Here is a 54951-nt window from a genome sequence, read left to right on the forward strand (position 1 = left end):
CCGGACCGCACTGGCCGAGACCAGGTCCGCACTGGCCGCGGCCAGCGCCGAGCTGGCCGGCACCAGGTCTGACCTGGCCGGTACCAGATCCGAACTGGCCGGCACCAAGTCCGAACTGGCGGACGCGCGGACCGGGCTGACCGAGGCCCGCGCCGATCTCGCCGGGGTGACCTCCGGCCTGGCCGACGCACGGGCCGAACTGGCCCAGCTGCGGGACCGCCCGGCGCCCGTGGCCGCCGCGGCTGCGACCGAAACGGCGGAGCCAGAGCCGGCTCCCGCCGCGGTACGCACCACCGCCGCAGCGACGAAGTCCGTCCGGACGGCGGTGGCGAAGAAGGCCGTTGCGAAGAAGACTCCGGCCAAGAAGGCCGCAGCCAAGAAGACCGTGGCGAAGGCCCCGGCCAGGAAGGCGCCGGCGCGAAGCACGCCGGCGAAGAAGGCAGAGAAGGCGACCGAGTGACCGAAGCACACCATGATCAGAACGCCCGTCCGCGGACCGACGTCGAGGAGATCGACGCCGCGCTGACCGAGTTGGACGGGCTGGCCGACCAGCCGGTCGCCGAGCACCACGACCGGCTGGCCCGGGTCCACGAGGCGCTGCACACGGCGCTGCACGAACCGTCCGAACAGCACCGGCCCGCCGACAGTACGGCCGACGTCCCGTCCTGATCGACGGGCCTGCTCGACAACGCTGTGGTCCGATTGGATCGCGCGCTGGTGGATCGCGGCCTGGCCCGGTCCCGCGGTCAGGCACACGAGTTGATCACCGCCGGCAGGGTCCGGGTCGCCGACCGGGTGGTCGGCAAGCCGTCCGTCGACGTCGACCCCTCGACGCCGATCGCGGTGGAGTCCGGTGATCACTACGTCTCCCGCGGCGCGCACAAGTTGCTCGGTGCCCTGGCGGACTGCGCTCTGCAGCCGTACGGGCGTGCCGTGGACGCCGGTGCCAGCACCGGCGGATTCACCCAGGTGCTGCTGGAGGCCGGGTGCGAACGGGTGTACGCGATCGACGTCGGTCATGATCAAATCGCGCCGTCGATCAGGTCCGATCCGCGGGTCCTGGTGTGGGAGCGGACCAACCTGCGCGATCTCGACCTGAGCCACGTGGAACAGAAGCCGGTGGACCTGCTCGTGGCCGATGTGTCGTTCATCTCGCTCCGGCTGTTGCTGGTCCGGTTCGACCGCGTGCTGCGCGACGATGCGGCCATGCTGATCATGATCAAGCCGCAGTTCGAGGTGGGCCGGGCCGACCTCGGCAAGGGCGGCGTGGTGTCCGATCTCGGACTGCACGAGACGGCTGTCGCCGGCGTGCTCCGTACCGCCGAGGAGCTCGGCTGGCAGGCGGTCCGGGTGGCTCGGAGCCGGGTGCAGGGCGGCTCCGGTAACCAAGAGTTCTTCGCCCACCTGCGGCGCGCCCCGGGATTGTCAGTGCCCCCGACCTATGCTTCTGTCTCGTGAGTCAGGCCGAGCAGGTGCGCCGCCGGGTGGCGGTGCTCACCCATCCGCAGCGAGACGAGGCGATCACGGCTGCCTCGCGCCTGGTCACCGGCCTGAGCCGGCACGGGATCACCTCCGTGCTGCCGGGCGACGACGCCGCCGTCCGGTCCGGCCGGCTGACGGTCGACGTCGACATCGTCTCGGCCGACGCCGCGGACCCGATCGCGGACTGCGAACTGATGGTGGTGCTCGGCGGTGACGGGACCATCCTGCGCGGCGGCGAATGGGTAGTGAACGCCGACATTCCCTTGCTGGGCGTGAATCTCGGCCATGTCGGGTTCCTCGCCGAGGCGGAGTCCTCGGAGATCGACGCGATCGTCGACCACATCGTCCACCGGTCGTACACGGTGGAGGAGCGGTCGACCATCGACGTCACCGTGCAGGACGGCGCCGAGGCCTGGAGTTCGTTCGCGATCAACGAGGTGTCGATCGAGAAGGCCGCCCGGGAGCGGATGCTGGAGGTCCTGGTCGAGATCGACGGCCGGCCGCTGTCCCGCTGGGCCTGCGACGGACTGGTCGTGGCGACCCCGACGGGTTCGACCGCGTACGCGTTCTCGGCGGGCGGTCCGGTGATCTGGCCGGAGGTCGAGGCGCTGCTGCTGGTGCCGCTCAGCGCCCATGCGCTGTTCGCCCGGCCGCTGGTGCTGGGCCCGTCGTCCCGGGTCGTCGTGCAGGTGCTGGACGGCTCCCAGACCCATGCCGTGGTCTGGTGTGACGGCCACCGGACCACCGACGTCCGGTCGGCGGTGCGGATCGAGATCAGCCAGGGCCGGCACCGGTTGCGGCTGGCCCGGCTCTCCCAGTCGCCGTTCACCGACCGGCTGGTGAACAAGTTCGGCCTCAAGGTCGAGGGCTGGCGCGGCGCCCGCCGGCCGGTGAACTTCAGCCCACCCGGCGAGCAGAGGACCTGACCATGATCAGCGAGCTGCGGATCACCAACCTCGGCGTGATCAACTCCGCGACGATCGAACTGGACCCCGGGCTCACCGTGGTCACCGGTGAGACCGGCGCGGGCAAGACCATGATCGTCACCGGGATGGGGCTGCTGCTCGGAGCACGGTCGGATCCGAAGGCGGTCCGGACCGGGGCCGGCCAGGCCCGGGTGGAGGGCGTCTTCACCGGCCCGGACCGGACCACCCGCTCCCGGGTGGACGAGCTGGGCGGCGAACTCGAGGGTGACGAGCTGCTGGTCGCCCGCCAGGTCACCGCGGCCGGCCGGTCCCGGAGCTGGGTCGGCGGCGCCCAGGTGCCGGTCGGCTCCGGCAGCGCGGTGGTCGAGGAACTGATCACGATCCACGGCCAGTCCGAGCAGCTCCGGCTGACCAGCCCGGACCGGCAGCGCGAACTGCTCGACGCCTATGCCGGCGACGCGGTGTCGGGATCGCTGGACGGCTATCGGGAGCGGTACGCGGAGCGCCAGCAGGCCCGGGCCGAACTGGCCGAGCTCACCGAGCAGGCCCAGAGCCGGGCCCGCGAGATCGACCTGCTGCGGTTCGGCCTGGCCGAGATCGAGAAGATCGATCCGCAGCCGGGCGAGGACGCCGACCTCGCGGCCGAGGCGACCCGGCTGCAACGCAGCGACGACCTGCGGCAGTCGGCCGCGGCCGCGATGGTCGCGCTGGCCGGCGGCGAGGACGAGGCCGGCGGCGCGATGAGCGCGATCGCCGCCGCCCGCAAGGAGATCGAGACCCTCGCGGCCACCGACCCCGATGCCGAGAAGCTGCGCGGCCGGGTGCAGGACCTGTCGTACGCGCTGACCGAACTGACCTCGGCCGCCGCCGACTACCTGGACGGGCTCGACGCCGAACCCGGCCGGCTGGAGCAGATCGCCGAGCGACGCTCCGAGCTGGCCACCCTGACCCGCAAGTACGGCAGCGACTGCGACGAGGTGCTGGCCTGGGCGGCGGAGGCCGCGAACCGGCTCGGCGGACTGGAGTCCGGCGACGAGCGGATCGACGAACTGACCGCCCGGATCGCCGTCCTGGACGAGGAACTGGCGGAGCTGGCCGGCCGGATCAGCGAGGCCCGGCGGGAGGCGGCCGCCACCTTCGCGACCCTGGTCGAGGCCGAACTGGCCGCGCTCGCCATGCCGCACGCCCGGCTCAGCTTCGCGGTCACCGAGACCGAGCTCGGCCCGCACGGCGCCGACGCGGTCGAATTGCTGTTCAGCGCCAATCCCGGCTCCGAACCGCGCGGGCTCGGCAAGGTGGCCTCCGGCGGCGAGCTGTCCCGGGTCCGGCTGGCGATCGAGGTGATCCTGGCCGCCGAGTCGGGGAACCGTGGCACGTTCGTGTTCGACGAGGTCGATGCCGGCGTCGGCGGCAAGGTCGCGGTCGAGATCGGCCGTCGGCTGTCCGCCCTGGCCCGGCGGGCCCAGGTCGTGGTGGTCACCCACCTCGCCCAGGTGGCCGCCTTCGGCGACCGGCACTACGTGGTGGTCAAGGCCGACGACGGCCAGGTCACCACCAGTGGCGTCCAGCGGGTCGCCGACGACCAGCGCGCCGCCGAGCTGGCCCGGATGATGGCCGGCCTGGACACCACCGACTCCTCCCTGGCCCATGCCCGCGAGCTGATCGAGACCGCGGACCGGGCCCGGACCGCGAAGCCGGCCCGCGCCCGGCGCAAGAAACCTGCGAAAACCGGCTGACCGAGGTCGAAACGATCGGATCGGCTCCGTTCCCCCAGGGAAAGGGAGGTTCGATCATGAACAACAGCGCACGACCGCCGATCGTCTCGGCGGAGGAATGGCAGCAGGAGCGGGACGCCCTGCTCGCCGCCGAAAAGGAAGCGACCCGGGCCCTGGACGCGCTTGCGGCGCGGCGGCGCCGGCTGCCGATGGTGGCGATCACCGAGCCCTACGAGTTTCAGGGCGCGGACGGGCCGGTCACCCTGCTGGACCTGTTCGACGGCCGCGATCAGCTGGTCGTCTACCAGTTCATGGATGCCGGACCGGACGCCTTCTGCCCGGGCTGTACGGCGTTCAGTGAGAACATCCCGCCGGCCGCGCTGACTCGGCTGGCCGACCGCGGCGTGAGCTGGGCGACCGTGTCCGACATGCCGTACGAACAGCTGGCCGGCTATCGGCAGCAGCGCGGCTGGACGATGCCGATCGCGTCCTCGAAGGGCACGTCGTTCGCCGCGGACAGCGGTGCCGGCGGCGGGTTCCTGCTGAGCACGTACCTGCGGGACGGGGAGCAGGTCCACCGCACCTACAGCACCACCCAGCGAGGCGTGGACCGGCTGCTGTTCACGCACGACATCCTCGACCTCACGGTGTACGGGAGGCAGGAGGACTGGGAGGACTCGCCGGCGGGCTGGCCGCAGCACCCGACCTACGGGTGACGGTCAGGTGAGCTTGATCAACTCCGCGCGGGAACTGATCTTGAGCTTCTGGAACACCTTGCGCAGGTGGTAGTCGACGGTGCGCGGGCTGAGGAAGAGTTGCGCGGCGATCTCCCGGTTGGTCAGGCCCCCGCCGACGCCGATGGCGATCCGCAGCTCCTGGGGCGACAGGCCGTCCAGGGCGGGAGCCGGGTCGGTGTCGCCGGTGGTGGGGGAGCTGCCGCCGGCGGCGCGGAGCTCGGTGCCGGCACGCTCGGCCCAGCCCGTGGCACCGAGCCTTCGGAACGCGTCGGCGGCGGCGCGGAGTTCGGCCCGGGCGTCGGAGGGACGGCGGTCCCGGCGGAGTTGTTCGCCGTAGAGCAGCCGGGTCCGGGCCTCCTCGAACGGCTGGCCGCCCTCGGCGTGCTGGGCGAGCGCCTCGCGATAGGCGGCGAGGGCCGGCTCACCGTCGCTGAGCAGGGCGCGGCCGCGGGTGCCGAGGGCGCGCAGCTCGGGGGCTGCGCCGGCCTCGATCCAGGTGGTGAACCGCTGGTACGTCGCGCGGGCCCGGTCCGGTTCGCCCGCCCGTACCGCCGCCTCGACCAGGTCGGCGAAGCTGAACACGCGGATCCCGGGGTGGCCGGCGTCGCCGCGGTCCAGGGCGGACAGCTGGCGCAGCGCGTCGGCGGGCCGGCCGGCGGCCAGGTGCAGCAGGCCGAGGGCGCGCCGGGCCACCGCGGCGGGGCCGGCCATCCGGTGCCGCTCGGCGGCGCCGAGGGCGGCGTCGGCGAGCGCCGTGGCGTCCGCTTCCCGGCCGCGGAGTGAGGCGAGCAGCGCGAGCCAGGCCAGGTGCCGGCAGGCCGTGGTGGGCTGGCCGGTCTCCTCGGCGAACCGCCGGCCCTCCTCGGCGTACGCCTCGGCCAGGTCGTAGCGGCAGTCGCCGACCTCGTCGACCACCACGAAGTCCAGCACCCAGGCCAGGGCGCCCGCCGCGCCGAGCTCGCGGGCGCGTTGCATCGCGGCCCGCCGCAGCCGGCGTCCGGCACCCGGATCGCCGAGCCCCCAGAGCAGGCCGCCGGCCCAACACAGCCGGTACGGATCGTCCAGGTCGGCCAGTCGGTCCAGGTCGTCCGGGTGCAGGCCTGGCGGCGCTCCGGTCCGGGCCCGGCAGGATCCGCGCAGCATCCGCAGCAGCACGCCGGGTGGCCCGGTCAGGTCGTCGAGTGGCAGCCGTTCGAGTTCCGCGGCCAGGCGGGCGTACGGTTCCGCGCGGTTGGCCTGGAACGCCGCCTCGCCGTACACCATCAGCAGCCGGACCACCCGGTCCGGATCGCGGGCCAGCGCCTCGGCGGCGAGGCCCGGGTCGAGTACCGGTTCGAGCAGGTCGAGGGCGTCGGCCGGCTGGCCGCGGCGCAGTTCGATCAGGCCGCGCAGCCGGGCGGTCTCGATCGGATCCCCGAGTCGGGTCCGGGCCAGCACCTCGATCGCGCGTTCATGATCACCGAGCTGGACCGCGGCATCGGCGGCCGCGATCAGCCGCCGGTCCCGGGAATCGTCGTCCGGGCTGAGGTCGGCGGCGCGGAGCAGCAGCGCCTGGGCGGTACCGGGACCGGCCCGGTGCAGGGCGGCCGCGCCGGCCCGCTCCAGCTCCTGGGCGGCGTCGGCGTGGACGCCGGTGACCGAGCGGCCGAGGTGCCAGGCGCGCCGGTCGGCGGCAGCGGCGCCGGGGGCCGTGGCGTAGGCGTCGGCCAGGGCCGCGTGCACCGCCCGCAGCCGGCCCGGGTCGGCGTCGCCGTAGCAGGCCGACCGGATCAGCGGATGACGGCAGGTCAGCTCGCCGTCGACGTCCCGGATCAGGTCCTCGAGCCCGGCCCGGTCCACCGGCACGCCCAACCGGTCGGCCGCCTCCGCCAGCACGGCCGCGGGAATCGAACCGGCCGCCGCCACCAGCAACAGCACCGTCCGGTCCTGGTCGGAGCAGCGGTGCAGCCGGTCCAGGAAGGAGCGCTGCAGTTCCTCGCCGAGCGGCACCGGTTCGCCGGCCCGGATCCGGGGCAGGTCGGCCAGCGGCAGCTGGGTCAGCGCGAGCGGATTGCCGCCGGTCGCCCGGACCACGGCGTCCCGCTCCGCCCCGGACCAGGCGACTGGCTCGGCGGCCGTACGGGACTCCAGCAGCTCGGTCGCGGCGGTCCGATCCAACCCGGACAGCGGCAGCACCGGCAGCCCGGCCAGCGCGTCGTCACCGGACTCGGCCCGTTCGGCGAAGATCATCGCGATCGGCTCCGACTCGATCCGCCGGGCGACGAACCCGAGCGCCTCCCGGGTCGCCCCGTCGAGCCAGTGGGCGTCGTCGATCACGCAGAGCAGCGGCCCGCGCCGGGCCGGATCCGAGGTCGCCTCGGACAGCAGGGTGAGCACGCCGAGCCCGACCAGGAACCGGTCCGGGCTCGGCCCGTCGCGCAGCCCGAGCACCGTCCGCAGCGCGTCCTGCTGCGGCGCCGGCAGCAGCGTGATCAACTCCAGCAGCGGGCGGAGCAGGCGATGCAGTCCGGCGTAGCCGAGCTCGGCTTCCGGGACCGTACCGGCCGTCCGCAGGACCCGCAGCGCGGTTGATTCCGGGGCGGACTCGGCGTACCGGAGCAGGAAGGACTTCCCGATGCCGGCCTCGCCCCGCAACACCAGCGAGCCGCCACGGCCGGCTCGGGCCTCGTCCAGCAGGCGATCGAGCTGCGCGCGTTCCCTGCTCCGGCCGACCACGCCATAAAGCCTAGTGACCGACCGCGCCCCTCGTGGAAGGATCGGCGGATGGACCTCGGCCCGATCCTCGAGTTGATCAACGGGCTCGGGTTCGCGGCCGATCAGCCCGAGTTGCGCCGGGACGGCACGGTTCCGGTGGTCCGGACGGCCGAGGTGGTCGTCAAGCTGTTCCCGGTGACGGACCGACGTGATCACGACACCGAACTCGCGGCCTACCGGATGCTCGGCGCGAGCGGTGCGCTGCCGGTCCCGGACCTGGTGGCCCACGGCCGGGTCGGTGATCGGGACTACCTGGTGCTCAGTCGATCACCGGGTCGGCCGGTCCTGGAGTGCTCCCTGACGGACCGGCAACGGCTCGACCTGGCCCACCGCCTCGGATCGGTGATCAAGTCCGTGCATCGGCTTTCGCCGATCCTTCCGGTGGGTCGGCTGCGGCGGGACTGGCTGCGTGATCATGGCCGCGGTGCCGCCCGGCGCCACCGGACCTGGGGCACGTTGCCGGAACACCTGATCACCCAGATCGACGACTACCTCGTCCAGCCGTCGGAACGCGTGTTGGTCCACGCCGACCTCTGTGTTGATCATGTCTTCGTCGACGATGATCAACTGGCCGGCATCATCGACTGGGGCGGTGCCGAGGCGACCGACCCGCACTACGAACTCCCGGTCCTGCACTTCGGCCTCTTCGATGCCGATCGACGACTGCTGGGTGCCTTCCTGGACGGGTACGGCTGGCGCGCGGACGACTTCGTCCGCCGAGCCATGAGCGCCACCCTGAGCCAGGAGTTCGACGCCTTCGACCTGCTCGGTCAGGTCCGTCCCGACCTGGACCTGCAGACCTACCCGACCCTGGACGACCTCGCCGACGACCTCTGGCAGCTCTGATTCCGCGAGTCCGCTCAGATTCGGCCGAGCCGGTCGACGAGCGTGCAGACGATGGTGGACCTGCAGGCGAGGTTGTGTCAATAGTGCATCAGAAGTGATAGGTTTTTGACATGCGATCTGAGGTGAGGGTGATGGCTCGGGACGTGTTGCGTGACCTCGCGGAGACTCAGAACGGACTCCTCACCAGGCAACAAGCTCTTGATGACCTGGGATTGTCTGCTGGCGCGATCGACAACCTCGTTGCGCGCGGCCGCCTCGAGCGCGTCGCGCACGGAATCTATCGCTATCCGCACCTGCCTGGAGTCGCCGACGAGCCGTACCAAGTCGCGCTCCTTCGAACAGGTGATCCTGAAGCCGCGCTTAGTCACGAATCCGCGCTGGAACTGCACGAGATCAGCGACGTCAATCCCTCGCGCTACCACGTGACAGTTGCGCAGCGGCACCGGATCCGTCGCAGCGACAACGATCGTTACGTCGTCCACGTCGAGCAGCTCACCGCGCGGCAGGTCACCTGGTGGCATCAGATGCGGATCGTCACGCCGACAACTGCGATCGAGCAATGCCTCCGGGACGGGACGCCGACCTATCTCCTGCGTCAAGCGATCGAACGAGGTTCCCGCACCGGAGCGGTGCGGAGCGCCGACGCGGAACGGCTCCGTACCGCTTTGGAGGTGCGGTCATGACTGGCGGGTTGGGCGCAAATGATCGCCCCCGCACGCTCGCAGACCTGAAAGCGAAGGCCCAGCCGCCGGCGAGCGCCACCATCCTGTCGCAGTGGATCAACCATGCCGAACGGGCCCTCGGGGTAACGGCCGCGGGCGGACGACTGGGTTGGCTCGTCGCATCGACAGTCGTGGTCGCTGCGTTGCAGCGTGCCGTCGACTCGGCGGGGACTCCTTCCTTCCTGCTCAAGGGTGGAACGTTGCTGCAGCATCGACTCGGCTTGAGTGCGCGTGCCACCAGTGATCTGGACGGTCTCGTGCGAGGCGACATTGATGAATTTCTCGCCGTGCTCGACGAGACCCTCGTGGATCCTTGGGGCCCGCTGGTGCTCACTCGCTCCGAAGTCGAGGTCATCGCAACTCCGGCTCGAGTCATCAAACCGCGGAGGCTGTACATCTTCGCGAGTCTTCGAGGCCGAGTGTGGCGCAAGGTGCAGGTTGAGCTTGCCCCGGATGAAGGGGGTGCTGGTGCCACTCCTGAGACGATCCCGGCGCCAACCCTCGATCCGTTTGGCCTGCCTGCGCCGGACGTGCTCGTGGCCTTAGCGATGCGCTATCAGATCGCGCAGAAGATTCATGCCTGTTCTGACCCGCATGACCCGCCAGCATCGGTCAATGATCGACCGCGTGACGTTGTCGATTTACTGCTGCTGCGGGATCTGGTGTTGGCCGAGGGGGCTCCGACGAGCTATGAGATCCGCGAGGCGGCTGTCGCGGTCTTCGAAGCCCGGGCTGCCGACGCGAACACGCTGGGTCGTCCAGTCCGTCACTGGCCGCCGCGGGTTGTCGCGCACCCGCACTGGCTGAATGACTACGCGCGAGCCGCCCGCGATGCGGGTGTGGCGTCGAGCCTGGATGACGCCGTGGCCGCGGTCAACGACTGGATTATGGAGCTGGCGAACGCGACCTGACGTAGGTCGCGCCGGTTCATGATCATTCCACCGTCAGTCGACGGACGAGGGCCCGGACGATGGCCTGGTGGCCGGCCAGGGAGACGTGGACGCCGTCCGGGCCCTGCAGGTCGGGATCGGCCGGGGTGCCGAAGATCTTGATCAGGTCGACCAGCGGGCCGGGCAGGTCTCGCATCGCCTCGGCCAGGGCGACGATGTCGGCGTTGTCCCAGGTCGACTCCCCGAACCGGAAGCCCGGGTTGGCGGCGACCCGCTCCGGGACGACCGGGACCGGGGTCAGCCAGACCCAATCGGTGACCGACTTCAGCTCGGCGATCCGGCGCAGCTCACGCAAGTTGATCATGGTCTCGGACAGGCTGACCTGCGGCTTCACAGGGTCCGGGCCGACCCGGGTGACGTCGTTGCCGCCGAGCAGGCAGAGCACCCAGTCCGGCCGGGTGGCGGTCAGGGTGGCCGGCCAGCGGCGCAGCACCATGGTCGTCGTGTGCTGGGACAGCCCGCCGTTGATCAAGGTGACGCCCGGCTTGCGCAGCTCCAGCAGCACCCGCAGGATCTCCGCCCAGGACTGGCTGTCATCGGTCAGGCTGTCGCCGGCGACATACACGGTCTGACCTTCCCGGAACGGCAGGGCGTCGACTGCGGCCGCGAAGTCGTCGTCGGTCAGCAGGTCCTCGGCCGCGCCGCGGGCGGCCGCCGCGAAGCCCTCGATGATCTTGGTGTACGTCTCCGGGGCCAGCCCGAAGATCGCCGGCTGCGCCGCGGCCATGCCGGGCAAGTAGCCGTACAGCTTCTCCAAATGGGTGAACTGCACCCACAACTCGATCGGGTTCATGATCATTTCTCCTGGTTCGGTCGGGCGAAGGGCGGCATGCCGGCGAGCAGTCCGCCGTCGATCGGAAGGGTGACGCCGGTGATGAAACGGGCCTGGTCGGAGGCCAGCCAGACGACGGCGTCGGCCACCTCGGCGGGGTCGCCGAGTCGGCGTACCGGCAACCGGGCCGCGACCTGGCGCTGGGCCTGCTCGCCGGCCCGTTCCAGCTGTTCGGTGAGGATCGGCCCGGGTGCCAGGGCGTTCACCCGGACCCCGGCGGCGGCGTAGTCGAGGGCGGCGGTGCGGGTCAGCCCGATCAGGCCGGCCTTGGCCGCCACGTAACCGGCCAGTCCGGCCGGCGGGTGCTCGGCGGCGGTCGAGGCCATGTTGATGATCACGCCGCCGCCGGAGTCGATCATGGCCGGGATCTCGTACTTCATGGCCAGGAACACCCCGCGGAGGCTGATCGCCAGCGCGGCGTCGAACGCGGCCACCGGAAGATCGGCCAGCGGGGTCGGCCGGTGATCACCGGCAGCGGCGTTGTTCACCGCGAGGTCGAGCCGGCCGAACGCGCCGACGGTCTGTTCGACCAGCCGGAGCACCGAGGCCGGGTCGCCGACATCGGTCGGCACCGCCAGCGCCCGGCCGCCCACCTCGGTGAGCTCGTCGGCCAGCGCGGTCAGGGCCTGCTCGGTCCGGGCGGCCAGGACGACCGCCGCGCCGGCCCGGGCCAGGGCCCGGGCACAAGCGGCGCCGATGCCCCGGCTGGCCCCGGTGACCACGGCGACCCGCCCGTCCAGTGGCGGGTTCATCGCGGTCCGCCGGACGGGGCACCGGCGGGAGCACCGGGGATCGGTGGGGCGCCGGGGGTGCCGGCGATGAAGCTGTGCTGGATCCCGGCCAGCCGCCGGCCCTGCTCGCCGCCGGTCAGCACCAGGGTGACCCGGGTCGCGCCCGGCACCGGCACCGACGGGGCCTGCGGCGGCGCGGCCGGGTTCCGGTAGCTGCCGGTGCCGCTCTGCCGGGCCACGACGACGGTCACGTCGCCGTACTGCCGGGTCCGGAGCTCCGACAGCTCGAAGCTCTCGTACGTCAGCGCGCCGGAGGCGTGCCGGTCCAGCCAGTCCTGCCGGCTCAGGGTGAAGCCGAGCGGCCCGACGGCCAGGAAATCCTCGGCCAGGTAGCGGTCCAGCGCCGCCACGTCGCCGGCGGCCTCGGCGGCGCACCAGGCGTCCAGGAACTCGGCCAGGAACTCGGCGGTCCGGGTGGATTCGGTGGTGTTCATCGCGGTCTCCTTGGGGTGATCTCGGTGCTTCGACGGTACGAATTCGGGCACCTGCCGCGGTATCCGTGAAATCGCCAGTCGTGGCGTTCGTCGAAACCGGCCCGGGCGGGCTAGGGTGGAAGCCCGTGGGACATCGCGCAAGCATCACGAAGCATCTGTTCGTCACCGGCGGTGTCGCCTCCTCATTGGGCAAGGGACTGACCGCCTCGTCACTCGGCAATTTGCTGGTGGCCCGAGGTCTGCGGGTCACCATGCAGAAGCTGGACCCTTACCTCAATGTGGATCCCGGCACCATGAACCCGTTCCAGCACGGCGAGGTCTTCGTCACCGAAGACGGCGCAGAGACCGACCTGGACATCGGGCACTACGAGCGGTTCCTCGACGTCAACCTGTCCGGTGAGGCCAACGTCACCACCGGCAAGGTCTACTCGTCGGTGATCGCCAAGGAACGCCGCGGCGACTACCTGGGCGACACCGTCCAGGTGATCCCGCACATCACCAACGAGATCAAGGAGTCGATGCTCGCCATGGGCGGCGACGACGTCGACGTGGTGATCCACGAGGTCGGCGGCACCGTCGGCGACATCGAGTCGTTGCCGTTCCTCGAGGCGGCCCGGCAGGTCCGGCACGACGTGGGGCGGGACAACGTGTTCTTCCTGCACGTGTCGCTGCTGCCCTACATCGGGCCGAGCGGCGAGCTGAAGACGAAGCCGACCCAGCACTCGGTCGCCGCGCTGCGCCAGGTCGGCATCCAGCCGGACGCCATCGTCTGCCGCTGCGACCGGGAGATCCCGGACTCGGTGAAGCGGAAGATCTCGCTGATGTGCGACGTCGACGACTCGGCCGTGATCTCCAACCTCGACGTGCCGAGCATCTACGACCTGCCGGCCATGCTGCACGCCCAGGACCTCGACGGGTACGTGGTGCGCCGGCTCGGCCTGGAACACCGCGCGGTCGACTGGACCCGCTGGAACGACCTGCTGGACCGGGTGCACAACCCGACCGAGGAGGTGACCATCGGCCTGGTCGGCAAGTACATCGACCTGCCCGACGCATACCTCTCGGTGGTCGAGGCGCTGCGGGCCGGCGGGTTCGCCAACCGGGCCAAGGTCAACGTGGTCTGGGTGCCCTCGGACGACTGCGCCAGCGCGGAGGGCGCCGCCAAGGTGCTGTCCGTGGTGGACGGCATCTGCGTGCCCGGCGGCTTCGGAATCCGTGGTGTGGAAGGGAAAGTCGGCGCCATCCGGTACGCCCGGGAGAACCAGATCCCGATTCTGGGACTGTGCCTCGGCCTGCAGTGCATGGTGATCGAGGTCGCTCGTGATCTTGCCGGTCTGGCCGACGCGGACTCCTCGGAGTTCAACCCCGGCACGGAACATCCGGTGATCGCCACGATGGCCGAGCAGGTCGCGATCGTGTCCGGCGAGGGAGACCTGGGCGGCTCGATGCGGCTCGGCTCGTACCCGGCCACGTTGGCCGAGGGATCCCTGGTGGCCAAGCGGTACGGGAGCACCGAGGTGGCCGAACGGCATCGGCACCGGTACGAGGTGAACAACGCCTACCGGGACAAGCTGGAGGCGGCCGGCCTGGTGATCAGCGGCACCTCGCCGGACGGCCGGCTGGTCGAGTTCGTCGAGCTGTCCACCGACCTGCACCCGTACTTCGTCGCCACCCAGGCCCATCCGGAGCTGAAGTCGCGGCCGACCAACCCGCACCCGCTGTTCGCGGGCCTGATCGAGGCGGCCCTGGAGCGCAAGCTCTCGGCGCGGCTGCCGATGGAGTCTCAGTGACCGAAGCTGATCATGGTCCGCTGAGTGGTACGCCGATCCTGGATGATCTTGCTCTGCTCGACGATCCGCAGAACTGGCCGGTGGAGGCCTCGGACCAGTTGGCCGCCGGGCGGAAGACCGCCTATCGGTCCGACCGGGTCCGTACCCCCGACGGTGAGTTGATCAGCCGGGAGTACCTGAAGCATCCGGGTGCGGTCGGCGTGATCGCGCTCGATGATCATGATCGGGTGGTGCTGGTCCGGCAGTACCGGCATCCGGTGCGGCACCGGCTGATCGAGCCGCCCGCCGGCCTGCTCGACAACGGCGACGAGGACTACCTGATCGGTGCCCAGCGAGAGCTGGCCGAGGAGGTCGGCCTGGCCGGGCGGGACTGGCGGGTCCTGGTCGACCTGTTCACGTCGCCGGGGATCAGCAGCGAGTCGCTGCGGGTCTACCTGGCCCGGGGGCTGACCGAGGCGCCGCTGCCGGACGGGTTCGTCCCGCACGCCGAGGAGGCGCACATGGACGTGGTCCGGGCCGGTCTGGACGACCTGGTGCAGGCCGTCCTGGAGGGACGCCTGCACAACCCGACCCTGGTCACCGGGGTGCTCGCCGCGTGGGCGGCCCGGACCCGGGACGGCTTCGACGCCCTGCGCCCGGCCGACGCGCCGTGGCCCGCGCGGGAGGCGTCGCGGCACTGATCGCGGCCCGGGCTGTACTAGCGTTCGGCCCATGACGCTGCGACGGTGTTCGATCTTGGTGGCCCTCACGGTGGCCCTGTTCGCGGGAGCGTGCTCGGGCAACACCCCGGCCGAGACCGGCGACTCGGGAGCCCCCTCCGCACCGGCCTCGTCGGCCGCGCCCAGTTCGGCGGCACCCTCGTCGGAGGCACCCGGCTCGTCGGCCCCGCCGTCGGCGTCGAGCGACCCCAGCGGCACCGCCCAGACCAGCCGGGACGGCGTGTTCAGCTGGACCATGCCGTGTGCGAAGCCGCGGTCGCAGGAGCTCACCGGCAACGACATGGACGAGCTCGGGATCGAGTCGTCCTTCATGTACGCCTGCGGCAAGCTCGGCGACCCGACGATCACCGGCGCGATGGTGGCGACCCTGAAGAAGGAGCCGTCGGCGGCCGAGGCCAAGCAACTCGCCGAGGTCGCGATCAGTCAGCTCGCCGGCAGCAAGCCTAAGCTGACCGACGCCGAACTCGGCGGCCACCCCGGATGGTCCACCGAGGTGGAACGCAGCGGCCGGAAGATCGCGCTGCAGGCCGTCTGGTCCGGCACCGGTGTCGCCCTCTTCTTCACCACGCCGCCGGACGCCCTGCCGGCGCTGCTGAAGACGGTTCAGGTCAAGGGCTGAGCGTTCGGCGGACCTGCTCGAGCAGCCGCCGGCCGTGCTGCTCGTAGCCGGAGTCGCCGTGCTCGCGGGCCCAGATCACGGTGCCCATGGCCTGCAACGCGCCGCGGTAGGTGAGCAGCGCGGTCTCGTCGTCGGTGAGCCGCCGGCCGTAGCCGTCGAAGAACGCGTCGGCGAGCTCCGGCCGGTCCACCCACTCGGCGAACACCATCCGCTCCACGTCATGCAGGTAGAGATCGATCTTGGCCCGGGCGAAGTCGATCATGGCCAGCCGGCCGGCGGGGGAGAGAACCCAGTTCCGCGGCTGGTTGTCGTCGTGGATCGAGCCGGCCTCCGGGTCCGGCAGCTCGCCGGCCGCCTCGGCGCAGGACCTGACCAGGTCGACGTCGGCCGGCCCGAACAGGCCCGGCGCCCGCCGCAGCCATTGATCGATCTTGCGCAGCATCCGGCCCGCCTGATCCGGCTGCGTCCCGGCCGGCTCGATCCCGTGCAGCAGCGCCGTGATCCGGCCCGCCTGGTGGTACGCGTCCGGCGTGGCCGCCGTGCCGGCCGAACCGGGCAGCCGGTCGGTGATCATGATCCCGGCCTCGTCGTCGGCGGCGACCAGCGTCGGCGCCCGGCCCGGCCCGAGCCGCGGCGCCCAGTCGCGGAGGGCGCCGACCTCGCTGACGTACGCGCTCGCCTTCAGGTGGTGCTTGACGATCACCGGTCCGGCCTCGGGGTCGTCGTACTCGAGGACCACCGATTCGCCGTTCGGCCAGGACAGGTCGGCCCGTTCGACCGCGCCGGGCCGGGTCTGCCGGACGAAGTCGCGGGTACGGTCCCGCGCGGCGTCGAGCGTGCTGGTCTCGGTCATCGTCGAGCATCGTACGAGGGGCTGTGACATCGATCAGCGGCCCGGGGTGAATCCGTCACCGGGACCGGTGACCGGCAGGACTGCGTTCTGCCGGATCGACGGCCGAGACTCGAAGCATGACTGTTGCCAAGGACGTTTCCGCAGCTCCGACCACGGGTGCCGCCGCGCCCGTCAACTATCTGCGCTCGCTCCGCGACGGCGCCCGCTGGTGGAAGGCGCTGGTGATCATCGCGGTCGTCGTGGTGAGCTACCTGCTGATCAACGTGCCGCTGTCGTTGGGTGCGTTCGCGCTCGAGGCGGCGCTGCGCGGGGTCACGATGGGGGAGCTGATGACGCAGCCGGTCACGATGACCCCGCTGATCTTCTCCTCCGCCCTGCTCTCGCTGGTGGCCCTGCTGCCGATCAGCCTGCTGCTGTACCGGTTGCTGTTTCCGCAGCAGCCGCTCGGCACGCTGTTCTCGGTCGCCGGGCGGTTCCGCTGGCGCTGGGCCGGCCGGGCGCTGTTGATCGCCATGATCACGATCGGTGGGATCAGCGCCGCGATCCTCGCGGTCGAGCCGCGGGTGCTGCTGACCGAGGCCGGCCCGACCCCGAATCCGTTGCCCTGGTTGATCGTCGCGCTGACCCTGATGCCGCTGCAGGCCGCCGCCGAGGAGATCACCTTCCGTGGGCTGTTCGGCCGCAGCGTGGGCGGGCTGTTCGCCCGGGCCGGGGTCGGCACCGTGGTCGCCCTGATCGTCTCCTCGGTCGCGTTCGGCTCGGCGCACCTGGCCGGTGACCCGTGGCTGATCGCCTACTACTTCCTGTTCGGGCTGCTGATGGGGATCGTCGCCTGGCGGACCGGCGGGATCGAGGCCTCCGTGGTGCTGCACGTCGTCAACAACGTGCTCGTCGGCGGGATCGGCGCCGTGCTGGACCGCTCGATCGAGTCGGGGATCGACCGCAGCATGGGGGCCGGCAGCCCGTTGATCTTGGTCCACCTCGGCACCCTGGTGCTGACCGCCGTCGTGTTGATCATCGTCCACGAGCGGGACCGGGGACGTTCCGGCCGCGTTGTCGCGGCGGAATCCTCCCCGGTCTCCTCCGTCAGGGCGTGAGGACGGACCAGAGCTGTTCGCAGGGGAGCGGGCTCAGGTCCGCGCTGACCTCGAGGTCGACGGTGACCTCGAGGCCGGCGAAGCGGCGGCCGATCGACTCGGCATAGCGCTCGGCGGCGGTGGCCTCGGCCAGGTAGTCGTGCAGCAGGTGCTGGCCGAACCAGACCCGCACCCGCCGCTGCTCGACGGGCCGCTCGGGCTCCGGGTGGGTGATCATCCGCGGGCCCGCCGTCCGGCCGGAACGAACAGGAAGCCGGGCGGGCAGCTCAGCGCCTGTTCGATGGCCAATGCGGTCCTGGACGAGCAGGAGTCGCGGTGCCCCTGGACCAGGAAGTTGGCGGTGCCCGGGAGGATGCCGGCTCGCTTGGCGAGCGCGTACCCGGTGTTGATCTTGTAGAACGACATGTAGTCCCAAAGCGCTTGCTGGGAACGGAGCTTCATCCTTGTGCCTCCGGTGGGTTCGCAGTGATCACATTCAACAAGCAAAGTCGAAGATCGTCAACGACCTTCGACAGCGATGAGAAGTTGGGTCCGGGCGAAATCGGCACATGTGCCGGAATCGCCGCGGCTGCCGCGGGGCCGACCTGTAACTTGTGCCTATGCACAGCTCGAGGTCGGTGGCCGGCGCCCGCGGCGACGGAATGCCGCCAGCGTGAGTGCCCTGTCCGACCGGCTGACCGAGGCCAAGGGCGAGCGCAGCATCGACGACATCGTGGCCCGCGCGGGGGAGCAGGGGCACCGGATCGACCGGTCCGCGGTGGCCCGCTACCTGAAGGGCGAACACGGTCCGCGGCCGCGCCAGGAGACCCTGGCCGCGCTCGCCGCGGGCTTCGACGTCGACGCCCGCGAGCTGCGGGCGTTGGCCGGCCGGCCGCCCGGCGAGCTCGGTCCGTACGTGCCGACGTCGGAGGCGGCCTCGCTCACCGCCGAGCAGCGGGCCGCGCTGGACCAGCTGATCCGGGCGATCACCCGGGGCAGCGCCGAGGACCGTGGCACCGTTCGCCGGATCGATCGGCCGGACGACCAGGAGCTGTCAGCGGAGCCTCGTACGCTGAGCGACACCGAGCGGCGGGTCGCCAGCCGGCGGCAGGTGAAGTCGGGCGACGAGGACGAGGACGTGGACGAGGAGTAGGACCGTGACGGTCGCACACCCGTGGCGGGCGCTCCGGAGTCTGCCGGGCGTGCGGGTGGAGTGGTCGAAGGACGACGCTCTGCTCCAGGGTGCCGACGCCTGGTGGTATCCGGACCAGGACGTGATCTTGATGGACGCCCGGGCGAAGCAGGTGGTCAAGCGGTGCGCCCTGGCGCACGAGCTGGCGCACCGCGAACACCGGGACGTCCCGTGCGACGGCCGGGCCGGCCGGCGGCAGGAACTGGCGGCCGACCGGTGGGCGGCCCGCTGGCTGATCGGCCTCGAGCCGCTGGCGGAGATCCTGCGCTGGACCTCCTGCGAGGTGGAGGCGGCGACCGAGCTCTGGGTCACCCTGCACCTGCTCCGGGTCCGGCTGGCCCATCTGGACCCGGCCGAGCGCCGCTACCTCGGCCGACGCCTATCCACCGCGCCCTGAGCTTGTCGAAGGGCCAGGCCACATCTGTCTTGCCCTTCGACAGGCTCAGGGGGCGTTGTGGTCAAGGGGTGTCGAAGGCCTGGCGCAGGTCGGCGAGCAGAGCCTCCTCACCTTCCAGGCCGATCGACATGCGGAGCGTGCCGGGTTGGATGCCGGCGGCCAGTCGCTCCTCGTCGGTCATGTTGAAGTGGGACGAGTTGAACGGCGTGCTGACCAGGGTCTCCACGCCGCCGAGGCTGGTCGCCTCGACCCCGACCCGGAGCCCGCGGAGCACCGCGCCGGCGCGCTCGTCGCCGCCGTGCAGCACCACGGTGAGCATGGCGCCGGCGGCGTCCGTCATCACCCGGCGGACTACCGCGGCGTCGGGATGATCATCGCGGCCGGGGTAGATCACGTCGCGGACCGCGGGCTCCTTGGCCAGCAGGTCGGCCAGCGCCGCGGCGGTCCGGCAGCTCTCGGCCAGCCGGACCCGGAACGTCCGCATGCCCCGCCAGAGCAGGAAAGCGGCGTGCGGATCGGCACAGCCGCCGAACGTGATCAATCGCCGCTGCACCTCCTCGAGCAGGGCCGGGTCGCGCGTGGTCGCCGCCCCCGCGACGACGTCGGAGTGCCCGGCCAGGAACTTCGTCGCCGACTCGACGACGACGTCCGCGCCGAGCTCCAGCGGCCGGGTGCAGTACGGGGTCGCGAACGTGTTGTCGACCACGAACCGTGCCCCGACCGCATGGGCCGCCTCGGCCACCGCCGGCAGGTCGACCAGCCGCAGCTGCGGATTGGACAGGGTCTCGCCGTAGACGACCTTCGGCCGGTGCTCGGCGATCATGGTCCGCCAGGCGTCGAGGTCGTGCGCGTCCACCCGGACCACGGTGACCCCGAGCGCCGGGAGGTCGCGGCGGAGCAGGTCGTCCGTGTCGCCGTACGTCTGCCGGGAGGCAACCACCGTGTCGCCGGCCCCGACCAGGCTGACCAACGTGGTCGCGATCGCCGCCATCCCACTGGCGAAGATCAACGAGCGAACGGATTCGTCGTCGCCGCCGTGCAGCCGGGCCACCTCGGCCGCCGCCGCATCGACGGTCGGGTTGTTGAACCGGGTGTACCAGGTCTCGTGCAGCCCGCCCTCGCCCTGGATGTCGGCGTAGGCGCGGTCGTCCAGCTCGAACGTCGTGGTCTGATAGATCGGCGGGATGACCGGGTAGGTGCGCGAGGTGTGGGCCCGGCCGGGACGGTAACGGTTCTGGTCCATCAGGGCACGGTACGCCGGGCACAACGCTTTCCGCGAAACCGTTCGGGACGAGGTCTATGCTCGGCCCCGTGGCCGCCGGGAGTTCGGGCGGTGCCCGCCGGCTGCGGCGTCGCGGGAGTTTGATCATGAGGAGGTACGGATGCGGATCGGCGTTCCGACCGAGGTGAAGAACAACGAGTACCGCGTGGCGATCACGCCGTCCGGCGTGCACGAACTGGTCGGGCACGGGCACCGCGTCGCCGTGCAGGCCGGCGCGGGCACCGGCTCGTCGATCACCGACGAGGAATACCGTGCCGCGGGCGCGGTGATCATCGACGATGCCGATCAGGTCTGGGCCGACGCGGAGATGATCTTGAAGGTGAAGGAACCGGTGCCGAGCGAGTATCCGCTGCTGCGCCCGGACCTGATCCTGTTCACCTACCTGCACCTGGCCGCGAGCCTCGACTGCACCCGGGCTTTGCTGGACCGGCGGGTCACCGGGATCGCGTACGAGACGGTGCAGCTGCCCGACCGGTCGCTGCCGCTGCTGGCCCCGATGAGCGAGGTGGCCGGCCGGCTGGCGCCCCAGGCCGGGGCCTTCCACCTGATGCGGCCCGGCGGCGGCCGCGGCGTGCTGATGGGCGGGGTCTCCGGCGTCTACGCGGCCAAGGTGGTGGTGATCGGCGCCGGCGTGTCCGGGCGGAACGCGGCCGCGATCGCGCTGGGCATGCAGGCCGAGGTCCTGTTGCTGGACAACAACATCGAGAAACTGCGCCAGGCGGACCGGATCTACCAGGGCCACCTGCAGACGGTCGCGTCGAACGCGTACGAGGTGGAGCGGGCGGTGCTGGACGCGGACCTGGTGATCGGCGCGGTGCTGGTGCCGGGGGCCAAGGCGCCGACCTTGATCAGCAACGAGCTGGTGTCCCGGATGCTGCCGGGCAGCGTGCTGGTCGACGTCGCGATCGACCAGGGCGGCTGCTTCGAGGACTCCCGGCCGACCACGCATGCCGAGCCGACGTACCGGGTGCACGACTCCGTCTTCTACTGCGTGGCCAACATGCCCGGCGCGGTACCCCACACGTCGACCTACGCGCTGACCAACGTCACCCTGCCGTACGCCGTCGCGCTGGCCGACCGCGGCTGGCGGGACGCGGCGCGGACCGACCCGGCGCTGGCGCTCGGGATCAACACCCACGCCGGCGAGTTGATCAACGAGCCGGTCGCGCAGGCGCACCAGCTGCCGCACCGGCCGCTGGCCGAGCTGCTCGGCTGAACGGCGGAGACGTACCCGATGATGATCAAGGAGCTGGTGTCGACCTACCTCGATCATCTTCTGGTCGAGCGCGGACTGTCCGCGAACACCGTCGCGGCCTATCGTCGTGATCTTGACCGCTACGTACGCCAGCTGGCCGACACCGGGATCGACCGGCTGGACGCGGTCACCCCGGCCATGATCACCGAGTACGCCAGCCGGCTCGCCGAGGGCGTCCGGGACGAGGCCGACCCGGACGGCTGGCGGCACCCGCCGCTGGCCCGGGCGAGCGTCGCCCGGGCCGTGGTCGCGGTCCGCAACCTGCACCGGTTCGCCGTCGAGGAACGGCACACCGAGCACAACCCGGCGGCCGAGGTGCAGCCGCCGGCACCGGCCCGCCGGTTGCCGAAGGCGCTGCCCCTCGACGCGGTGCAGCGGCTGCTGGACACGCCGGCGCCGGACACCCCGCTCGGCCTGCGGGACCGGGCGCTGCTGGAACTGCTCTACGGAACCGGCACCCGGATCGGGGAATTGGTCGCGCTCGACGTCGACGACGTCAGCCGCGCGCTGGATCTGCCGGCGGAGGAGACCGCGGCGATCCGGGTGCTCGGCAAAGGAGGCAAGGAGCGGTTCGTGCCGCTCGGCCGCTATGCCCGGGCGGCGACGTCGGCGTACCTGATCCGGGCCCGGCCGGAACTGGTCCGCCGCGGCCGCGGCACCCCGGCGCTGCTGGTGAACGCCCGCGGCGGCCGGCTGTCCCGGCAGAGTGCCTGGACGATTCTGCGGTCGGTCGCGGAACGGGCCGGGATCAGCACCGAGATCTCGCCGCACACGTTGCGGCACTCGTTCGCGACCCACCTGCTGGACGGCGGCGCGGATGTCCGGGTGGTCCAGGAGCTGCTCGGGCATGCCTCCGTGACGACGACCCAGATCTACACGCTTGTTACGGTGGACCATCTCCGCGAGGTGTATCTGACCGCTCATCCCCGGGCGCGTTAGCGGTGCCTCGGCGGCGATGATCTTGCATCCGTCGGCGACCCGCGCCGTGATCGGCGCTATCGATGGCTCACCAGGGCCGGGGGGCACTAAGCTGCGCGGAAGCACGCGAGGCAGGGGACGTGCACGCCAGGCAGGATCCGATCACGGGGCGGAAGGATGAACGTGGACGAATCCACCGATTTCGGTGGCCGCCAACGGCCGACGGTCGAGCTCTACGACCCCAGCGATTCCGCTGCAGAGGAGTTGTTCACGGTGCCGGAACAGCCGGCACCGGAGCCGACCGCACCGCCGGCCGGCCAGGACGAACCGAGCCGCGGGTACGAGAGCGAGAGCCGGCTCGACGGGCCCGTCGGCAAGGGCTCGGCCGAGAATCCCGGCACGATCGGGCCGACCGGCCGGCCGTTCCCGGACCTGCCGCCGATCTCCGACTGGCCGCACACCCGGCCGGCGATGATCATCGCGATGTGCAACCAGAAGGGCGGCGTCGGCAAGACCACCAGCACGATCAACCTCGGCGCCGCGCTGGCCGAGGCCGGGATCAAGACCCTGCTGGTCGACTTCGACCCGCAGGGCTCGCTGTCGGTCGGGCTGGGCGTCAACCCGCACACGCTCGAGCTCAGCATCTACAACCTGCTGCTCGGCCGGGACACCGAGATCGAAGAGGTCATCTCGCCGACGAACGTCGAGGGCCTGGACGTGCTGCCGAGCAACATCGACCTGTCCGCCGCGGAGGTGCAGCTGGTCTCCGAGGTGGCCCGCGAGCAGACCCTGCTGCGGGTGCTGGAGAAGGTGCGCGGCGATTACGACGTGATCTTGATCGACTGCGCGCCGTCGCTGGGCCTGCTCACCGTGAACGCGCTGACCGCCGCCGACAAGGTGATCATGCCGCTGGAGTGCGAGTTCTTCGCGCTGCGCGGGATCGCCCTGCTCACCGACACGATCGCCAAGGTGCAGGACCGGCTCAACCCGAAGCTGGAGATCCTGGGCATCCTCGGCACCATGTTCGATCCGCGGACGCTGCACAGCCGCGAGGTGCTGGAGCGGGTGGTCCAGGCGTTCGGCGAGACCGTCTTCCACACCGTGATCCGGCGCACCGTGAAGTTCCCGGAGACCACGGTCGCCGGCGAGCCGATCACGACCTATGCGTCGAGCTCGCCCGGCGCGGCCGCGTACCGCTCGCTGGCCCGGGAGGTGCTGGCTCGATGCCACGGCGGGTGAGCCTGCCCGGGGCGTCGGAACTCTTCCGGCCGACCCGGACGGAGGAGCCCGCACGGCCGGTACAGCGCGACCAGCCGACCGAGGCGAGACGTCCCGACCAGGAGCCACAGACCGCGCGCGAGCAGTCGACCCGGCCCGACCGGGACGACGCGGAGATTCGGCCCGAGCCGGCCGGCCGGGCCCGGCGGGCCGCCGACGACGGCGCCGCGGGCCGCGCGGTTCGTGGCTCCGGACGGGTGCGGCACGAGGAGAAGATCACGGTGTACGTCAGCTCGGACGAGTTGCTGGCCCTGGAACAGGCGCGGCTCACCCTGCGGGCGAAGCACGGGATGGCGGTCGACCGCGGCCGGATCGTCCGGGAGGCGATCGCGGCGGCGCTGGCCGGACTGGAACAACAGGGCGAGCAGTCCGAACTGATCCGGAGGCTGACGCAGTGACTCCAGCCCGGGAGGAACTGCAGGACTCCGGGCCGGAGACGGAGGGTGCGGGATCGAGCTCCTTCAGCGTCCACCTGGCGAACTTCGAGGGCCCGTTCGACCTGCTGCTGCAGCTGATCTCCAAGCACAAGCTGGACATCACCGAGGTCGCGCTGTCCAAGGTGACCGACGAGTTCATCGCCCACATCAAGGCGGCCGGCGACAGCTGGGACCTGGAGCAGACCAGCTCCTTCCTGGTGGTCGCGGCCACCCTGCTCGACCTCAAGGCGGCCCGGCTGCTGCCGTCCGGCGAGGTGGACGACCCGGAGGACCTGGCGCTGCTGGAGGCCCGCGACCTGCTGTTCGCCCGGCTGCTGCAGTACCGCGCGTTCAAGATCGTTTCCGGCTGGATCGCCGAGGTGCTGTCCGAGCAGGGCCGGCGGTATCCGCGCCAGGTCGGGATGGAGCAGCACTTCACCCAGCTGATGCCCGAGGTGACGATCGGCGTCAGCCCGGACCGGTTCGCCGAGCTGGCCGCCAAGGCGATGACGCCGAAGCAGGCCGACATCGTGTCGCTGGCTCACCTGCACGCCCCGGCCGTCAACGTCCGGGACGAGGCCGTGGTCCTGGTGGACCGGTTGCGCCGGTCCGGGGCGCTGACCTTCCGCGCGCTGACCGCGGACGCGACCGACCGGGTCGTCGTGGTCTGCCGGTTCCTGGCGCTGCTGGAGCTGTTCCGGGAGGCCGCCGTCGCCTTCGAGCAGCTCACCCCGCTCGGCGAGCTGACCGTCCGCTGGACCGGCTCGGCCGAGGGCGACCTGACCATCTCCGACGAGTTCGACGCGCCGCCGGCGCCACCGGACCAGGACGCCGCGCCGGACGACGGCGACCCCGACCAGGCCGACCCCGACCCCGACCAGGCCGACCCCGACCCCGACCAGGACGAGCCCGGGCCCGACCAGGACGAGGCCCCGGCCGACCTGGACCAGGCCCCCTCCGATCAAGATCAGGAAGGCGATCGTGACTGATCAGACCGCCGAGACGACTCCGGCCGAAGACCTCGCCGGTACGGAAACGCCCGCCGGCCCGGTGTCGACGGGGGACACCGCGACCCCGGATCCGGACGCTGGAGCCGCGCAGGCCGAGGACGCCGCGACTGAGGACGGGCCGGCCGAGGAGGCGGGGACCGACGACGTGCCGGCCGAGGAGGCCGGCACCGAGGACGTACCCGCCGAGGACGCCGGGACCGAGGACGTACCCGCCGAGGACGCCGGGACCGAGGACGTACCCGCCGGGGAGACCGGAACCGAAGACGTGCCGGCCGAAGCCGCGGCCCAGGGCGACGCCGAGGAGGCGCCGGCTGAGCCGGAGGCGGAGCAGCAGGACTCGCTGATCGAGGTGCCGAAGACCGACGACATCCCGGGCGCGCTGGAGGCCCTGCTGCTGCTGGCCGAGGAGCCGATGAGCGAGACGGTGCTGGCCCAGGCGGTCGGCGCGCCGGTGCACGTGGTCTCCGACGCGCTCGCGGAGCTGGTGGCGTTCTACGACGAGACCGGGCGCGGCTTCGAGCTGCGCCAGCTCGGCGGCGGGTGGCGCTACTACACCCGGGCCGAGCACGCGGACCTGATCGCCGGGCACGTCCTGGACGGGGCCCAGTCCCGGCTCTCCCAGGCCGCGCTGGAGACGCTCGCCGTGATCGCGTACCTGCAGCCGATCTCACGGTCCCGGGTCTCGGCGATCCGGGGCGTGAACGTGGACGGCGTGATCCGTACCCTGCTGGCGCGTGGGCTGATCGTCGAGGCCGGCGCGGACGCCGAGAGCGGAGCGGTGGTGTTCGCGACCACCGACTACTTCCTGGAACGGATGGGGCTCTCGTCGCTCGAGCAGCTGCCCGAGTTGGCGCCGCACCTGCCCGAGGCGAGCGAGCTGGAGGCGGAGCTGTCCCAGTTCGCGACGATCAGCCAGGCCGCGGAATCGGCCGAGCCGACCGAGGCCGTACCGCAGGAATCCGGGGACTCCGAGAGCTCTGAGCCGGCGCCGGAACTCCCGCAATCCGCCACGTCCGCAGACTCGCCGGATTCGCCCGCGTCCGCCGACTCGCCGGCCTCGGCCGATTCGCCCGCATCGCCGGCGTCCGCGGATTCTCCGGCGTCCCCGACCTCGCCGGACTCTCCGTCCGACCCGGAACCGGACCCCGGCGCCCCCGATCCCGCGGACGCCGAATCGGCCGACCCCGCTGGGTCACCGGAGGCCGAACCCGCGATCGCTGCGGCGGCTGAGGACTCGGACGGCGTGCCGGCTGAGGAATCAGATCCGGCCGATCCTGCTGGAGCAACGGATTCCGAGTCTGCCGATCCTGCGGGGGCCACGGATTCCGAGTCTGCCGATCTCGCTGGGGCGACGGATTCCGAGCCCGACTCACGGGTGCCCGGTGACCCCGACGCTCGGCAAGCTGCGCTCGATGAATGACAGCTCGATGAATGACGAGGGCATCCGGCTGCAGAAGGTGCTCGCGGCGGCCGGGATCGCGTCCCGGCGGGCCAGCGAGAACCTGATCATGGCGGGCCGGGTCGAGGTCAACGGGGCGGTGGTGACCGAGCTCGGCACCCGGGTCGATCCGGAGACCGACCTGATCCGCGTCGACGGCGCCCGGATCCCGCCGCCGCGGCGGCACGCGTACGTCGTGATCAACAAGCCGCGCGGCGTGGTGTCCACCATGGACGATCCGGAGGCGCGGCGCACGCTGTCCGACTACCTGGCGGACCGGACGGACCGGCTGTTCCACGTCGGCCGGCTCGACACCGACACCGAGGGCCTGCTGATCCTCACCAACGACGGCGACTTCGCCCACAAGCTGGCACACCCGTCGTTCCGGGTCCCGAAGACGTACCTGGCCGAGGTGGCCGGGGTGGTCAACCGGGAGACGATCCAGCGGCTGCGGGAGGGCGTCACCCTCGACGACGGACCGGTCAAGCCCGATTCGATCAAGCTCGTCTCGACCGCCGCGGACCGAAGTCTGGTCCGATTGACGTTGCACGAGGGCAGAAACCGGATCGTCCGCCGTACCATGGATCATGTCGGGCACCCGGTCCGTCGGCTCAGCCGGATCGCGATCGGCCCGGTCCGGCTGGGACAGCTGAAGGTTGGTGAGCTGCGCGATCTGACCACGGCCGAGTTGGGTGAACTGCTCGATTTGATCAGCAGGGGAGACTGAATCTCCGAACCCGGTGAGGAGTGCTGATGGATCGCAGGATCTTCGGTCTGGAAACCGAGTACGGCGTGGCCTGCACCTCCGGCGGAACCCGGCGGCTGACCCCGGACGAGGTGGCCCGCTATCTGTTCCGGCGCGTCGTCACCTGGGGCCGGTCGAGCAATGTCTTTCTGCGCAACGGTTCCCGGATCTACCTCGACGTCGGTTCCCATCCCGAGTACGCGACCGCGGAGTGCGACGACCTGATCCAGCTGATCGATCATGACTCGGCCGGGATGCGGATCCTGGAGGACCTGATCATCGACGCCGAGCAGCGCCTGCTCAGCGAGGGCATCTCCGGCGACATCTACCTGTTCAAGAACAACACCGACAGCCACGGCAACTCCTACGGCTGTCACGAGAACTACCTGATCTCCCGGATCGGCGACTTCTCCAAGATCACCGACGTGCTGGTGCCGTTCCTGGTCTCCCGGCAGCTGATCTGCGGCGCCGGGAAGGTGCTCTACACCGCGCGCGGCGCCGAGTACAGCGTCAGCCAGCGGGCCGAGCACATCTGGGAGAGCGTGTCGTCGGCGACCACCCGGAGCCGGCCGATCATCAACACCCGCGACGAACCGCACGCCGATCCGGAGCGCTACCGCCGGCTGCACGTGATCGTCGGCGACTCGAACATGAGCGAGACCACGACCCTGCTCAAGGTCGGCAGTACGGAACTCGTGCTGCGGCTGATCGAGGCCGGGATCGGGATGCGCGACTTCACCCTGGAGAACCCGATCCGGGCGATCCGCGACATCGCCCGGGACAAGACCGGCCGGACCAAGGTGATGTGCGCCAACGGTCGGCTGATCTCGGCGCTGGAACTGCAGAACGAGTACTTCGAGAAGGTGTCCGAGTTCGTACGCCGGGACGGGCTGGCCACGCCGGCGATCGACCTGGTGCTCGACCTCTGGGAGCGGACGCTGCGGGCCGTCGCCGAGGACAAGCTGGCCCTGATCGACACCGAGATCGACTGGGCGATCAAGTACAAGTTGCTCGATCGTTACTCGGCCAAGCACGGCCTCGACCTGGCCGACCCGCGGATCGCCCAGCTGGACCTCGCGTACCACGACATCCGCCGGGACCGCGGCATCTTCACCCTGATGGAACGCCGCGGCACGGTCGCCCGGGTCACCACCGATCCGCGGATCTTCCGGGCCAAGTCGGTGCCGCCGCAGACCACCCGGGCCCGATTGCGCGGCGACTTCATTGCCGCCGCCCAGCAGTCCCGCAGCGACTACACCGTCGACTGGGTGCACCTGAAGCTGAACGACCAGGCCCAGCGGACCGTCCTGTGCAAGGACCCGTTCGTCGCCGTCGACGAGCGCGTCGACCGCCTGATCGCCTCCATGCGCCGCCCCTGAATCCGGGCCCGGCAGTTTTTCACGTTACGTGAAAAACTGTCGCTTCCCGTCAGATATGTCTCGCGTAAAGCGCTAAAAACTGTGGGGAAGTACGCAGCGCGGGCCTTGCCGGGTGGGTTGACAGGTTGCCCACACCGAGTCCGGGTAGGGTTTGCGGGTGCGTCTCTCGACCAAGTCTGCGTTCGCCGCCGTTGCGGCCCTCTCCGTCCTCGCGCTGGCCGCCTGCGGAACCTCGGATCCGAACTCGACGGCAACCCCGTCGGGTACGCCGAGCGCGGTGCCGAGTTCCTCGGCGAGCCCGTCGGCCAGCCCGACCCCGAAGCCGGTCGAGCCGTCCAAGGACCTGTCGGCGCTCAAGGCCTCCGGCGCGTACGGCAAGGAGCCCAAGGTCGAGTTCAAGGCTCCGTGGGGGATCACGGAGACCCAGACCAAGGTGCTGGTCGAGGGCAAGGGTGCGAAGGTCGCCGCGGCCGGACCGGTCGAGGTCAGCTACTACGGCGTCAACGCCCGCACCGGCAAGATGTTCGACGAGTCGTTCAGCAGCGGGAAGCCGATCGCCTTCGATGTCGATCAGGTGATCGCCGGCTTCAAGAAGGGCCTGGTCGGCCAGAAGCAGGGCAGCCGGGTCCTGATCGCGATGCCGGGCAAGGACGGGTACGACGCGTCCGGCGGCACCCAGGACGGCAGCATCCAGGTCGGCGACACGTTGATCTTCGTGGTCGACATCGTGAACCTCCCGCTGACCGGCCCGGAGGGCAAGGCGGTCAAGCCGGCCGCTGGCCTGCCGACGGTCGCCGACAAGGGCGGCAAGCCGGAGATCACGATCCCGAAGTCGGATCCGCCGAAGAAGCTCCAGTCCCAGACCCTGATCGAGGGCACCGGCAAGAAGATCGCCGAGACCGACCAGGTGACGATCAACTACCGCTGGGTGGCCTGGAAGGACGGGCGCCTGCTGGAGGAGACGTACGGCGACAAGCCGGCCACCACCGCGCTGTCCGGGCTGCTGCCCGGCATGGTCAAGGGCCTCGCCGGCAAGACCGTCGGCAGCCGGGTGCTGCTGGTCGTCCCGCCGGACCAGGGTTACCCGGACGGCAACGACAAGCCCAAGATCGAGAAGGGCGAGACCCTGGTCCTCGTCGTGGACCTGCTGTTCAGCCAGGCAGGCCAGTAACGATCCACGGCTCGGGGGGCAGCCGGGCCGGGTCGAACCGGGTCAGCAGCTCCGCGAGGGTGACCGGCTCGCCGGGAGCGGCGAGGTCGAGCGAGACGGCGATCATGGTCAGCACCTCGGCGGCGCCCAGTCCGTGCCGGGCGAGGGCGCTCAGGGTCACCGCGCCGTCCCGCTTCGCCAGCCGGACGCCGTCGGCGTTCAGCGCCAGGGGTACGTGGGCGTAGCTCGGCACCGGCACGCCGAGCAGCCGGGCGATCCGGGCCTGGGCCGGGGTCGCGTCGAGCAGGTCGTCGCCGCGCACCACCTGGTCGATCCCGGAGTCGGCGTCGTCCACCACCACCGCCAGCTGGTAGGCCGTACCGCCGTCGTTGCGGCGCAACACCACGTCGTCGACCTCGCCGGTGATCATGCCGTGCAGCAGGTCGGTCGCAGCCTCGGAGCCGCCGCCGCGGAGCCGGATCGCCGGTTCCCGGACCCGGCGCCGGGCCGCGCGTTCCGCGTCGGTGAGGTCGCGGCAGGTGCCCGGATAGCGGCCCGGCATCCCATGCGGCGCGGAGACCGCCTCGGCGATCTCGCGGCGGGTGCAGAAGCATTCGAAGGTGTACGGCAGCAGGGCGGCCAGCGCCTCGGCGTAGCGCTCCTGCCGGGCGGACTGGACCACCGGCTCGCCGTCGAACGTGATCCCCAGCGCGGCAAGATCATCCGCCTGTTGCTCCGCGTACCCGGGCCGGACCCGGCTCGCGTCCAGGTCCTCGAACCGGAGCAGGAACCGGCGCCCGGTGGACCGGGCGAACAGCCAGGCCAGCACCGCCGTGCGGAGATTGCCCAGATGCAGTTCGCCCGTCGGGCTGGGGGCATAACGACCGGCGGACACCCGGACGACAGTAGTGCTCCCGGTGGCGAGGCGGCTGCCGGGCACGGGGAACAGACAGGGATGCCGTGCCCCGTCCGCACGGCATCCCCATCCGTCCCGGCCTCACCGACCGATCGGTCGCGGGTTGTTACGGAGTGGTGCCCACGTCGGTGGGAACCTCGTAGAAGCGCAACTGCGCGAGCCGGAGACCGCTGTTGTCGTACGACCAGAAGTAGTCGGCCAGATCGCGGTCGAACAGGAACTCGCGGGTGTCACAGGTGCCGTCGCCGTTGGTGTCCAGGCACAGGCTGAGCAGTTCCTTCGACACGTTCTGGAACGTCGACTTCCCCTTGCTCCGGACCAACATCAACACCTCGGTCGAGCAGTACGTCTCACCGTTCTCGTCGAAGCAGGTGGTCACCTTGGCCGATCCGCCCGGCGTGCCCAGTGCCCGGGCATACACGCTGTACGCCGTCACTCCGTCGCCGTCCGGATCCGGATCCGGGAGCGTGAAGTTCGCCCCGTCGCCGTCGAAGCAGTTGCCGTCGGCGACGTTGTAGGCGCCCTCGGCGAGGTTGATCCGGCAGTTCCCCTGCAACGGAACGAAGATCGTGTGGCGGTTGGAGCCGTCCATCGACGCCGACTTCGGGTTCTCCACGCCGATGATGTTGAGGTTGTAGTGCGGACCGTTCGGAGCACCGTTGCCCGTGGTCGCGTCGGAGACGGTGGGGGCCACCGCCAGGGCCAGGCCGGCAGCGGCTGCAACCGCGGCGGTGAGGATCTTCCGTAAGGACATCAGGGGTTCTCTCCTTCAACACGGCAACAGCGCAGGGTGAACGAGGCGTCTGATGATCTTGTGGAGACGCCGAGAACACCGGGCATCGCGACGGCGCGATCCGCGGCACTGGCTGCCTGATCAAGATCACCGTACTGAGCCGATCATGAGCGCAGCAAGCGTTTGCCGCGAACCAGGGAGGATCTCCAGCCGTCCGCCATGGTCGGCGCGAACATTCACCGCCGATCGCCGGGTCGGCGAGACGATAGGACAACGTATCTCGAAACGATCATGTATCCGGAAGCTCTCATGATCAAACTCCGATGCCATACTGATCACGTGGAGGAGGCCGGGATCGAACCGCGGGTGCTGGCCGAGTTCGGACTCGATCATCGTGCGCGGGTGGAACCGATCCGGGACCGGCCGGACCATCGGGTCTGCCGGGTCCATGATCGGCACGGCACGTACGTGCTCAAGGTGTGGCGCGGCGAGGACGCGCCGGAGCTCGCCAACTACCGGCTGCTGGCCCGCCTCGGCGTGCCGACGATCCAGGTCGTCGCGGCGACCGGCTCGGCCCTGCTGCTCGAGGATCTGGGCGGGACCGGCGCGAGGCGGCTGGCGACCGAGGATGATCTTGCCGACCCGGCCGTGATCACGGCGCTGGCAACCTGGTACCGCCGGCTGCACGACGCCGGCGCGCCGCCGGGCAACTGGGCCGTGCCGTGGGAGCACGAACACCTGACCCCGGACGCCCTGCGGCGGACCGGCCGGCGGCTCGGGCTTGATCATGAACCGGCCTGGATCAGCGCGGTCGAGAGTCTGGACCCGGTGCTGGAGGCCGCCCGCCGGCTCCCGCAAACCCTGGTCCACAACGACTTCCACGTGACCAACCTGGCGCTGGTGCCCGGCGCGGCGATCATGATCGACTTCGAACTGCTGCGGATCGGCACCCGGGCCGGCGACCTCAGGAACGTCACCGGCCAACTCGGCCCGGCCGCCCGCGAGACCTTTCTGGCGAGCTACGGCCCGGTCCCGACCGAGGAGCAGGTGATCGACGCACCGCTCGCCGTGCTGGGCGCGCTCGCGCAGTTCTCCGGCGACGCCGCCCGTCTCCCGCGGTGGGTCCGGTTCCTGGTCGCCGAGGTCCGGGACGGAGGACTGACCCGCAAGCTCGCTGCCGTAGCGGAGCTCCACTGAACTCACTCGGCCCGCTCTCGCACCTCGACGCATCGACTGGGCACTTCAGCAGCGACGCGCCGCCAGAACGCCTGCTTTTGTGCCCGGTCAGCGGGGGTGGGGGTGGGGGTGGTCAGGGCTCGGGCGGGCCGGTGCTGGAGCGGACGCGGAGGGTCATCGGGAGGCGGACGCCCTGTTGCAGGTCCCGGAGCCGGTCCGACGTCGGTTCCAGGAGGTAGTCGAGGAGCTGCTCGGCCATCGCGCCGAGGGGCGCGGCGAGGGTGGTCACGGCCGGGACGAAGCGGGCGGCCTCGGGGATGTCGTCGAAGCCGACCACGCTGAGCTGACCGGGGACCCGCAGGCCGGCGCCGAGGGCGGCGCCGATCAGCCGGGTGGCCAGGTCGTCGTGCGAGGCGACGATCCCGGTCGGCGGCTCGGGCCGGTCCAGCAGTCGACGCAGCGCCGCGGCCGCGCCGTCGGCGGAGGAGTCGCAGTGTTCGACCGGGCCGAGGGACAGTCCGGCCTGTTCGAGGCGCTCCTGGAAACCGATCTCTCGCTCGGCGCCGGCGAGCGCGCTGATCGAGCTGGCGAAGGCCAGCCGGCGATGCCCGAGCGCGAGCAGATGCTCGGTCGCGGTCCGGGCCGCGGCGCGATGATCGGCGGTGATCCACGGGGTGTCCGGTTGCGGCCGGTGGGCCGGGTCGATCAGCACGTACGGCAGCGCGTTCTGCTCCAGCCAGGCCGCCTCGCGATCGTCCAGGTCGATCACCGCGAGGACCACGCCGCGCGACTGCCGCCGCGAGATCAGGGCCAGCCAGTTCGCCCCGGCGTCGCGGTTGGTCAGCACGATCGACACCGCGCGCCGTGCCGCCGCCTCGTCGAGTGCGCGGAAGAGTGCGGCCAGGTACGGCGACTTGAAGTTCGGCACGACCAGGTCGACGAGCTGCGGTGTGCGCCGGTCGACCAGCTTGATCTCGTACCCGGCGGCCTCGAGCAGCGGCTGGACCAGTCGCCGGGTCTCCGGCGAGACGTTGGACCGGGCGTTCAGCACCCGGGACACGGTGGACACGGACACCCCGGCGCGGCGGGCGATCGTCTCCAGCTTGGCGGACGGCTGCGCCCTCGCGGCCGTGGTCCGGCGCTGCTTCGTCATCGGACCATCACCTCAGCAAGGGTACGGGTTGCACCGTGGAATTTGCATGACCTTGACCCGGCTCCGGCGGGCTCTATAGAAAGCGGTTACCGAGGCGAGGGAGCCCCGGGTGGCAACGAGAGAGGAACGGGTCGATGACGACTGAACTGAGGCACGCGTTGTCCCGCCGGGCACTGCTCGGGCTGTCCGCGGGTGCCGGCGTGACGGCGGCACTGGCCGCGACCGGCTGCAATCGGTTCGGCGGCGGTGGCAGCCCGGCGGCAACGGCGAGCGAGATCAACTTCGTCTGGTGGGGTGACGCGGCGCGGGCGAAGTCCACCCAGGCCATGCTCGACCTCTTCAGTAAGGAGAACGCGGGGGTGACCCTGCGCACCGAGTACCAGGACAGCGGCCCGTACGCGGACAAGCTGGCCACCAGGTTCGCCGCGAACGACGTTCCCGACGTGTTCGCTCAGCGGCGCGACTCGCTGCGGGAGTACGCCGGTCGCGGAGCGCTGCTGAACCTGCGCGAGCACCTGGACGTGCTGAAGGTCGAGGACGTCCCGGAGACGATTCAGAAGATCGGCACCGTCGGTGACGCGATGTTCGGCATCCCGGCCGGCTTGAACGCGGTCGGGTTCGTGATCAACAAGACGCTCGCCGAGAAGTACGGGGTGTCGGTCCCGGACGGCGACTCCTGGTCCTGGGACGACTACTTCGCGATGGCGGCGGCGATCACCAAGGCCTCGGGCAAGAAGGTGTACGGCGGCGACATCGACTTCGGGACGCTGCAGAACGTGGTGGTGTTCGTCCGGCAGACGGGCGAGGAGCTGTACAACCCCGACGACACCCTCGGCGTCTCCACCGCGACGATGACCGATTGGTTCTCGCTTTCGGTCGAGCAGCGCAAGACCGGTGCGCTGCCGCCGGCCGGCTTCATCGAGTCGCTGGGCGGCGGTGCGGAACAGTCGCCGCTGGCGCTCGGCACGGTCGCCTCGCAGGTGATCCCGACCAACAACATGAAGGCCAACAACCAGGCCGCCGGCGGAAATCTGCAGCTCAACCGGATGCCGGGCGAGGTGCAGGGGAAGCGGCGCGGGATGTCGATCGACACCGCGATGTACTGGTCGATCGGCACGAAGTCGAAGAACATCGACGGCGGGCTGAAGCTGCTCGACTTCATGATCAACAGTGTCGAGGGCAACAAGGCGGTCGGGCCGACCCGTGGCGTCCCGGCCAGCTCAGCCGTCGCCGAGGCCATCGCGGACTCGCTGGACCCGGACGACAAGACGTCGGTCGACTACATCACCGGGCTGAGCAAGGAGCAACTGCCCGAGTCCCGGCCGGACCCGGTCGGCGGCTCCGAGATCGCCGACCTGATCGCCAACCTGGCCACCGAGGTGATGTTCGCCCGGGTGGCGCCGGCCGACGCGGCGAAGCAGTTCACCGACGGCGCGGCCAAGATCCTCAAGGCCAACAACTCATGACGGCGGTCCCGATGATGATCAGGGGGCGCCGCCGCCGGCGCTGGGACTGGTCCGGCTACGTGTTCCTGCTGCCGTGGTTCGCCGGGATGCTGTTCACGATCATCCCGTTCGGGGCCTCGCTGTACCTGTCCTTCACCGACTACAACCTGCTCAGCGCGCCGCGCTGGGTCGGCCTGGACAACTTCGTCGGCATGATCAACGACGAACGGCTGCGGTCGTCGCTGGTGGTCACCTTCGTCTACACGTTCGTCAGCGTGCCGCTCTCGCTGATCGCGGCCCTGGTGGTCGCGCTGCTGCTGAACAAGGGGATCCGGGGGCTGCCGATCTACCGCGCCGTGTTCTACCTGCCGTCGCTGCTCGGCGGCAGCGTGGCGATCGTCATGCTGTGGCGGCAGGTGTTCGGCACCAACGGGATCGTCAACGCGTTCCTCGGGCTGTTCGGTATCGAGGGCCCGAGCTGGGTGTCCGACCCGCAGACCGCCCTGTCGGTGCTGATCATGCTGAACATCTGGACCTTCGGTGCGCCGATGGTGATCTTCCTGGCCGGGCTGCGTCAGGTGCCGCTGATGTACTACGAGGCGGCGGCCGTGGACGGGGCGTCGCGCTGGCACCAGTTCCGGTCGATCACGCTGCCGCTGATCAGCCCGATCATCTTCTTCAACCTGGTGCTGTCCATGATCGGTTCGCTGCAGACCTTCACCCAGGGGTACGTGATGAGCAACGGGTCCGGTGGCCCGGCGAACTCGACCCTGTTCTACAACCTCTATCTCTACATCCGCGGCTTCAACCAGTTCGACATGGGCTACGCCTCCGCGATGGCGTGGCTGTTGTTGATCATCGTCGCCGTGTTCACCGGCATCAACTTCCTGGCCCAGCGGTTCTGGGTCTTCTACGAGAGCTGAGCGTGCCATGGCCGCGATCATGATGAAGGAACCGCGAACCCGGGCCCGGCGCCCGGAGACCGACCTGGCCCACGTCGAGCGGCTGGGCAGCACCCGGTCCAGCCGGTTCTTCCGGCACGTGGTGCTCTGTGCGATCGGCGCGGTGATGATGTATCCGCTGCTGTGGATGCTGTCCAGCTCGTTCAAGCCGGACACCGAGATCTTCACCAACCTCGGCCTGCTGTCCACCCAGTGGCAGTTCGACAACTATCTGGCCGGCTGGACCGCGCTGGAGTACCCGTTCGACCTCTACCTGGTGAACTCGCTGATCATCGCCGTGCTGACCATCGTCGGCAACCTGCTGTCCTGCGCGATGGCGGCGTACGCATTCTCCCGGCTCGAGTTCCCGGGCCGGAAGCTGTTCTTCGCGCTGATGCTGGGCACCCTGATGCTGCCCGGGCACGTGCTGCTGATCCCGCAGTACATCCTGTTCTCCCAGTTGGGCTGGCTGAACACGTACCTGCCGCTGGTGGTGCCGAACTTCCTGGCCAGCAACGCGTTCTTCATCTTCCTGATGGTGCAGTTCATGCGGGCGCTGCCGCGCGAACTGGACGACGCGGCGCGGCTGGACGGCTGCGGTTCCTTCCGGACGTTCTGGCGGATCATCGTGCCGCTCTGCACGCCGGCGTTCGCGACGACGGCGATCTTCACCTTCATCTCGACCTGGAACGAGTTCTTCTCGCCACTGCTCTACCTGACCGACGCCGAGCTGTACACGGTGCCGCTGGCGCTGCGGCAGTTCATCGACTCGGAGGGGCAGAGCTCGTGGGGTCAGATGTTCGCGATGTCGGTGGTCTCGCTGGCGCCGATCATCGGCTTCTTCATCGCCGGCCAGAAGTACCTGGTCAAGGGCATCGCGACGACGGGACTGAAGTGACCGCTTCCTTGATCATCGACGGCGTGCCGGTCGCCGAGTACCGCACCGGCGAGGACCTGCCAACAGACCTGGCGCCGCGTCCCCGGCTGCATCCGGTACGGACCCGTTCCGGACTCGCCCTGACCGCCGAGCGGCCGGCCGATCACCGGCACCACCTCGGTGTCTCGCTGGCCCTGTCCGACATCAACGGCGACAGCTACTGGGGCGGCCGATCCTTCCGGCACGGGAAGGGATCGCTGCCGCTGGACAACCACGGCCGCCAGGTCCGCCGGACCGTCCGGACCACCGACACCTCGATCGAGGAGCGGCTGGACTGGCAGGACCGGGCCGGGGCGGTGGTGATCACCGAGCAGCGGACGATCACCGCACGACCGCTCGACGAGGAGTCCTGGGCCCTGGACTGGGCCAGCGAACTGCGTGCCGAGCGGCCGCTGCGGATCGCGTCGTCGGCGGTCAACGGGCGGCCCGGCGCCGGCTACGGCGGCATCTTCTGGCGGTTCCCGGACACCGGGCGGACCGAGGTGACCAGCCCGCTCGGCGACGGCGCGGAGGCGATCCACGAACGCCGGGCGACCTGGATCGCCGTTCGGCACGAGGCGCCGGACGGCCGGTCCGGGACGGTCGTGCTGACCGAGCCGGGCAGCCGGGATCCCTGGTTCGTCAGGGATTCCGGCTATGTCGGCTGCTGCCCGGCCCTGGCGTCGACGGATGCCGTCGAGCTGGCTGCCGGCGAGGTGCTGGAGTGCCGGCTCAGCGCCGTCGTCCTGGACGGCTGGCACACCGACCCGGAACTGCTCACCGGCCGACTGGTCCGGGCCGGTTCATGATCACGTACCGGAACCCGATCCTGGACGCGGACTGGCCGGACCCGGACGTGATCCGGGTCGGCGACACGTTCTATCTGGTGGCGTCGAGCTTCAACCGGGCGCCCGGGCTGCCGTTGCTGGCGTCGCCGGACCTGATCAACTGGCGGCCGGTCGGGCACGCCCTCGCTGCCGTACCGCCGCATGATCATTACCGGCTGCCGCGGCACGGCGGGGGAGTCTGGGCACCGGCGTTGCGGCATCACGACGGCCGGTTCTGGATCTGCTATCCCGATCCGGACCACGGCATCTTCATGATCACCGCCGAGCGGGCGGAGGGTCCCTGGTCGGAGCCGCAGTTGCTCTATCCCGGCCGCGGCCTGATCGATCCCTGCCCGTTCTGGGACGAGGACGGGCAGGCGTACCTGGTGCACGGCTGGGCGGCCAGCCGAGCCGGGGTGAACAACCGGATCTCGCTCTGCCCGATCAGCCCGGACGGCACCCGGCTGCTCGGCCCGAGCCGGACCGTGATCGACGGTGACCGGCTGGACGGGTACCGGACGCTGGAGGGGCCGAAGCTCTACCGCCGCGACGGCTGGTACTTGATCTTCGCGCCGGCCGGCGGCGTGACGGACGGCTGGCAGTCGGTGTTCCGGTCCAGGTCGATCTGGGGGCCGTACGAGGAACGGATCGTGCTCGCCCAGGGCGGCACCGACATCAACGGGCCGCACCAGGGGGCCTGGGTGGACACGCCGGACGGGGAGGACTGGTTCGTCCACTTCTCCGATCGCGGGCCGTACGGGCGGGTGGTGCACCTGCAGCCGCTGCGGTGGCGGGCCGACGGCTGGCCGGAGCTGGGCCGGGCCGGCGAACCGGTGCGCGAGCATCCGGTCCCGGAGGTCGCGACGGCGGGCGTGGACGGCCTGGCCCGGTCCGATGCGTTCGACCGCTCACGGCTCGGGCCGCTCTGGCACTGGCAGGGCAACCCGGCCGCCGACTGGGCCGACCTGCGCGGCGACGGGCTGCTCCGGCTGCCGGCGTACGGCGACGACCCGGGCAATCTGCGGCACCTGCCGCGGGTGCTCGGCCAGACCCTGCCCGGCGGACCCGGCACCGTGACCGTGCGGCTGGACCTGGCCGGACCGGTCGGCACCCGGGCCGGTCTGGTCGTGCTCGGCGAGACGTACGCCTGGATCGGCCTGGAGCTGACCGAGGACGGGCCGCGGCTGGTCTGCCGGACCGGCGGTGCGAGCCCGATCGAGGAGTCGCTCGTCGAGCCGCAGCCTGCTTCGGCGTCGATCGAGTTGCAGGTGGACTGGGATGCGGAAGCCCGGTGCCGGTACGGCTTCCGTACCGACACCGGGTCCTGGGTCCCGCTGGACACGTCCTTCCAGGCCGTTCCGGGCCGCTGGATCGGCGCCGAACTCGGCCTGTTCGCGACCGCGCCGTTCGGCACCGAGCCGACCGGCACGGCCGCGTTCGCCGCCTTCAGCCACCGGCTCAGGCCGGCGGGAACTGCTTCAGCCGGCGGGCCAGGCTGATCGCGGCGAAGACGCACCAGACCATCCCGAGCAGCCGCCCGGCGAGGATCAGGATCGACGCGTAGTAGATCGCCAGCGAGGCCAGCGACCCGACCGCGATCACCGCGACGACGATCGCGAAGATCCGGACCGGCCTCGACATCCCCGGGATCCTGGACGCCGCCAGGGCGAACAGGCCGAACAGGGCGACGTGGGCGGTGCCGCCGGCGATGAAGTTGGCGGTACGGAGAGCGACGACCGCGTCCGGGGTGAGGCCGGCGGCGAGCCCGCCGACCAGCAGCGACAGCACGGCCGAGATGATCATGCTCGCGACTGCTGCCGTGCCGGCGGCGATCGCCCAGCGCCGGGCCGGGCCGTCGGCCGACCGGGTGATCGCGGCGACCGCGCCCACGAACAGGGCCAGGAAAGCGACCGACACGAGCATCAGCACGGCCTGGACCGCGCTCGCGGTGGCGTTCTCGATCAACCAGGCCCGGGTCTCCTCGCCGCTGACGTTCGGCTGCGGCGCCGGACTGGAGGCGAAGGCGGAACTGATCGATCCGGACACCAGATAGACCAGCGCGAAACCTGCCGCGCCGACCAGGGCCGGCACCGCCCGGACCAGTCCCGCGCCGGCGCTGTTGACGACGGTGTTCGACATGAGGTTGCTCCTTGTGGATCTCGTTGTTCTGTTGGGATTCAGCCTGGTCGCGGCGGGCTGCGCTGTCGTCCGCCGGAGGGCGGCTTCCGGGCTGCGTCGGCTCGCGCTGTTCCGTACGCCGTCGTACGTAGCGGCCGTAACCGGGAACCGTGACATTCGTCAGGGGCGGTAAGGTACTTCAAACGTAGTGGTTCACTGCCGGAGGAGGATTCATGGTCAGCAACCCGGGGCGCCGGACCGCCCTGCTCGACGCCGCGATCGAGGCGCTCGCCGACGAGGGCGCGCGCGGGCTCACCTTCCGCATGGTCGACGGCCTGGCCTCGGTGCCGCTCGGCACCACGTCGAACTACTTCACCAGCCGGGACGAACTGCTGACCCAGGTGGCGGCCCATCTCTACGTCCGGTTCGCGCCCGATCCGGACGAACTCGAGCGGGCCGCCTCGGCGTCCACCCTGGACGAGTTGATCATGGTGATGCAGGGCGTGGTGGCCCGGCTGATCGAGCGCCGGTCGGTCTATCTGGCGATGCTCGAGCTCCGGCTGGAGGCCACCCGGCGGCCGGTCCTGCAGCAGATGTTCACCGAGCGGGTCCGGGAGGACCTCGCCGCCAACGTCGCCGGTCACGCGGCGTCCGGGATGCCCGGCGATCGCAGCACCGTGATCGTGCTCTACGTGGCGCTGGCGGGCTTGATCATCGAGCAGCTCTCCTTGCCCGGCGTGCTCGCCGACGAGGGATCCACCGACGAGCTCGTCGCCCTGGTCGTCCGGTCCGTCGCCGGCTGAGCCGGTGATGTTCATCGTGGTTCCGCCTCGCCTGGCTTGAGCTCAACCTCACTTCAACTCCTAGCCTGGACAGCCTCAGCGATTCGCGACAGTGAGGAATGTCATGCGTGCAGCAGTGGTGACCGAGTTCGGCGGGCCGGAGGTGCTCCGGGCGGTTGACGTGGCGGAGGTGACGGCCGGGCCGGGTGAGTTGATCATCGAGGTCGAGGCGGCCGAGGTGTTGTTCCTGGACACCCAGCTGCGCAGCGGGTGGGGCAAGGAGTACTTCAAGGTCGAGCCGCCGTTCGTGCCGGGCGCCGGAGTGGCCGGGGTGGTCGGTGCGGTCGGAGCCGGCGTCGACCCGGGGCTGGTCGGGCGGCGGGTGATCGCCGGGACCGGGTCGGTCGGGACCTACCGCGGCGGCGGGTACGCGGAGCGGGTGGCCGTCCCGGAGACCGAGGTGTTCCCGATCCCGGGCGAGCTCGATCCGGCGGTTGCGCTGGCCGCGCTGCACGACGGGGCGACGGCGCTGGCCCAGCTGGACCGGGCCGCGCTCGGCTCCGGCCGGCGGGTGTTGATCACCGCGGCGGCCGGCAGCCTCGGCCACTGGCTGGTGCCGTTGGCGGCGGCCGCCGGTGCCACCGTGATCGGTGCCGTCCGCGGTCACGCGAAGCTGGCCCGGGTCGGCGAGCTGGGTGCGGCCGAGGCGGTCGACTACTCCGAGCCCGGCTGGGCCGACCGGGTCGGTCCGGTGGACGTCGTGTTCGACGGCGTCGGCGGTGATCTTGGGCGAGCGGCGTACAAGATCATCAAGCCGGGCGGGCTCTTCCTCGGGTACGGGGCGGCGAGCGGCGACTTCGCGGAGCCGTCCGGGAACCCCGACGTCACCGTGGTCGGCCTCTTCCAGCCCGATCCGGCGGACTGGCGGGAACGGCCGGCGCGGGCCCTGAAACACCTCGAGGCCCGGTTGATCAATCCGACCGTCGGCGACTCCTTCGCGCTGGCCGACGCGGCTGCCGCGCACGCCGCGGTCGAGGCCCGGACCACCGTGGGCAAGACCGTGCTCCGGCCCTGAGCCGAGCGGCGCCGGCCGCGCGTTGGGGTGGCGGAGCGCTCCGGGGTGTACGGCATCGTGCCTGGTCAAGATTATGTCGGCGACCGCCGAGGGTCGCTTAACACGGTGCTAACCGGAGCGGGTTCGGGGCGTAACTCCGCTGGGTGACCTTCGAGTCAGCGATCACCCACCAGGAGGAGGACGGGATGTTCCGAGTTCCCGGCGTCACCGACATCCAGGCCGCAGCGGGGGAGTTGGGGGTCGAACTGACCACCGACGAGGCCGCGATCTACGCCGAGCAGTTGGCCACCCAGCTCGAGGACTTCGACGGCTTCGTGCAGAGCCGCGAAGGGCTGCCCGTCCCGCCGCGCCACCCCGGTCCGCGCGATCCCGGCCACCGGCCGGGTCCGGCCGAGGACAGCCACAACGCCTGGACCTGGAAGTGCCGGATCGACGGCACCGAGGAAGGCCCGCTGGCCGGCAAGACGGTGAGCTACAAGGATCACATCGCGGTCGCCGGGATCCCGATGAGCTTCGGGGCGTACGCGCTGGAAGGGCACCTGCCCGACTTCGACGCCACCGTGGTGCAGCGGGTGCTCGAGGCCGGCGGCGTGATCACCGGCAAGAACGTGATGAACGGCCTGGCCGGCGGCTTCGGCTTCGGCGGCGGGGTCGGCGACTACGGCCGGCCGCTCAACCCGCACCACCAAGATCATCTCAGCGGCGGGTCGTCGTCCGGCTCCGCGGTCGCGCTGGCCCTGGGCGAGGTCGACATCTCGTTCGGCGGCGACCAGGGCGGCTCGATCCGGATCCCGGCGTCCTGGTCCGGCACCGTCGGGCTCAAGCCGACCTTCGGGCTGGTCTCCCACTTCGGCATCGGCTTCGGTTCCGACCAGAGCATCGACTACACCGGGCCGATGACCCGGACCGTCGCCGACTGCGCGCTGGCGCTGCAGGCGACCGCCGGGTACGACGGCCTCGATCCCCGGCAGACCAAGGACGTGCCCGACTTCTACGACGCGACCAGCCGGCTCGACGACGGTGTCGAGGGGCTGCGGATCGGCATCCTCACCGAGGGCTTCGCGGACGCGACCGACGCCGTCAAGGACTCGGTGCAGCAGGCGATCGACCGGCTGGCCGATCTTGGGGCCAAGATCACCGAGATCTCGGTGCCGCAGCACGCGACGATCGGGCTGGCCCAGCAGGCGATGTCCGCCGAGGGGGCGCTGGCCGTCCGCGGCTCCGGCTTCTACGGCGCGTTCACCCGCACATACTACCCGGAGTCGACGATCGTCGCGATCACCCGGCTCTGGCAAGATCATCAGGACCTGCTGGACCCGCGGGCGTTGCTGACCCTGTTGGCCGGCAGCTATGTCCGGCAGCAGCACGGCGGCCGGGTCTACGCCCGGGCGCAGAACAGCCGGCGCTTCTTCATCGACGCCTATGACGCGGCGTTCGCCGAGGTCGACCTGCTGGCGATGCCGACCACACCTACGCAGGCGCCCCGCTATCAACCGATCCCGGACCGGCTGGAGGCGCTGCGCGCCGCGCTGACCGGATCGGTCGCCTTCAACGCGGTCGCGAACACCCGGCCGTTCAACTTCACCGGCCATCCGGCGCTGGCCGTACCGACGGCGAAGCGGGACGGCCTGCCGGTGAGCCTGCAGCTGGTCGGGCCGATGTTCTCCGACGACCTGCTGCTGCGCGCGGCTCAGGCGTACACCCAGTCGGTGTCGTTCGCCGACCACATCGCGCTGAATTGATCATCACCCCGCACCGTTCAGTTCCACATCATTCCTGTGTCCGATTGGGGAGGGCCCGGTCATGACTGTCACCGCACGAATCCGCGAGGTAGCGCCGCCGATCACGGCGGCACCCGAAACCGAGTCGATGGCGCTCACGGTTCATGATCTTGTCACCGAGTTCCGGACCCGGTCCGGCCCGCTGCGTGCGGTCGACGGGGTGTCCTTCGCGGTGCCCCGCGGCGGCGTGCTGGCCGTGATCGGCGAGTCCGGCAGCGGCAAGAGCGCCATGCTGCGCTCGATCATCGGGATCAATCCGCCGTCCGCCCGGATCGAGGGACGGGTCCAGCTCGGCCATCGCGACCTGCTCGCGATGTCGCCCCGGGAGCGGCGCCGGACCCGCGGCCGGGAGATCTCCATGGTGTTCCAGGACCCGCTGACCGCGCTCGATCCGGTCTACACCGTGGAACGGCAGCTGACCGAGACGATCCGCAAGCAGGATCCGGGGATCGGGCGCGGCCAGGCCGTCGCCCGGGCGCTGGAGCTGCTGGAACTGGTCCAGATCCCGTCCGCCGCGGCCCGGTTGAAGGCCTACCCGTCGGAGCTCAGCGGCGGCATGCGGCAGCGCGTGGTGATCGCGATGGCGATCGCCGGCCGGCCGTCGGTGATCTTGGCCGACGAGCCGACCACGGCGCTCGACGTGACCGTGCAGGCGCGGATGATGCGGCTGTTCCGGGAGGTGCAGAGCGAGGTCGGGTCGGGCCTGGTGATCGTCACTCATGATCTTGGCGTGGCCGCCGAGCTGGCCGACGACGTGGCGGTGATGTACGCCGGCCGGCTGGTCGAGCACGGCACCGCGGACGAGGTGCTGACCCGGCCCGCGCATCCGTACACGGAAGGGCTGATCGAGGCGAACGTCCGGCCGGGCCAGGACCGCCGCCCGAACGCGATCCCCGGTGCGCCGCCGAGCCTGCGCCGGCTGCCGCCAGGCTGTGCCTTCGCGCCCCGCTGCCGGTACGCGGTAGCCGACTGCTGGGCCGGCCAGCCCAGCGCCGCGACGGTCGCCGGTGATCACTGGAGCCGTTGCCTGCTGGTGCCCGCGGCGGAACGGGAACCGTCATGATCAACCGGCGGGAGCTGCTGGCCGCGTCGGCCGCCCTCGCGCCGGTGGGACTGGTCGCGGCCGGCTGTGCCGGCTCCGCCGAGGGCGCGCCCGGGTCCGGTCAGGTGCTGCGGATCGCCATGTCCGCCGGCAACATCCCGTTCCCGTCGACGCCGCCGAACGAGGGCTACGAGGGGTACCGGTTCGTCGGCAACAACCTGTACGACGCGCTGACCCGGCTCGACCTTGATCAGAACGAGACGCTGCCCTCGCCGAAGCCCAGCCTCGGCACGTCCTGGACGGTGTCGAAGGACCTGCGGACCTGGACCTTCAAGCTCCGCAAGGGCGTCCGGTTCCACGACGGTACGGCGTTCGACGCGGACGCCGTGATCTTCCAGCTGGACCGGCTGGCCAACCAGAAGTCGGAGTTCTTCTACCAGACCTCGGCGGCGGGCCAGGCGGCCCAGCTGCGCTACATCAAGAGCTACGCCAAGGTCGACGATCACACGGTCCGGTTCGTCACCACGCAGCCGTACGCCTGGCTGCACTGGGACCTGCTGCACATCAAGTTCCCCAGCCCGGCGGTGATCCGCGAGTACGGCAACGAGAACTACAACGCGCACGCGGTCGGCACCGGCCCCTTCCTGATGACCCGGTACGTCGACGGCGAGGTGATGGAGCTGAGCCGCAACCCGGACTACTGGGACGGGCCGGCGAAGCTCGACCAGATCGTGCTCTACCCGCAGCCGGAGGCGGCGTCGCGGCTGTCCATGCTGATGTCCGGCGAGGTGGACTGGGCCGAGGTGCCGTCGCCGGACGCCCTTGATCAACTCGAGTCGGACGGCTACGTCATCCACCTGGGCAAGTACCCGCACGGGATCATGCCGCGGTTCAACGTGTTCCGGCCGCCGTTCGCCGGCAACCTGAAGCTGCGCCAGGCGCTCAACTACGCACTGGACCGGGAGGGCACCGCCGCCTTGATCAACAACGTCGGCTACCCGGCCTCCCAGTACGTCTACGAGGGGCATCCGGCGTACGCGAAGGACAACCCCGGCTACCACTACGACGTCGACCGGGCCAAGCAGCTGCTGGCCGAGGCCGGCTACCAGCCGGGCGAGCTGACGATCACCTTCGGCTACACGACCGGCGGCTCCGGGAACATGTACCCGGACGTCATGGTGCAGAAGCTGCAGGCAGACTTCGCGGCCATCGGCGTCGGCGTGAACCTGCAGCCGATGGAGTGGAACACGCTGATCTCGGTCGGGCTGGACGGGCTGAACTCGGAGACCTGGAACGACATCGACCTGCTCTGGGCGTCGCCGGCAGCCGGGATGACTCCGACCGGCTACAACGCCTCGTTCTTCTGCGAGCGGCCGGGTGGCAAGCCGAACGCCGCCGGGACCTGCGATCCGGGCATCGACCAGGCGCTCACGCTGGCTCCGCAGCAGGCGACGCCGGCCGCCCAGGACGCTTATCTGCAACAGATGATGGACGTCGCCGTCGACCAGGCGTACTTCCTGTTCTGGATGCACGACCTCAACCTGCGGGTGATGTCGCCGCGGGTGCAGGGCTACGTCCAGGCGCAGTCCTGGTGGGTCGACTTCACCACCATCTCGATCGGAACGGGGGACTGATCATGATCCGCGTCGCACTCCGCCGGATCGCGCTGGCCGTGCCGATCCTGTTCGGCGTCTCGGTGATCGTCTTCCTGCTGATGACCGTGCTGCCCGGCTCGCCCGAGGCGGGCCTGGTCCCGGAGGACGCCACCGAGGAACAACGGCAGGCCGTCCGTGATCAACTCGGGCTGAACGACCCGCTGCCGGTCCGCTACCTGGACTGGCTGCTGGCCGCGCTGCAGGGCGATCTCGGCTACTCCACCCAACGGCGCCGCGAGGTGGCCGACCTGCTGCTCCAGGCCTGGGGCAACACCGCCGTCCTGGCGCTGGTCTCGGCCGTGTTCGGGATCGCGCTCGGGCTGCTGCTCGGCTACCTGGCCGGCACCCGGCGCGGCAAGATCATCGACCGGGTGGTGTCGGTGTTCAGCCTGTCCGGGCTGAGCATCCCGTCCTTCTTCCTGGCCATCGTGCTGCTCGGTATCTTCGCCGGCGGCTTGCGGCTGCTGCCGTCCGGCGGCGCCAACTTCCACGACGGACCGATCGTCGCCGTCCGCAGCCTGGTGCTGCCGGTGCTGGCCGGTTCCCTGATCACGATGGCGATCACCGCCCGGGTGACCCGGGCCGGGATCGTCGACGTACTCGGCGCCGACTTCGTGGAGACCCTGCGCGCCAAGGGATTGAGCGAGTTCGAGGTCCGCCGGCACGTGCTGCGGAACGCGATCTCGCCGGTGCTGACCACCTCGGGCGTGCAGATCGGGGCGCTGCTCGGCGGCTCGGTGCTGGTCGAGACGATCTTCCGCTGGCCCGGGATGGGGCTGCTGGTGTTCAACGCGATCTCGGCGCGGGACCTGCTCGTGGTGCAGGGCGCGACGCTGATCATCGCCGTCACGTTCGTGATCATCAACCTGATCGTCGACCTGCTGCAGGCCGCGATCGACCCGCGGGTGAGGGGAGCGGTGTCATGACCGAATCAGCCGCCGTCACGGCGCCGACCCTGCTGCCGCCGGCGTTCGGCCGCGGTGCCACCGAGGAGCAGCGCGGCCAGGCCCGGCAACGGGCGGAGGAGTGGAACGCCGTCGCCACCACCGTGGTGGCCCAGTCCTTCTGGCGGGAGACCGGGCGCCGCTTCCTGACCAACCGGACCGGCGTCGTGGCGACCGCGATCCTGCTGCTGCTCGTGCTCGGCGCGATCTTCGCCCCGCTGCTGACCCCGTACGACCCGTTGGTCGGACGGCCGGTGGAGCGGCTGCAGAACCTCGGCGCGCCGGGCCATCCGCTGGGCACCGACGAACAGGGCCGGGATCTGCTGACCCGGGTCCTGCACGGCGGCCGGCTGTCGTTGCTGGCCGGATTCGCCCCGACCGTGGCGGCGGCCGTCGTCGGCACGATCATCGGCGTCACGGCCGGGATGCTGCGCGGGGTCGTCGGCACCGTGCTGATGCGGATCATGGACATGCTGTACGCGTTCCCGGCGATCCTGCTGGCGATCGCGGTCGGCGCGTCGCTCGGGCCCGGGCTGACCAACACGATCATCGCGGTCAGCATCGTCTTCGTACCGCCGGTGGCCCGGGTGGCCGAGTCGGCCACCCGCCGGGTGATCACCCGGGAGTTCGTCGAGGCGGCCCGGCTGAGCGGCGCCGGACCGGTGACGATCGCCCGGACCCAGATCCTGCCCAACGTGCTGAACGACATCATCGTGTACGCCTCCGGGCTGGTCGGCGTGGCCATGATCATCGCGGCCAGCCTCAGCTTCCTCGGCCTCGGCTCCGCCCCGCCGGCACCGGAATGGGGCTACATGCTGAACAGCCTGCGCGGGGCGATCACCCGGACCCCGCTGGTGACCATGGTGCCCGGCTTCTTCATCTTCCTCACCTCCGTCGCCTTCAACCTGGCCAGCGATGCCCTGCGCGAAGCCATGGACAGCCGGCTCTAGGAATCCCAACCCAGGAAGGAGGATCGCCATGACCACCACCCTGACCGGCGAACTGCCGACCGCGACCGTCCCCGAGCGGCCGCTGCTGGAGCTGATCAACATCTCCAAGGAATTCGACGTCCGCAGCGGCGGCCGCCGGGCCACCCTGTCCGCGGTCACCTCGGTGTCGCTCCAGGTGAAGGAGGGCCGGACCCTCGGCATCGTCGGCGAGTCCGGCTGCGGGAAGTCCACCCTGGCCCGGGTGATCGTCGGGCTGCACCCGGCGACCGGCGGCGAGATGATCTTCGACAACCGGCAGATCGCCACCCGCGGCCGGCGGCCCCGGGACGTCGTCGAGCAGATGCAGATGGTGTTCCAGGATCCGTCCTCGGCGCTCAACCCGCGGGCCACCGTCGGCGAGTCGATCGCCTTCCCGCTCCGGGTCCGGGGTGCCTCGCCGAAGACGATCAGCGAACGGGTCACCCGGGTGATCAACGACGTCGGCCTGCCGACCTCGTACGCGGACAGCTATCCGCACCAGCTCAGCGGCGGCCAGCGGCAGCGGGTCAACATCGCCCGCGCACTCGCCCTGCAGCCGAAGCTGGTGGTGCTGGACGAGGCGGTGTCGGCGCTGGACAAGTCGATCCAGGCCCAGGTGCTCAACCTGCTCACCGACCTGCAGCGGGACTACCGGCTGACGTACGTCTTCATCAGCCACGACCTCAATGTCGTCGAGTACGTCAGCGACGACGTCGCCGTGATGTACCTCGGCCAGGTGGTCGAGCGGTCGCCGGCGGCCGACCTGTACCGGACGCCGCTGCACCCGTACACGCAACTGCTGTTGTCGTCGATCCCGGCGCTCGATCCGGGTCAGCGAACGGTGGCTGATCATGATCCCGGCGCCGGCCGCGACACGGAGATCCCGAGCCCGATCGATCCGCCCAGCGGCTGCCGGTTCCGGACCCGCTGCCCGTTCGCCGGCCCGGTCTGTGCCGAGCTGGCGCCGGCGCCGGTCGAGGCCGAGCCGGACCACCTGGTCGCCTGCCACGCCTACGGCGAACACCGGGACTCGCTGCCCCGGCTCCCGTCATCCGTCCCGATTCCCTTGCCCAGAAAGGATCCCGAATGACCGCAACCTCCGAGGAGATCGTCGCCGGCCTGCTGGCCGCGGCCGGCCTGACCGTCGCCGAGTTCGAGCAGGCCACCTTCGTCGCCGACTATCCGCTGATCCGGCAGGCCGCCGACGCGCTCTACCTGCCCGAACTGGACGGCGTCGAGCCGTCCGCCCGGTTCGACCCGCTCGACTACTACCCGACCGAAGGAAGCGAGTCCCGATGATCACCGAGCCGAACGACCAACCGCTGACCATCGCCGACGCCGCAGCGGCGTTGCGTTCCGGAGCGACCACCTCGGTCGCGCTGACCCGGTCGATCCTGGCCAAGATCACCGAACTCAACGACGCGCTCGGCGCCTACGTGACGGTGACCGCGGACCAGGCGCTCGAGCAGGCGACCGCGGCCGACGCCGCCTTGGCGGCCGGAGATGATCAAGGTCCGCTGGCCGGCATTCCGTTGGCGATCAAGGACATCATCGCGATGAAGGGGGCGCCGACGACGGCCAACAGCCGGGTCCTCGACCCGGCCTGGGGCGAGGGGACCGACGCCCCGGTGGTGGCCCGGCTGCGGGCCGCCGGATCGGTCTTCCTGGGCAAGTCCACCACCAGCGAGTTCGCGATCGGGCTGCCGGACCCGGAGAAGGGCTTCCTGGTCCCGCGGAACCCGTGGAACGTCGAGCACACGCCGGCCGGATCGAGCTCCGGAACCGGGGTCGCCGTGGCGGCCGGGCTGGCCCTCGGCGGGCTCGGCACCGACACCGGCGGCTCGGTCCGCGGCCCGGCCTGCGTGAACGGCCATACCGGCCTGAAGGTGACCTTCGGCCGGGTGCCGAAGAGCGGCGTGGTCCCGCTCGGGTTCAGCCTGGACAGCGTCGGCCCGATGGCCCGCAGCGCGTACGACTGCGCCCTGCTGCTGCAGGTCATGGCCGGCTACGACCCGTCCGACCCGAACTCGGCCGATGTCGGGGTCGACGACTACCCGGCCGCGCTGGACGGCGATGTCTCCGGGATCAAGATCGGCCTGCCGAGCGGGTACTTCTTCGACCATGATCAACTCGATCCGGAGCAGAAGGAGGCGGTGCTGACCGCGGTCGGGGTGCTGGAGGGCCTCGGCGCCAAGCCCGACGAGGTGACGTTGCCGTACCCGGACCTGGCCAAGGACGCCAACCACCTGATCCTGATCGGCGAGGCGTACGCGTACCACCGGAACAACCTGGTCAGCCGTTGGACCGACTACGGGGCCGGCACCCGGCCGACGCTGGCCCGCGGCGCCTTCTACACGTCCGCCGATTTCGTCCAGGCGCAACGGTTCCGGACCATGTTCTGCCGGGCCGTGGCGGACGTCCTGAAGACCTGCGACGTGATGATCACTCCGGCCGCGCCGACCCCGGCCGAACGGGCCGCGGACCTGACCCCGAGCAGCCGGCTGAACAAGCCGAGCTACACCGGGCACTGGAACCTGACCGGTCTGCCGGCGGCGGCCGTGCCGGTCGGCTTCAGCAGCACCGGCCTGCCGCTGTCGATGCAGGTGATCGGCAAGCCGTTCGCCGAGGCCACCGTGCTCAAGGTGGCCGACGCCCTGCAACGGGTGACCGACTGGCATCTCAAGGTTCCCGAGGTCGAGGCGCTGGCCGGCGCCGTGGCGTGACCGCGGAGCTCACTCGGGGAGCTTCCGATGATCATCGCGATGATGATCAAGGTTCGGTCGCGGCGATCAAGGTCTTCTACCCGCTGAGCGTCGCGGCCGGCCTGACCCTCGGCCTGACCGCGCCGCTGACCGCCGTCCTCGCGGTGGAACTCGGCGCGGACCCGTTCGCCGCCAGCGCCTCGGTGGCCTCGCTGACCGCCGTGGTGCTGCTGCTCGACCTGTTCGGGACCCGGCTGCTGCCGTTCCTGGAGCCGCGCCGGGCGATCACCGTCGGCATGCTGTTGTGGGCCGTCGGGTCGTTCGGCTCGGCGGTCGCGCCGTCGTTCGTGATCATGGCGGCGGCCCGGCTGGTCCAGGGCGTCGGCCTCGCGCTGTACGCCTCGGCCGGGCCGCAACTCGCGATCAGGCTGACCGGCAGCCACCGGGTCGGTACGGCGATCGGCCGGTTCCAGGCGGCGATGACGCTCGGCTCGGCGGTCGCCCCGCTGTCCGGCGGCGCCGTGTCAACCCTCGGCGCCGGCACCTTCGGGCTGCGGCTCGCCTTCGCCGTCTGCGGCGGGCTGGCCGTGGTCTGCGCCGCCGTCGCCTGGTTCGGCCTGCCGACGCTGCGCCACCCGAAGGCCGGCGGCGCGATCCGGCCGCGCTGGAGTCTGCCCCGACTGCCCGGCCTGGCCAGGCCACGGCCGGTGCTCGCCCTCTGCCTGGGCGCGATCGGGCAGGGTGCTCGCGGTGCGGTGGCGCTGATGGCGGTGCCGCTGATCGCGGCCGAGGTGCTCGGCCTCGGCGGCGGCTGGCTCGGCATCTTCCTCACCGCCATGTACGCCGTCGAGGTGGCCGCGATGGCGTTCGGCGGCGGCTACTCGGACCGCAACGGCCGGCGCACCATGATCATCGCTGGCACGGTCTTCGGCCTGACCGGCGTGGTGGTGCTGGCGGTCGCCGTACACACCGCAGCGGCCGCGGTGTTCTTCGCGGCCCTGGTGCCGCTCGGCCTGGCCGGCGGCTGCATGCTCAGTCTGCTGCCGGCGGTGCTGGTCGATCTGGCCGGCACCCCGGAGGTCGGGCTGTCGGCGACCAGGATCTCCCGCGATCTCGGCTTCACCGGCTGCACGCTGGCGGCCGGCGCCATGATCACCGTCGCCGGCGCGGCCGGCGCCCTGGTGCTGATCGCGATCATGTTCGCGGTGGTCGCGGCCGGGATCATGATCGTGGGGGAGACCCGTTCGCCTGGGCCCGCATCACGGTCGAGAAGCTGATCCGGTCCGCCCGCGCGTGCGCCTTGCTGTATTCCAGCGGAGTGCCGTCGGCCGCGCGGATGGTCCTGGTCGTGTCGAGCAGCGCGAAGCCGACCGGGACGTCCAGGAGCTCCGCGCACAGGCCGTCCGCGTTGGAGCAACCGATCTGCAGCTCGGTGTCGCCGACCGGGCCGCCGATCACCTCGGCGATGATCTCGTACGGGGAGCGGTCCAGGTCGAAGTCCGGTCGCTCGACCAGGACCGCGAACCGTTCGCCCGGCAGGAACGCGGTGCGCAGGCTCAGCGGCGAACCGTCCAGCGACGTCGTCGATTCCATGATCACCACCGGCTCGCCGGCGGTCAGCCCGAGCAGGGTCGCGAGCGCGGGCACCGCCGGGTGCAGTTCGGCGTAGCTGGTGCGGATCGTGATCCGTACCCCACCGGCGTTGACGTCCTGGGCGAGGTCCCGCGACTCGTCGATGCCGTGCCGCAGCATGGTCGGCGCGACCACGAACGTGCCGGCGCCGCGGACCCGGTTCAGCACGCCCTGGTCGGTGAGATTGAGCAGCGCCTGCCGGATCGTGCCCCGGCTGACCCCGTACCCGCGGATCAGGGCGTCCTCGCCCGGCAGCACGCCGTCGGGGAAGCTGCCCAGGGCGAGTTCGGTCCGGAGCAGGTCGCAGACCCACTGCACGGCCGGCATCCGCTGGGATCCTGGTCCACTGGGACGATGAGGCTGTCCGCGAAACGGCAAGGCTGCTCCTCCGAGACTGGGGACGCCGATGTCGTACGGGTGCGCGGAAAAGGGGAAGGTGAACACCGATCCTAATCGCCTGTGTCGGCCTCAGCCAGGGCGGGAAGTCTGGTAGCGTGCAAGACCCGTCAATCGCACGGGTATTCGAACGAAGGTGACGCTGGATCCGCCCATGACCACCCGCAAGACCGAACGCATCCTGAACCTCACCATCTGCCTGCTGGTGTCCGGCCGGTTCGTCTCCAAGGCCCAGATCCGGGAGGCCGTCGAGGCCTACCACGGGCTGAGCGCGGCCGCGTTCGAGCGCACCTTCGAGCGGGACAAGGACGAGCTGCGGGCGCTCGGCGTACCGATCGAGGTGGGCAGCTACGACGCCCTGTTCGACGACGAGCCCGGCTACCGGATCCGGCCATCGGAGTTCGAGCTGCCGCCGATCGACCTGACCGCCGACGAGGCGGCCGTGGTCGGGGTGGCCGCGCGGGTCTGGCAGCACGCCTCGGTGGCGGAGTCGACGATGAGCGCGATCGCCAAGCTGCGCGCCGCCGGGATCGAGCCGGACACCTCCCAGCTGGCCTCGCTGGAGCCGTCGGTGCAGGCCCAGGAGCCCGCCTTCGAACCGCTCTGGAACGCTGTGCTGCAACGGATCCGGATGTCCTTCACCTATCGCGGCGGGGCCCGGCGGACGCTCGAGCCGTGGGGGCTGACCTCGACCAAGGGCCGTTGGTACGTGATCGGCCGGGACACCGACCGGGACGCGGTGCGGATGTTCAAACTGTCCCGGATCAGCGACCTGCCGAAGCGGGCCTCGAAGCCGGGCGCGTATCAGGTGCCGGATGATCTTGATCTGCGGTCGCTGGCCAAGTCGCTGGCGCCGGCCGAGCCGACCGCGTCCGCACTGGTGGCGGTGCGGCCCGGGAAGGCGCCGGCGCTGGCCCGGCGGGGCGAGCCGGTGGAGGTGCGGACCCTGGGGGTCGAGCTGCCGACCGGCTTCGCGGCCTACCGGGTCGGCTACACCGAGGTGCGCTATCTGGCCGAGGAGATCACTCGGTATGCGGCGGACGTGGTGGTGGTGGAGCCGGCCGAACTGCGGCAGGCCGTGATCGACCAGCTGACCGCGGTCGTCGGGACCGTCCGTACCGTCGAGGTGGTCCGGTGAGCGACACCTCGCAGAACCAGGTGCGCCGGCTGCTCAGCCTGGTGCCGTATCTGCGCGAGCACGACGGTGTGTCGCTGACCGTGGTGGCGGCCGCGTTCAACGTCAGCGAGGAGACCCTGCGCGGCGACCTCAACGTGCTCTGGATGTGCGGGATGCCGGGCCTGATGCCCGGCGACCTGATCGAGATCGACATGGACGCGGTGGACGGCGAGGGCGTGATCCACCTGTCCAACGCCGACTACCTGACCCGGCCGCTGCGGCTGGCCGCGGACGAGGCGCTGGCCCTGGTGCTGGCGTTGCGGACGCTGCGGGAGGTGGTCGCCGGGACCGACCGGCGGGCGATCGACAGTGCGCTGGTGAAGCTCGAGGCGGCGACCGGCAGCGTCCGGCCGGCGGACCGGGCCAGCGTCACCGTGACCGCCGCCCGGGAGGAGGTCCAGGACCGGATCGGCGACGCGCTGCGGCGCGGCAAGCGACTCGACCTGACCTACGACGTGGCGTCCCGGGCCGAGACGACCCGGCGGATGGTCGATCCGCTGCGGGTGTTCGTCCTCGAGGGGTACGGCTATCTGGACGCCTGGTGCTACTCGGCCGGCGGCCTGCGGACCTTCCGGCTGGACCGGATCGCCGGCGTCGAGGTGACCGACACCGACGCGGAGCCGCACCCGGGCGTCGTCCTGAAGGACCTGTCCGTCGGCTGGTTCGACGCCCTGAAGGACGCCCCACTGGTCACCCTGGAGCTGCGGCCCTGGGCGACCTGGATCGCCGAGTACTACCCGACCGAGTCCGTGGTGCCCCGCGACGACGGCGGAGCGACCGTGACCCTCCGGGTGACCGACCCGGCCTGGCTGCGCGGCCTGCTGCTCCGCCTCGGCGGCGGCGCCCGGGTGATCGCCCCGCCCGAC

The 54951-nt window shown here is 70.9% G+C and carries 56 protein-coding genes (2 of these 56 running past the window's edge); 43 read left to right on the top strand and 13 right to left on the bottom strand.

Translation table 11 applies throughout. The features are described 5' to 3' along the window. The 6 genes in view from ACFQU4_RS01980 to ACFQU4_RS02005 are tightly spaced (at most 56 nt apart) and all read left to right on the top strand, a layout consistent with a single transcriptional unit that may run on beyond the window. Nucleotides 1-460 carry the 3' portion of a hypothetical protein gene (locus ACFQU4_RS01980; RefSeq protein WP_377486168.1) on the top strand. Its footprint begins 155 nt before the window's first position, so only the last 460 of its 615 coding nucleotides appear in the window; the start codon falls outside the window, past its left edge; it ends in the stop codon at nucleotides 458-460. After that, entirely contained in the window at nucleotides 457-669 is a 213-nt protein-coding gene (locus ACFQU4_RS01985) for a hypothetical protein (RefSeq protein ID WP_377486171.1), read from the top strand. The genes ACFQU4_RS01980 and ACFQU4_RS01985 overlap by 4 nt, the downstream gene beginning before the upstream one ends. 24 nt (nucleotides 670-693) lie before the next feature. Continuing rightward, on the top strand, nucleotides 694-1458 hold the full coding sequence (locus tag ACFQU4_RS01990) for a TlyA family RNA methyltransferase (protein ID WP_377486174.1): 765 nt from the start codon (nucleotides 694-696) through the stop codon (nucleotides 1456-1458). Further along, complete coding sequence (locus ACFQU4_RS01995) at nucleotides 1455-2408, top strand: NAD kinase (protein ID WP_377486177.1); 954 nt, start codon at nucleotides 1455-1457, stop codon at nucleotides 2406-2408. The genes ACFQU4_RS01990 and ACFQU4_RS01995 overlap by 4 nt, the downstream gene beginning before the upstream one ends. Nucleotides 2409-2410: 2 nt before the next feature. Next, nucleotides 2411-4144, top strand: a complete 1734-nt coding sequence (gene recN / locus ACFQU4_RS02000; RefSeq protein ID WP_377486180.1) for a DNA repair protein RecN — start codon at nucleotides 2411-2413, stop codon at nucleotides 4142-4144. 56 nt (nucleotides 4145-4200) lie between these two features. Then, nucleotides 4201-4839, top strand: coding sequence for a DUF899 family protein (locus tag ACFQU4_RS02005; RefSeq protein ID WP_377486183.1), 639 nt, complete (start codon nucleotides 4201-4203; stop codon nucleotides 4837-4839). Between the two features lie 3 nt (nucleotides 4840-4842). Here ACFQU4_RS02005 and ACFQU4_RS02010 read toward each other — a convergent pair whose 3' ends face one another. Then, nucleotides 4843-7575 carry an AAA family ATPase gene (locus tag ACFQU4_RS02010; RefSeq protein WP_377486187.1) on the bottom strand — a complete coding sequence of 911 codons (2733 nt, stop codon included), beginning with the start codon at nucleotides 7573-7575 and terminating at the stop codon, nucleotides 4843-4845. A gap of 48 nt (nucleotides 7576-7623) precedes the next feature. Here ACFQU4_RS02010 and ACFQU4_RS02015 point away from each other — a divergent pair, with 48 nt between their 5' ends. The 3 genes from ACFQU4_RS02015 (at nucleotide 7624) to ACFQU4_RS02025 (ending at nucleotide 10093) form a co-directional block, all read left to right on the top strand. Next, nucleotides 7624-8460 carry a phosphotransferase family protein gene (locus ACFQU4_RS02015; protein WP_377486189.1) on the top strand — a complete coding sequence of 279 codons (837 nt, stop codon included), beginning with the start codon at nucleotides 7624-7626 and terminating at the stop codon, nucleotides 8458-8460. A 131-nt stretch (nucleotides 8461-8591) separates the two neighbouring features. Further along, on the top strand, nucleotides 8592-9143 hold the full coding sequence (locus ACFQU4_RS02020) for a type IV toxin-antitoxin system AbiEi family antitoxin domain-containing protein (protein WP_377486192.1): 552 nt from the start codon (nucleotides 8592-8594) through the stop codon (nucleotides 9141-9143). Continuing rightward, complete coding sequence (locus tag ACFQU4_RS02025; RefSeq protein WP_377486196.1) at nucleotides 9140-10093, top strand: nucleotidyl transferase AbiEii/AbiGii toxin family protein; 954 nt, start codon at nucleotides 9140-9142, stop codon at nucleotides 10091-10093. The genes ACFQU4_RS02020 and ACFQU4_RS02025 overlap by 4 nt, the downstream gene beginning before the upstream one ends. A 22-nt stretch (nucleotides 10094-10115) precedes the next feature. Here the strand turns inward: ACFQU4_RS02025 and ACFQU4_RS02030 are convergent, their stop codons facing one another. From ACFQU4_RS02030 to ACFQU4_RS02040, 3 genes are read right to left on the bottom strand one after another with little or no spacing between them, the layout of a single operon-like run. Then, nucleotides 10116-10931: an SGNH/GDSL hydrolase family protein gene (locus ACFQU4_RS02030; RefSeq protein WP_377486199.1), complete on the bottom strand. Its 816-nt coding sequence runs from the start codon at nucleotides 10929-10931 to the stop codon at nucleotides 10116-10118. Continuing rightward, complete coding sequence (locus ACFQU4_RS02035) at nucleotides 10928-11716, bottom strand: SDR family NAD(P)-dependent oxidoreductase (protein ID WP_377486202.1); 789 nt, start codon at nucleotides 11714-11716, stop codon at nucleotides 10928-10930. Before ACFQU4_RS02035 ends, ACFQU4_RS02030 begins: the two co-directional genes overlap by 4 nt. After that, on the bottom strand, nucleotides 11713-12189 hold the full coding sequence (locus ACFQU4_RS02040) for a nuclear transport factor 2 family protein (RefSeq protein WP_377486206.1): 477 nt from the start codon (nucleotides 12187-12189) through the stop codon (nucleotides 11713-11715). Before ACFQU4_RS02040 ends, ACFQU4_RS02035 begins: the two co-directional genes overlap by 4 nt. A gap of 125 nt (nucleotides 12190-12314) precedes the next feature. Between ACFQU4_RS02040 and ACFQU4_RS02045 the strand changes: the two genes are divergently transcribed. The 3 genes from ACFQU4_RS02045 to ACFQU4_RS02055 are packed head-to-tail and all read left to right on the top strand — an operon-like array spanning nucleotide 12315 to nucleotide 15317. Then, nucleotides 12315-13979 carry a CTP synthase gene (locus tag ACFQU4_RS02045; protein ID WP_377486209.1) on the top strand — a complete coding sequence of 555 codons (1665 nt, stop codon included), beginning with the start codon at nucleotides 12315-12317 and terminating at the stop codon, nucleotides 13977-13979. A gap of 53 nt (nucleotides 13980-14032) precedes the next feature. Continuing rightward, entirely contained in the window at nucleotides 14033-14659 is a 627-nt protein-coding gene (locus ACFQU4_RS02050) for an NUDIX domain-containing protein (RefSeq protein ID WP_377487332.1), read from the top strand. Nucleotides 14660-14690: 31 nt separating this feature from the next. Next, entirely contained in the window at nucleotides 14691-15317 is a 627-nt protein-coding gene (locus ACFQU4_RS02055; RefSeq protein ID WP_377486212.1) for a hypothetical protein, read from the top strand. On the opposite strand, the gene ACFQU4_RS02060 is transcribed toward ACFQU4_RS02055, so the two are convergent. Beyond that, a complete protein-coding gene (locus ACFQU4_RS02060; protein ID WP_377486215.1) occupies nucleotides 15307-16170 on the bottom strand; it encodes a phosphotransferase in 864 nt (287 codons plus the stop codon). The genes ACFQU4_RS02055 and ACFQU4_RS02060 overlap by 11 nt on opposite strands. Nucleotides 16171-16286: 116 nt before the next feature. Here ACFQU4_RS02060 and ACFQU4_RS02065 point away from each other — a divergent pair, with 116 nt between their 5' ends. Then, on the top strand, nucleotides 16287-17267 hold the full coding sequence (locus ACFQU4_RS02065) for a CPBP family intramembrane glutamic endopeptidase (protein ID WP_377486218.1): 981 nt from the start codon (nucleotides 16287-16289) through the stop codon (nucleotides 17265-17267). On the opposite strand, the gene ACFQU4_RS02070 is transcribed toward ACFQU4_RS02065, so the two are convergent. Beyond that, nucleotides 17257-17484, bottom strand: coding sequence for a hypothetical protein (locus ACFQU4_RS02070; protein ID WP_377486221.1), 228 nt, complete (start codon nucleotides 17482-17484; stop codon nucleotides 17257-17259). The genes ACFQU4_RS02065 and ACFQU4_RS02070 overlap by 11 nt on opposite strands. Continuing rightward, on the bottom strand, nucleotides 17481-17708 hold the full coding sequence (locus tag ACFQU4_RS02075) for a hypothetical protein (RefSeq protein ID WP_377486224.1): 228 nt from the start codon (nucleotides 17706-17708) through the stop codon (nucleotides 17481-17483). Before ACFQU4_RS02075 ends, ACFQU4_RS02070 begins: the two co-directional genes overlap by 4 nt. A gap of 211 nt (nucleotides 17709-17919) precedes the next feature. Here ACFQU4_RS02075 and ACFQU4_RS02080 point away from each other — a divergent pair, with 211 nt between their 5' ends. Both ACFQU4_RS02080 and ACFQU4_RS02085 read left to right on the top strand, forming a co-directional pair. After that, a complete protein-coding gene (locus tag ACFQU4_RS02080) occupies nucleotides 17920-18399 on the top strand; it encodes a hypothetical protein (protein WP_377486226.1) in 480 nt (159 codons plus the stop codon). A gap of 4 nt (nucleotides 18400-18403) precedes the next feature. Then, nucleotides 18404-18835 (top strand): ImmA/IrrE family metallo-endopeptidase, encoded by a 432-nt coding sequence (locus tag ACFQU4_RS02085; RefSeq protein ID WP_377486229.1) that lies wholly within the window; start codon nucleotides 18404-18406, stop codon nucleotides 18833-18835. Between the two features lie 61 nt (nucleotides 18836-18896). Here the strand turns inward: ACFQU4_RS02085 and ACFQU4_RS02090 are convergent, their stop codons facing one another. Continuing rightward, nucleotides 18897-20078 (bottom strand): trans-sulfuration enzyme family protein, encoded by a 1182-nt coding sequence (locus ACFQU4_RS02090; protein WP_377486232.1) that lies wholly within the window; start codon nucleotides 20076-20078, stop codon nucleotides 18897-18899. A 139-nt stretch (nucleotides 20079-20217) separates the two neighbouring features. On the opposite strand from ACFQU4_RS02090, the gene ald reads away from it, so the two are divergent. From ald to ACFQU4_RS02135, 9 genes are all read left to right on the top strand, one after another. Then, nucleotides 20218-21333: an alanine dehydrogenase gene (gene ald, locus ACFQU4_RS02095; protein ID WP_377486235.1), complete on the top strand. Its 1116-nt coding sequence runs from the start codon at nucleotides 20218-20220 to the stop codon at nucleotides 21331-21333. Nucleotides 21334-21351: 18 nt separating this feature from the next. Then, nucleotides 21352-22311, top strand: coding sequence for a site-specific tyrosine recombinase XerD (locus ACFQU4_RS02100; RefSeq protein ID WP_377486238.1), 960 nt, complete (start codon nucleotides 21352-21354; stop codon nucleotides 22309-22311). 162 nt (nucleotides 22312-22473) lie between these two features. Then, entirely contained in the window at nucleotides 22474-23529 is a 1056-nt protein-coding gene (locus ACFQU4_RS02105) for a ParA family protein (protein ID WP_377486241.1), read from the top strand. After that, complete coding sequence (locus ACFQU4_RS02110) at nucleotides 23514-23966, top strand: hypothetical protein (RefSeq protein ID WP_377486244.1); 453 nt, start codon at nucleotides 23514-23516, stop codon at nucleotides 23964-23966. Before ACFQU4_RS02105 ends, ACFQU4_RS02110 begins: the two co-directional genes overlap by 16 nt. Next, nucleotides 23963-24973 (top strand): segregation and condensation protein A, encoded by a 1011-nt coding sequence (locus ACFQU4_RS02115; RefSeq protein WP_377486247.1) that lies wholly within the window; start codon nucleotides 23963-23965, stop codon nucleotides 24971-24973. Before ACFQU4_RS02110 ends, ACFQU4_RS02115 begins: the two co-directional genes overlap by 4 nt. Continuing rightward, nucleotides 24966-26414: an SMC-Scp complex subunit ScpB gene (locus ACFQU4_RS02120; RefSeq protein WP_377486250.1), complete on the top strand. Its 1449-nt coding sequence runs from the start codon at nucleotides 24966-24968 to the stop codon at nucleotides 26412-26414. Before ACFQU4_RS02115 ends, ACFQU4_RS02120 begins: the two co-directional genes overlap by 8 nt. After that, the gene (locus ACFQU4_RS02125) at nucleotides 26407-27159 is read left to right on the top strand and encodes a pseudouridine synthase (protein ID WP_377486253.1); all 753 of its coding nucleotides are present in this window, start codon (nucleotides 26407-26409) and stop codon (nucleotides 27157-27159) included. Before ACFQU4_RS02120 ends, ACFQU4_RS02125 begins: the two co-directional genes overlap by 8 nt. A 26-nt stretch (nucleotides 27160-27185) precedes the next feature. After that, nucleotides 27186-28556 carry a Pup--protein ligase gene (gene pafA / locus ACFQU4_RS02130; RefSeq protein ID WP_377486256.1) on the top strand — a complete coding sequence of 457 codons (1371 nt, stop codon included), beginning with the start codon at nucleotides 27186-27188 and terminating at the stop codon, nucleotides 28554-28556. Nucleotides 28557-28713: 157 nt separating this feature from the next. Then, nucleotides 28714-29727 (top strand): FKBP-type peptidyl-prolyl cis-trans isomerase, encoded by a 1014-nt coding sequence (locus ACFQU4_RS02135; RefSeq protein WP_377486259.1) that lies wholly within the window; start codon nucleotides 28714-28716, stop codon nucleotides 29725-29727. Here ACFQU4_RS02135 and gluQRS read toward each other — a convergent pair. Together gluQRS and ACFQU4_RS02145 are read right to left on the bottom strand one after the other, a co-directional pair. Beyond that, complete coding sequence (gene gluQRS / locus ACFQU4_RS02140) at nucleotides 29708-30601, bottom strand: tRNA glutamyl-Q(34) synthetase GluQRS (protein ID WP_377486262.1); 894 nt, start codon at nucleotides 30599-30601, stop codon at nucleotides 29708-29710. The genes ACFQU4_RS02135 and gluQRS overlap by 20 nt on opposite strands. Before the next feature lie 127 nt (nucleotides 30602-30728). After that, nucleotides 30729-31376 carry a hypothetical protein gene (locus tag ACFQU4_RS02145; protein WP_377486265.1) on the bottom strand — a complete coding sequence of 216 codons (648 nt, stop codon included), beginning with the start codon at nucleotides 31374-31376 and terminating at the stop codon, nucleotides 30729-30731. A 288-nt stretch (nucleotides 31377-31664) separates the two neighbouring features. Between ACFQU4_RS02145 and ACFQU4_RS02150 the strand changes: the two genes are divergently transcribed. Beyond that, entirely contained in the window at nucleotides 31665-32552 is an 888-nt protein-coding gene (locus ACFQU4_RS02150) for an aminoglycoside phosphotransferase family protein (RefSeq protein WP_377486268.1), read from the top strand. Between the two features lie 112 nt (nucleotides 32553-32664). Here ACFQU4_RS02150 and ACFQU4_RS02155 read toward each other — a convergent pair whose 3' ends face one another. Further along, nucleotides 32665-33684, bottom strand: a complete 1020-nt coding sequence (locus ACFQU4_RS02155; RefSeq protein ID WP_377486271.1) for a LacI family DNA-binding transcriptional regulator — start codon at nucleotides 33682-33684, stop codon at nucleotides 32665-32667. Nucleotides 33685-33818: 134 nt separating this feature from the next. On the opposite strand from ACFQU4_RS02155, the gene ACFQU4_RS02160 reads away from it, so the two are divergent. The 5 genes from ACFQU4_RS02160 to ACFQU4_RS02180 are packed head-to-tail and all read left to right on the top strand — an operon-like array spanning nucleotide 33819 to nucleotide 39312. Continuing rightward, entirely contained in the window at nucleotides 33819-35150 is a 1332-nt protein-coding gene (locus tag ACFQU4_RS02160) for an ABC transporter substrate-binding protein (protein ID WP_377486273.1), read from the top strand. Then, nucleotides 35147-36052, top strand: a complete 906-nt coding sequence (locus tag ACFQU4_RS02165; RefSeq protein ID WP_377486276.1) for a carbohydrate ABC transporter permease — start codon at nucleotides 35147-35149, stop codon at nucleotides 36050-36052. The genes ACFQU4_RS02160 and ACFQU4_RS02165 overlap by 4 nt, the downstream gene beginning before the upstream one ends. 7 nt (nucleotides 36053-36059) lie before the next feature. Then, a complete protein-coding gene (locus ACFQU4_RS02170; RefSeq protein WP_377486279.1) occupies nucleotides 36060-36968 on the top strand; it encodes a carbohydrate ABC transporter permease in 909 nt (302 codons plus the stop codon). Further along, complete coding sequence (locus tag ACFQU4_RS02175; protein ID WP_377486282.1) at nucleotides 36965-37795, top strand: PmoA family protein; 831 nt, start codon at nucleotides 36965-36967, stop codon at nucleotides 37793-37795. The genes ACFQU4_RS02170 and ACFQU4_RS02175 overlap by 4 nt, the downstream gene beginning before the upstream one ends. Next, the gene (locus ACFQU4_RS02180) at nucleotides 37792-39312 is read left to right on the top strand and encodes a family 43 glycosylhydrolase (protein WP_377486285.1); all 1521 of its coding nucleotides are present in this window, start codon (nucleotides 37792-37794) and stop codon (nucleotides 39310-39312) included. Before ACFQU4_RS02175 ends, ACFQU4_RS02180 begins: the two co-directional genes overlap by 4 nt. Here ACFQU4_RS02180 and ACFQU4_RS02185 read toward each other — a convergent pair. Next, nucleotides 39272-39952: a hypothetical protein gene (locus tag ACFQU4_RS02185; protein WP_377486288.1), complete on the bottom strand. Its 681-nt coding sequence runs from the start codon at nucleotides 39950-39952 to the stop codon at nucleotides 39272-39274. The two genes, ACFQU4_RS02180 and ACFQU4_RS02185, sit on opposite strands and share 41 nt — an antisense overlap. A 212-nt stretch (nucleotides 39953-40164) precedes the next feature. Between ACFQU4_RS02185 and ACFQU4_RS02190 the strand changes: the two genes are divergently transcribed. The 11 genes from ACFQU4_RS02190 (at nucleotide 40165) to ACFQU4_RS02240 (ending at nucleotide 52157) form a co-directional block, all read left to right on the top strand. Continuing rightward, nucleotides 40165-40734 carry a TetR/AcrR family transcriptional regulator gene (locus ACFQU4_RS02190; RefSeq protein WP_377486291.1) on the top strand — a complete coding sequence of 190 codons (570 nt, stop codon included), beginning with the start codon at nucleotides 40165-40167 and terminating at the stop codon, nucleotides 40732-40734. Between the two features lie 103 nt (nucleotides 40735-40837). Next, nucleotides 40838-41788, top strand: a complete 951-nt coding sequence (locus tag ACFQU4_RS02195) for a zinc-binding dehydrogenase (protein ID WP_377486294.1) — start codon at nucleotides 40838-40840, stop codon at nucleotides 41786-41788. A 143-nt stretch (nucleotides 41789-41931) separates the two neighbouring features. After that, complete coding sequence (locus ACFQU4_RS02200; protein WP_377486297.1) at nucleotides 41932-43530, top strand: amidase family protein; 1599 nt, start codon at nucleotides 41932-41934, stop codon at nucleotides 43528-43530. Nucleotides 43531-43591: 61 nt separating this feature from the next. Next, the gene (locus ACFQU4_RS02205) at nucleotides 43592-44632 is read left to right on the top strand and encodes an ABC transporter ATP-binding protein (protein ID WP_377486300.1); all 1041 of its coding nucleotides are present in this window, start codon (nucleotides 43592-43594) and stop codon (nucleotides 44630-44632) included. Then, nucleotides 44629-46245, top strand: coding sequence for an ABC transporter substrate-binding protein (locus ACFQU4_RS02210; protein WP_377486303.1), 1617 nt, complete (start codon nucleotides 44629-44631; stop codon nucleotides 46243-46245). Before ACFQU4_RS02205 ends, ACFQU4_RS02210 begins: the two co-directional genes overlap by 4 nt. 2 nt (nucleotides 46246-46247) lie before the next feature. After that, nucleotides 46248-47192 (top strand): ABC transporter permease, encoded by a 945-nt coding sequence (locus tag ACFQU4_RS02215; RefSeq protein WP_377486306.1) that lies wholly within the window; start codon nucleotides 46248-46250, stop codon nucleotides 47190-47192. Continuing rightward, nucleotides 47189-48160: an ABC transporter permease gene (locus tag ACFQU4_RS02220; protein WP_377486309.1), complete on the top strand. Its 972-nt coding sequence runs from the start codon at nucleotides 47189-47191 to the stop codon at nucleotides 48158-48160. The genes ACFQU4_RS02215 and ACFQU4_RS02220 overlap by 4 nt, the downstream gene beginning before the upstream one ends. A 28-nt stretch (nucleotides 48161-48188) precedes the next feature. Then, nucleotides 48189-49268 (top strand): ABC transporter ATP-binding protein, encoded by a 1080-nt coding sequence (locus tag ACFQU4_RS02225; RefSeq protein ID WP_377486312.1) that lies wholly within the window; start codon nucleotides 48189-48191, stop codon nucleotides 49266-49268. Continuing rightward, a complete protein-coding gene (locus ACFQU4_RS02230; protein ID WP_377486315.1) occupies nucleotides 49265-49477 on the top strand; it encodes a hypothetical protein in 213 nt (70 codons plus the stop codon). The genes ACFQU4_RS02225 and ACFQU4_RS02230 overlap by 4 nt, the downstream gene beginning before the upstream one ends. Then, nucleotides 49474-50901 (top strand): amidase, encoded by a 1428-nt coding sequence (locus tag ACFQU4_RS02235; RefSeq protein WP_377486318.1) that lies wholly within the window; start codon nucleotides 49474-49476, stop codon nucleotides 50899-50901. Before ACFQU4_RS02230 ends, ACFQU4_RS02235 begins: the two co-directional genes overlap by 4 nt. Beyond that, on the top strand, nucleotides 50898-52157 hold the full coding sequence (locus tag ACFQU4_RS02240; protein ID WP_377486321.1) for an MFS transporter: 1260 nt from the start codon (nucleotides 50898-50900) through the stop codon (nucleotides 52155-52157). The genes ACFQU4_RS02235 and ACFQU4_RS02240 overlap by 4 nt, the downstream gene beginning before the upstream one ends. Here ACFQU4_RS02240 and ACFQU4_RS02245 read toward each other — a convergent pair. Further along, nucleotides 52102-52839, bottom strand: coding sequence for a GntR family transcriptional regulator (locus tag ACFQU4_RS02245; RefSeq protein ID WP_377486324.1), 738 nt, complete (start codon nucleotides 52837-52839; stop codon nucleotides 52102-52104). The two genes, ACFQU4_RS02240 and ACFQU4_RS02245, sit on opposite strands and share 56 nt — an antisense overlap. 223 nt (nucleotides 52840-53062) lie before the next feature. Between ACFQU4_RS02245 and ACFQU4_RS02250 the strand changes: the two genes are divergently transcribed. After that, on the top strand, nucleotides 53063-54046 hold the full coding sequence (locus tag ACFQU4_RS02250) for a helix-turn-helix transcriptional regulator (RefSeq protein ID WP_377486327.1): 984 nt from the start codon (nucleotides 53063-53065) through the stop codon (nucleotides 54044-54046). After that, nucleotides 54043-54951 carry the 5' portion of a helix-turn-helix transcriptional regulator gene (locus ACFQU4_RS02255; protein WP_377486329.1) on the top strand. The gene runs 66 nt beyond the window's last position, so only the first 909 of its 975 coding nucleotides appear in the window; its start codon is at nucleotides 54043-54045; its stop codon lies off the right edge, out of view. The genes ACFQU4_RS02250 and ACFQU4_RS02255 overlap by 4 nt, the downstream gene beginning before the upstream one ends.

The sequence above is a fragment of the Microlunatus sp. GCM10028923 genome (assembly GCF_042666975.1).
GTDB lineage: Bacteria > Actinomycetota > Actinomycetes > Propionibacteriales > Propionibacteriaceae > Microlunatus.

What these genes read in the sequence shown, in the direction of transcription:
- recN (WP_377486180.1), top strand. Translation starts at nt 2,411, where the DNA reads ATGATCAGCGAGCTGCGGATCACCAACCTCGGCGTGATCAACTCCGCG.
- ACFQU4_RS02005 (WP_377486183.1), top strand. Translation starts at nt 4,201, where the DNA reads ATGAACAACAGCGCACGACCGCCGATCGTCTCGGCGGAGGAATGGCAG.
- ACFQU4_RS02015 (WP_377486189.1), top strand. Translation starts at nt 7,624, where the DNA reads ATGGACCTCGGCCCGATCCTCGAGTTGATCAACGGGCTCGGGTTCGCG.
- ACFQU4_RS02020 (WP_377486192.1), top strand. Translation starts at nt 8,592, where the DNA reads ATGGCTCGGGACGTGTTGCGTGACCTCGCGGAGACTCAGAACGGACTC.
- ACFQU4_RS02025 (WP_377486196.1), top strand. Translation starts at nt 9,140, where the DNA reads ATGACTGGCGGGTTGGGCGCAAATGATCGCCCCCGCACGCTCGCAGAC.
- ACFQU4_RS02030 (WP_377486199.1), bottom strand. Translation starts at nt 10,931, where the DNA reads ATGATCATGAACCCGATCGAGTTGTGGGTGCAGTTCACCCATTTGGAG.
- ACFQU4_RS02035 (WP_377486202.1), bottom strand. Translation starts at nt 11,716, where the DNA reads ATGAACCCGCCACTGGACGGGCGGGTCGCCGTGGTCACCGGGGCCAGC.
- ACFQU4_RS02040 (WP_377486206.1), bottom strand. Translation starts at nt 12,189, where the DNA reads ATGAACACCACCGAATCCACCCGGACCGCCGAGTTCCTGGCCGAGTTC.
- ACFQU4_RS02055 (WP_377486212.1), top strand. Translation starts at nt 14,691, where the DNA reads ATGACGCTGCGACGGTGTTCGATCTTGGTGGCCCTCACGGTGGCCCTG.
- ACFQU4_RS02060 (WP_377486215.1), bottom strand. Translation starts at nt 16,170, where the DNA reads ATGACCGAGACCAGCACGCTCGACGCCGCGCGGGACCGTACCCGCGAC.
- ACFQU4_RS02065 (WP_377486218.1), top strand. Translation starts at nt 16,287, where the DNA reads ATGACTGTTGCCAAGGACGTTTCCGCAGCTCCGACCACGGGTGCCGCC.
- ACFQU4_RS02070 (WP_377486221.1), bottom strand. Translation starts at nt 17,484, where the DNA reads ATGATCACCCACCCGGAGCCCGAGCGGCCCGTCGAGCAGCGGCGGGTG.
- ACFQU4_RS02075 (WP_377486224.1), bottom strand. Translation starts at nt 17,708, where the DNA reads ATGAAGCTCCGTTCCCAGCAAGCGCTTTGGGACTACATGTCGTTCTAC.
- ACFQU4_RS02090 (WP_377486232.1), bottom strand. Translation starts at nt 20,078, where the DNA reads ATGGACCAGAACCGTTACCGTCCCGGCCGGGCCCACACCTCGCGCACC.
- ald (WP_377486235.1), top strand. Translation starts at nt 20,218, where the DNA reads ATGCGGATCGGCGTTCCGACCGAGGTGAAGAACAACGAGTACCGCGTG.
- ACFQU4_RS02100 (WP_377486238.1), top strand. Translation starts at nt 21,352, where the DNA reads ATGATGATCAAGGAGCTGGTGTCGACCTACCTCGATCATCTTCTGGTC.
- ACFQU4_RS02110 (WP_377486244.1), top strand. Translation starts at nt 23,514, where the DNA reads ATGCCACGGCGGGTGAGCCTGCCCGGGGCGTCGGAACTCTTCCGGCCG.
- ACFQU4_RS02125 (WP_377486253.1), top strand. Translation starts at nt 26,407, where the DNA reads ATGAATGACAGCTCGATGAATGACGAGGGCATCCGGCTGCAGAAGGTG.
- pafA (WP_377486256.1), top strand. Translation starts at nt 27,186, where the DNA reads ATGGATCGCAGGATCTTCGGTCTGGAAACCGAGTACGGCGTGGCCTGC.
- ACFQU4_RS02145 (WP_377486265.1), bottom strand. Translation starts at nt 31,376, where the DNA reads ATGTCCTTACGGAAGATCCTCACCGCCGCGGTTGCAGCCGCTGCCGGC.
- ACFQU4_RS02150 (WP_377486268.1), top strand. Translation starts at nt 31,665, where the DNA reads ATGATCAAACTCCGATGCCATACTGATCACGTGGAGGAGGCCGGGATC.
- ACFQU4_RS02155 (WP_377486271.1), bottom strand. Translation starts at nt 33,684, where the DNA reads ATGACGAAGCAGCGCCGGACCACGGCCGCGAGGGCGCAGCCGTCCGCC.
- ACFQU4_RS02160 (WP_377486273.1), top strand. Translation starts at nt 33,819, where the DNA reads ATGACGACTGAACTGAGGCACGCGTTGTCCCGCCGGGCACTGCTCGGG.
- ACFQU4_RS02165 (WP_377486276.1), top strand. Translation starts at nt 35,147, where the DNA reads ATGACGGCGGTCCCGATGATGATCAGGGGGCGCCGCCGCCGGCGCTGG.
- ACFQU4_RS02170 (WP_377486279.1), top strand. Translation starts at nt 36,060, where the DNA reads ATGGCCGCGATCATGATGAAGGAACCGCGAACCCGGGCCCGGCGCCCG.
- ACFQU4_RS02180 (WP_377486285.1), top strand. Translation starts at nt 37,792, where the DNA reads ATGATCACGTACCGGAACCCGATCCTGGACGCGGACTGGCCGGACCCG.
- ACFQU4_RS02185 (WP_377486288.1), bottom strand. Translation starts at nt 39,952, where the DNA reads ATGTCGAACACCGTCGTCAACAGCGCCGGCGCGGGACTGGTCCGGGCG.
- ACFQU4_RS02190 (WP_377486291.1), top strand. Translation starts at nt 40,165, where the DNA reads ATGGTCAGCAACCCGGGGCGCCGGACCGCCCTGCTCGACGCCGCGATC.
- ACFQU4_RS02195 (WP_377486294.1), top strand. Translation starts at nt 40,838, where the DNA reads ATGCGTGCAGCAGTGGTGACCGAGTTCGGCGGGCCGGAGGTGCTCCGG.
- ACFQU4_RS02205 (WP_377486300.1), top strand. Translation starts at nt 43,592, where the DNA reads ATGACTGTCACCGCACGAATCCGCGAGGTAGCGCCGCCGATCACGGCG.
- ACFQU4_RS02210 (WP_377486303.1), top strand. Translation starts at nt 44,629, where the DNA reads ATGATCAACCGGCGGGAGCTGCTGGCCGCGTCGGCCGCCCTCGCGCCG.
- ACFQU4_RS02215 (WP_377486306.1), top strand. Translation starts at nt 46,248, where the DNA reads ATGATCCGCGTCGCACTCCGCCGGATCGCGCTGGCCGTGCCGATCCTG.
- ACFQU4_RS02220 (WP_377486309.1), top strand. Translation starts at nt 47,189, where the DNA reads ATGACCGAATCAGCCGCCGTCACGGCGCCGACCCTGCTGCCGCCGGCG.
- ACFQU4_RS02225 (WP_377486312.1), top strand. Translation starts at nt 48,189, where the DNA reads ATGACCACCACCCTGACCGGCGAACTGCCGACCGCGACCGTCCCCGAG.
- ACFQU4_RS02230 (WP_377486315.1), top strand. Translation starts at nt 49,265, where the DNA reads ATGACCGCAACCTCCGAGGAGATCGTCGCCGGCCTGCTGGCCGCGGCC.
- ACFQU4_RS02235 (WP_377486318.1), top strand. Translation starts at nt 49,474, where the DNA reads ATGATCACCGAGCCGAACGACCAACCGCTGACCATCGCCGACGCCGCA.
- ACFQU4_RS02245 (WP_377486324.1), bottom strand. Translation starts at nt 52,839, where the DNA reads ATGCCGGCCGTGCAGTGGGTCTGCGACCTGCTCCGGACCGAACTCGCC.
- ACFQU4_RS02250 (WP_377486327.1), top strand. Translation starts at nt 53,063, where the DNA reads ATGACCACCCGCAAGACCGAACGCATCCTGAACCTCACCATCTGCCTG.